This window comes from Butyricimonas synergistica DSM 23225 (assembly GCF_000379665.1).
In the GTDB taxonomy this organism is placed as follows: Bacteria; Bacteroidota; Bacteroidia; order Bacteroidales; family Marinifilaceae; genus Butyricimonas; species Butyricimonas synergistica.
This window is the reverse complement of the sequence record NZ_KB903360.1, coordinates 230685-288355: the sequence shown is the minus strand read 5'-3', so window position 1 is coordinate 288355 and position 57671 is coordinate 230685. Positions and strand designations below refer to the sequence as shown.

Below are 57671 nucleotides of genomic sequence, written 5' to 3'. Positions count from 1 at the left end.
ATGTAACCAAGAGTTTTTTTCTGCAAGTGTTAAATAAGCATTTTGTTTGTGAAAACGTGGGTTAAGAGTGGGCTAACAGTAGGCGATAAGTGGGTGAAGCCGCCTAATAGCCGCCTAATAGCCGCCCAATAGTCACCTCTTGCGTCTTTTTTAGTTTAGTATTTCGATCTTTTTTTCCCCAATGGCATACCTCCTTTTTCTTTTTGAAGTGTCATAGGGGTATAAGTGAATCGTATGATGAAGAATAACAAGATATACAGAACTATACCCGAACTTTTGGCAAAAGCGATAGCCGGGACGTTGGACGAGGAAGAAAGCGCTAGGTTGCGGGTGTGGCGGGAAGAGAACGAGGTAAACGAACGTCTTTACGAGGAGGTCGTGAGAGCCGAATACATAGAACGTAAATGCCGGGAAGCGACACGAGTAAATATCGTGGAAGGATACATGGGCGTGCTTCGGAAACGGAAACGTCATGCCCGGGTGCAACGCGTAAGACGGGTGTCTGCCGTGGCGGCAGGGATATTGATTCCTTTGTTGGCAATCATGATCTGGTTCGGGCAAAAAGAGGAAATTCCATCGGTTCAAGTGGCGGAAGTGATTCGGCATGGCGAGGTGAAAGCGGAACTGATATTTTCTGATGGTACAACAAAGTTTCTGGAGGCGAAGGTTAAAGATTCCTTGCTTTTGCAACAAGGGGCGAATATCGTGATCCGCAACGAGGGATTAAGTTACGTGGGCGATACTTCCACCGCCGAAGTTCAATACCATACATTGCGGGTACCCCGGGGTGGTGAATATTCTATCACGTTGAGTGATGGTACGGTGGTGTACTTGAATTCCGAATCCGAATTGCGCTATCCCGTGAAATTTGCCGGAGAAGATCGCCGGGTGTATTTGTCAGGCGAGGCTTATTTCGACGTGACGGTGGATAAGGAACACCCGTTTATCGTGGATTTGAAAACTTCTGCCGTGAAGGTGTTGGGAACCGGTTTTGACGTGCGGGCGTACAAGGATGAAAATGAAATACTGACAACCCTGGTGAGCGGGTCAGTGGTATTTTCCGCGGGGAAGGAATCTGTCGTGTTGAAGCCGGGGGAACAAGCCGTGCTGGATCAGTCGGGCGAGTTGGAAACACGGGAAGTGGATACTTATTTGTATACGGCGTGGAAAGAGGGTGTTTTTGCCTTCAAACAGCAACGATTGGAAGAGATCATGAAAATTGTTTCCCGTTGGTATAACGTGAATATTTTTTGGGAAAATGCTTCTCAAAAAGAAGTAGTTTTCACTGGAAAAATGCGACGTTATGATGATTTCTCGAAGATCGTGGAGATGTTGGAAATGACGGGAAACACGGAGTTTGAGATTAAAGGGAATAATATTTTTATCCGGGAGAAATAAAAAATAATACCGGGATATACCTCCTTTCTCTTTTTGAAGTGTCATAGGGGTATAGAACACTAAAATGATATATTGGAGAAAAATAGAAAAGACGGGATATTGACCGTATCCCGCCTTTTGAAACCGGACGAACCGGAATTTGTTTCATTAAACGTTTACAAATGTATGAAAAAAAATCAAACGCATGACCTTTCTTTGCGCGAAAGGTTGCGAAAAACATGCTTAATCATGAAATTTTTAGTTTTATTGTTGTTCGTGTCGACGCTGCATTTGTCGGCAAAGGTGTATAGCCAAGAGGTTAAAGTGACGGTTAGTTTGAAGAATGCTTCTTTTAGTGATGTCGTGAATGTACTGGAAAATTCCACGAATTTTACGTTTTTGTATCGTGACCATCAGGTGGCTCAGATCAAAAATTTGAATTTGAAGTACACGGAAACCGATATCAAGGTGATTCTGGATGCTTGCCTGAAGGGTTCGGGGTTGACTTATCGTTTGGTGGATAACACGATCGTGATTCAGCCGGTACTTGCGGCAAGCACGGATTCGATAGCCAAGATTACGGTGAAAGGTATCGTGAAAGATAAAAACGGGGAAATATTGCCGGGTGTGACTATTCGTGTGAAAGGGACAACGTTGGGGTTCGTGACGAATGTCAGGGGTGAATTTGATTTTGATTTGCCGAAACGAGATAGCCTGGAATTGATATTCTCCTTCGTGGGATTTAAGCGGCTGAATATACGCGTGAAAGACGGGATGAAACCGTTGACCGTGGTGCTGGAGGAGGATATGCAGACGGTGGATGAAGTGGTTGTGACGGGTATTTTCAATAAGCCGAAGGAGAGTTTCACGGGTGCGGTGACAGCGGTGTCAAAAGAAGAGTTGCGAGCGAAATTTTCCAGAAATTTGTTACAAACTTTATCAAATCTGGATCCTGCCCTGCGAATTATACAAAACAATGCGGAGGGGTCGAACCCGAATGCCTTGCCGGAGATTCAATTACGCGGAGCTTCGACGTTGTCTGATATTAGCGATTTGCAATCTACATCTAGGGCCGAGTTGAATACTCCTCTATTCATTTTGGATGGTTTCGAGATTTCTTTGGAACGGATGATGGACTTGAACGTGGAGGAGGTTGAGAATATAACCGTGTTGAAAGACGCCAGTGCAACATCTCTTTATGGTTCTCGCGGGGCGAATGGGGTGGTTGTCATCACGACGATACGCCCGAAAGCAGGGAAATTGACGGTTACTTATCGGGGCGAAGTGAAAGTTGAAATACCAGATTTAACCACTTATAATTTGACGAACGCGAGAGAAAAGTTGGAGTTGGAACGTGCAAGTGGTGTTTGGGATGAAGATTATCTTCAAGATGCTTACCAGGCGTTGAAGGTAGCGGTAGATGGCGGTGAAAATTTTGATTGGAAGAAAGTGCCGACCCGCACGGGAGTGGGACAACAGCATACGTTGAATTTTATGGGAGGAAATGACGAGTGGCGTATCATGGCGAATTTGGCTTATAATGTAGTGACGGGTGTCATGAAAGGTTCCGATAGAAAGAATTTTAACGGTTCGTTAAAAGTGGATTATACGCACGATAAATGGTATGTTAGTGAAATGTTATCTGTCGGGACAAACAATTCTGAAAATAGTCCTTACGGGGCATTTTCAAATTATGTGCAGATGAATCCTTATTGGAATCCTTATGATGATGAAGGGAAGTCTGTATACATGTATTATCACCCGTTAAGGCAGGACGGGATTCGGAATCCGATGTATGACCAAAGTTTGGGGTGTTGGAATAAAACGAAATACACGAATGTCAGTAACAATTTTATGATACGGTATCAATTTACCGAATCTTTTAGGGCGAGGATTTCTTTAGGATTGAGTCGTAATATAAAGAATGCCGATACATTTAAGGTGCCTTCCCATGAGTCGTATGCCGGTGAAGACATGAAGCATAAAGGACGCTATGACCGTAGGGAAGGAGTCGAGAATAAATGGCAGGTTCAAGGAGGGGTGGATTACACGAAGACATTTCTGGATAAGCATATGTTGACGGTGAATTTGAATGGAGAGATGAGTGAGAATGTGAGAGAAGAGGTGAATTGGGCTGCAACCGGTTTTATAAATGATGATATCGATCATTTATCAACGTCGTTAGGTTATCCTGCTAACTGGGGGACCTCGGGGAATAAAGAGGTCGCCCGGCGATTGAGTTTTATCGGTTCCGTGAATTATTACTATAATATGCGTTATTTTGTTGATTTGTCTTGCCGCATGGATGGTTCTTCTTCTTTCGGGGAAGAGAGTCGTTGGGCTCCGTTCTATTCAATTGGCGCAGGTTGGACGGTTACGAATGAGGATTTCATGAGGGGGCTTTCCGGGTGGTTGAATAATTTGAAATTCCGTTATTCATACGGAGTGTCTGGAAATATGGGATTTTCCCCGGAAAAGTCGATGACCGTGTATTCGGTAGATGTAAATCAAACGTATTTGTCCGGTCTGGGCGTGAAAATGTCGGCTTTTGGCAATCCGGATTTGAAATGGCAAAATACATATCAACATAACGTGGGAATTGATCTCGGTTTATTTTCCGAACGTTTGAGCTTCACGTTTAATTACTATAATAAGTTGACGGATAATACCGTTTCGGATGTTTTATTACCTATATCACATGGTTTTGAAACTATTTCCGGGAATATCGGGAAAATACGTAATGAAGGATATGAATTGAATGTATCGCTTTATTTGCTTCGTGATAATGCGCGAAAGATAAATTGGAGCGTTACGGGGAGATTTGCGAGACAGATTAATACAATCGTGGAACTTTCGGAAGGGTTAAAAGAAACGATAAAATATCAAGTGAAAACGATGAGTGGGGCAAGTCAATATTATCGTTATATTGAAGGACATTCTATGGATGCTATTTATGGGCTGCGTTCATTAGGAGTGAATCCCGCGACAGGACAGCGTGTGTATGTAAACAAGGACGGAGAGGCAACATTTAATCAGTCCTCGGATGATATGGTGTATTTGGGTGACCGTCAACCGAAAATAAACGGGAATGTCAATATGTCTTTTAGTTGGAACGGGATCTATCTGAATGTCGGTTTTGGCGTGAAATGGGGTGGTAAGCAGGAGAATTTCACGTTGTTGTCCAAGGGCGAGAATCTTGAGTTGTTATATAATGTAGACCGTCGGGTATTAACCCAAGCTTGGCAAAAACCGGGTGATAGGGCAATGTACAAGGGATATATTGTTGATCAGTCGGAGAGAAGTAATGCTTATACTTTTCCATGTGACGTGTTTGTACATAAAGATAACGTGTTTAGTTGTACGAACCTTAACATCGGATATAATTTCCCTCGGGAGCTTGTGAAGCGTTATTTAGGTATGCAGTCTTTATCTGTATCGGCTCAATTGGCAGATGTATTTTATTTGTCGACGATAGAGCGGGAGAGAGGTACGTCATATCCGTTCTCGAGAAATCCGAATTTCTCTATTTCTTGTACGTTCTAAATTTAAAATCGAGAAAAATGAAAAGGAAAATATATACATTAGGGATAGCTTTACTGTTAGGCTGTAGTGCCTGTAATGATTGGTTGACGGTTCAGCCTGAATCTACAATTGTTGCCGAGAATTTGTTCACGACGAATGAAGGGGTGCAACAGGCTTTGAACGGGGTCTACTTGATATTGAGAGATGAATTATACACTCCCGGGGGATATATGGGAGGGGCGGACTTGGTCGAATCCTTGGCGTGTACGTGGACTGTGACATCAGGATCGGATGCTTATGATTTGGCAGATCATGTTTATGACCAAAGCGAGACCGTGAAGTCTAAACTTAATTCTTGCTTTATGTCCCTTTATAAGGTGGTTTCGAATTTGAATCCATTGCTGGAAGGAATGGATAAGAACCGGTTTCAATTGGATTCAACCGTCTACAACATGGTGAAAGGTGAGGCTTTGGCTATTAGGGCGTGTGCTCATTTGGATTTAATACGCCTTTGGGGACCAATGCCCTCTAAAATAGACGCTTCGAAAGAATATTTGCCTTATGTAACGGTAAATGGTACGGCATATTATACATATATCACTTTTGAAAGATATATGGAGTTGCTTTTGGCAGATTTGAACGAGGCAGAGAGGTTGTTGAGGAATTCTGATCCGATTATTACGATAACTCCGGATGGAACGGAGGACACGTATTCTACTTGGCCCCGTCGCAAAAGCCACTTGAATTACTATGGTGTTCTTGGCTTGCAGGCTCGGGTCCGTTTATGGATGGGGGATACCGAGAATGCGTTGAAATACGCCCGTATGGTTAAGGAAGCCGAGAACGAAGACGGATCTCCTAAATTCAGGTTGGCGAATGAAGAAGATGATTTCCCTATGCAAGAAAACGGTCTTAATTCTTGGACGGACGGAAGTTTTTATAGTGAACATTTGTGTGGTGTGAACGTGGAAAACTATGATTATAATCTGGGTGGGTGGATTAGCGGTCGGGCGAGTGTTTTTTTCTACACGATGAATTATTCCATGTTTATCCAACAAGTATTTGGCGGTAATTCACGGGATCTACGATATCGATTCCTGTGGACGTGGGAAAGGACATTGATGGGGATGAACGCGAATGTTTTAAGGAAGTGGCGTGGTTTTTATCCGTCAACAACTTCTTCCATGATGAATTTTCCGATTATGCGTTTGTCTGAGATATATTTGAATATTATGGAGCACGGTTCTTTGTCTGAAGCTAATGTGGTTTATGAAGAGTATTGTGAGGCACGGGGTATGACATACGTGCCTTTGACAGAGAGCGACCGCTTGGCTAAAGTTGAATTGGAATATATCAGGGAGTTCATGGGAGAAGGTCAGAATTTTTATACATATAAGCGTTTGGGAGTAACGAATATGTACTGGAACGGACTTAGCGAGTGCGGTGAGGCTCAATATGTATTACCATTACCTGAAAAAGAATTGAAAAATTAACGTCGTTTTAAGTTAGTAAGATATGAAAACATTGTTGATCGTATTATTTGCAGGTCTGTTCGTGATAGCCTGTACCGAGGAAAAGCCCGGGTTTTATAGGGGTGATAACTATATATCTTTTACAAAAGCGGGGACACGTTTGTATGCACAGGATACTATTATAACCCTTAATAAATCTGTTGGCAACGAAACTTATACCTGGTCCGCGAAACGGATAGATACAACGTATATCAGGGTGAAAGTGATAGGGAATGTTTCCAGGGAAGACCGTCCTATAAAATTTGAACAGTACACGATAGAGGGAAATGCTGCCGTGGATGCCGAGCCGGGTGTGAATTATGTGGCTTTTGATGATCCTAGGGTGAAAGATTTAATGGTTTTACCCGCGGATTCCGTTGAGGTGAATATCCCGATTATTGTTCTTTTTGACCCAAATTCAGCGGGACAATATTTTAGTAGGGTATTGAATTTCCGGCTTGTTGAGTCGGAAGATTTTCGCCTTGCAACGAAAGCGCATTACACGACACCGTATCGTGGTCGTGTGACTATTAGCCAACAAAATAATTAATTAAAGGATTATTGGAATCTTGTCAGGGTGTGTTGAATTTCAAATTATTATTTAAGTTCAACATATCTTGACGGGATGTCGTTTACAAATAATAAGGGATTAGAATATGAAAAAGTTAGTATTGGTGTTCACCTGTATGTTCGTGGTGGTGTCCGTGTTCGCGCAGACGAATTTTCAGGATTTGACGTTGGAAAAGGCTTTGGAGAAGGCGAAGGCAGAAAATAAATATGTTTTCGTGGATTGTTATACTTCATGGTGCGGACCGTGCAAGATGATGGCGGAGAAGATTTTGCCGTTGAAGGATGTGGGTGAGTTTATGAACGAACGGTTCGTGAGCGTGAAGTTTGACATGGAGAAGGGCGAGGGACGGGATATCGCGAAGAAGTTTCGGGTGACGTCTTACCCGACATTTCTGGTGTTGAAGACGGACGGGAGTCTGTTGCACCGGGTGATCGGGGGGACCCGTACCGGGGAGGAGTTCGTGAAAAAGGTGGAAGAGGGACTTAATGAAAATTCTGCTAGTAATCTGGATGCAAAGTATATAGCCGGAAACCGGAATATGGATTTCCTGATGATGTATATCGAGGCTTTGCTTCAGGCTCGTGACGTGGAAAAGGCTAAAACGATAGCCCAGGAGGTGTTGGTTTCGCTGGATGACGAGGAGAAATGCTCGGAACCTTATTGGTTTATTTACGAGAATAGAGAGTTGTCGCCCGTGGGATCCGGTAATATGGTGTATTTGTTGAAGCACGTGGAGAAATTTCGGCAAGGCGTGGGAGTTGAGAAAGTGGATGCCGCTGTGGCGGGATTGTTTGAAATGCAATTGGAAGATATTCTCCGCGGGCGGAATCGTAATGCGACTCTTGCTGACGTGGAGGATGCCGAGAAGTTGTTGGCATCTTACCACTTGACGGGACAGGAGCATTTGAACGGGTATATAGCCTTGATAAAAGCGATGATGACAGAGAATACGGATGAAACTTTGCGCTTATGCCAAGAGATATATCCTAAATTGTCAGATGAGAAGATTTCTTATTTATATTTTAACCCGATCACGACGCTTGGGGATAAGTGGGATAAGAATCAAAAAAAGGAGTTGGTGGTTTTGACAAAGCAATTGGCGGATCAGGTGCAGATGTCGCAATTGAAACATTCATTGACTAGTTTTGCCAACGTGGGAATTTCTATGTTGGATCAAATGAAAAAGAAATAAAAATTGGTGCGTGCTTTATACCTTTTTCTCACGGATAATAAGACGTGAGAAAGAAAATAATTTTGGGTTATGATATATGAAAAAGGGATGGTCTATTTACTTTTAGATCGTCCTTTTTGTTTTTTTATTACCTTTGCCATATTCGAGTTATGAATTAAATGGTGTGTGAATGAAGTCAGAAGCTTCAATAGAAATACAAGGGTTAGTGTCTGGTGACCGGAAGGTGTACCAGAAGATCTTTGATGTTTTCTATGATAGCTTGTGTTTATTTACTCATCGTTTCGTGGAAGATATAGCCGTGTGTGAAGATTGCGTGCAGGAGGCTTTTATTTCATTGTGGAATAACCGGGAAAGTATTGCGTCGACGGTTCATTTAAAGTCTTTCCTTTACCAGGTTTGCCGGAATAATGCTTTAAATTATTTGAAACACGAGCGGATTAAAAATGAATATGCCGCCGGAATGGTGAATGAATTGGATTCGCAAGTTTGTTTTATTAATTACGTGATCGAGGAAGAAACGGAACGTATCTTGGCTCAGACGGAACAAGAGTTGCCTCCCAAATGTAGGGAGATTTTCGTGTTGGCTATGCAGGGAAAGGATAATGAAGAGATCGCACGATTGCTGGGTGTGTCGGAAAATACGGTAAAGACACAAAAAAAGATTGCTTATAAACGCTTGAAACAGAATATCGCGGGTATAAGTATGCTGGTCGTTTTCTTGAATCAATAAAAAAAAATCATACTTTTTTATTTTTCTTTTCACCCCGGAGAGGGTGTGAGTTGTAATAGGTATGTAAAAATAAAAATAGATGAAAGAATTGGACGATTATATAGAAGATATTCCCCGGTTAATAACGAGTGACCTGCAAGGGAAGATTACCCCGGAGGAGAAAGTGCGCTTGGAGAATTGGATCAGGGAGAGCGAGGAGAATCGGAAGGCGTACGAGCGGTTGCGTGCGGGGGAGGATCGTTCTAGCCGGAGAGGGTTGGTTAGGAAATTAAATAAACGTGCTGCTTGGGAACGGGTGAATAAGGCGACAGGTGGAAGGCGATTGTTCCCGATGGTGAAAGTCGTGAGATATGCGGCAGGGATTATGTTGCCGCTGTTATGCGTGGGATTGGCGTTCCATTTTTTGGGGAAAAAGGAGAAAACGGTTGTCGCGAAAGTGGAGAATGTGGTGGAAATAAAACCGGGAGAGATAAAAGCAGAATTGGAATTAGCCGGGGGAGAGAGATTGTTTTTGGGAGGAAATTTACAAGATTCGTTGACAAACGAGAATGGCGTGGATATTTTGAAAGACGGAGAGGGTATTTCTTATCAGGGAAAGAGTATGGAGAATGAGGTGTTGGCGTATAATACGTTGAAAGTCCCGAGAGGAGGAGAGTTTAAAGTGAAATTGCAGGATGGTACGGTTGTTTACGTGAATTCCGCTTCCCAATTGCGTTATCCCGTGAAATTCATGGGAGAGGAACGACGGGTTTATCTCTCGGGAGAGGCTTATTTCGAGGTAGAGAAAAACGAGGGAATGCCTTTCGTGGTAGAGATGGAAGAAGGAGAGATCAAGGTGTTGGGCACACAGTTTAATGCTCGCTCGTACAAGGAGGAGAAACAGCAATTGACGACACTGGTGTCGGGTAAAGTGTTATTGACCACCAAACAGGGAAAGAGCGTGGAGCTTACTCCGGGAGATCAAGGTGTGATTTGTGGGGAAGGAATTAGTAAGGGAAAAGTGGACGTGTATCCTTACACGGCCTGGAAAGACGGAAATTTCGTGTTTCGGAAACAACGTTTGGAAGATATTATGAACATCGTGGAGAGGTGGTATGACGTGAAAGTGGTGTTTGTGGATGATTGGTGTCGTGAGATCAGTTTTTCCGGGAACGTGCGGCGTTATGACGGGTTCAATAAGCTGGTGGAGATGTTGGAAGTGACAGGAAGTGTGAAATTTAATATTGAGGACAATGTGATATATATAACCAAAAAATGAATTGAAAAAATGAAAGACGGAATATTGGCACTATCCCGTCTCTCGTTACCGGATGAACCGGTATTTGTTTTACTCTAATGTACAAATGTATGAAAAAAATTAGGATTTTGGATCTTCTTTCGAAAAGAAGGTGGTTAAAAACATGGTTAGTTATGAAGTTTGTGATGCTGTTATTATTGGTATCGGCGATGCAAGTGACTGCCGGAGTGTATAGTCAGGAGGCGAAGGTGACTCTGCAAGTGGAGAACGCTTCGTTCGAGTCTGTTATCCGGTTATTGGAAAAGAGTACGGATTACACGTTCCTGTACGAGGATCGACACGTGGAGGGCGTGCAACATCTGAATCTGCATTACGAGGATGTGGATATTAAAGAGGTGTTGAATGCTTGTTTGAAAGGGACAAATCTGACCTATAAGTTAGTGAATCACACGATTATTATTCAACGGACTTCTGTTGTGGCTGCCGATACCTTAAAAAAGATTACCGTGAAAGGTATCGTGAAAGACGAGAAAGGGGAAATCCTGCCGGGAGTGACGATTCGAGTGAAAGGTACAACGCTGGGATTTGTTTCAAATGCCAAAGGTGAATTTGATTTCGATTTGCCGAAGCGGGATAGTCTAGAGTTGATATTTTCTTTCGTGGGTTTCCAACAGCAGAAGGTACAAGTGAAAAGTGATATGAAGCCGTTGGTTATCGTGATGAAGGAGGATGTGCAAAAAGTGGATGAGGTTGTTATCACGGGTATTTTTAATAAACCGAAAGAGAGTTTCACGGGAGCGGTGACGAGTATTTCGAAAGAAGATATTAAACAAAATTTTTCCAGAAATCTATTACAGACAATATCTAATTTGGATCCCAGTTTCCATATCGTGCAGGATAATAAAGCAGGTTCTAATCCGAATGCCTTGCCGGAAATCCAATTACGGGGAGCTTCAACTTTTGCAAACGTACAGGATTTACAATTAGCAACACGTGCAGAATTGAATTTGCCTTTATTTATTTTGGATGGCTTTGAGGTTTCTTTGGAACGAGTTCAAGACTTAAATAATGAAGATATTGAAAATATTACGATTTTGAAGGATGCCAGTGCGACTTCGTTGTATGGAGCTCGAGGTGCGAATGGAGTTGTGGTTATCACTACGCTTGTACCAAAAGCAGGAGCTTTGCAATTGACTTATCGCGGGCAAGTTAAATTGGAAATTCCTGATTTGACAACTTATGATTTGCTGAATGCCCGGGAAAAATTGGATTTGGAATACCGTTTAGGAACTTGGGATGACGAACTTTGGCAAGAGGAATACCAAAGACTGAAAGAAAAAGTTGATAACGGTTTGGATTACGATTGGCTCTCTCTTCCTGTAAGAACAGGTGTGGGACAGACCCATAATTTGAATATCATGGGTGGAAGCGAAGCATGGCGTTTCAGTGCTAACTTATCGTATGACAAAACCGTCGGAGTTATGAAAGGTTCTGATCGTTCTAATTTTAACGGTTCGTTAGGGATAACTTATCAAGCAAAAAAACTCATGGTTTCCGAGAATTTGAGTATCGGTACGAATAACAATGCAAACAGCCCTTATGGAACATTTTCTGACTATGCTGGCATGAATCCATATTGGACTCCGTATGATGAAGAGGGAAAACTCAACGAGACTTACACGCATCCTCTCTCCACTTCCGGTTATCCGAAAGAAAATCCCGCCTACAATAAGTATATCGGAAATTGGAATAAAACGAGATACACGAATATTCGCACGTCCACTCAAGTACGTTATAATATCACAGAGAGTTTTTATTTGTCCGGATTGTTGGGATTATCTCGGAAGTTTAATATAAGTGATAACTTTACTCCTCCTTCGCACAAACAATTTGCGGGAAAAGACCTTGACCAAAAAGGACGTTTTAATCGAACGGAAACAGAGAGCAATCAATGGAATGCACGATTGGGTGTGAATTACGCCAAAACGTTCAACGAGAAGCACATGTTGACGGTGAACGCATCCGGAGAAATGGAAGAACAAAAAGAAGAGAGAATTTCGTGGGCAGCAACAGGTTTTTCCGGTGACAATATTGACTTCCCGTCTATGGCTATGGGCTACGGAGCGGAAACTCGTCCCACGGGAAGTGAAGCAACAAGTCGTCGTATAGCATTGATTTCCGGATTGAACTATTACTATGATATGCGTTATTTTTTTGATGTAAATTTTAGCATGAATGGTTCATCTTCTTTTGGTAGCGAGAGCCGTTGGGCTTCATTCTGGTCCGTGGGTGCAGGATGGACGGTTAGTAACGAAAAATTCTTTATTGAACATATTCCTTTCATCCAATGGTTGAAAGTAAAAGCATCTTACGGAGTTTCCGGAAATATGGGATTTAGCCCGGAGGATGCTATGGCCGTTTATAAATTGGATCAGTCTGCTACTTATTTATCTCATTTTGGGGCTTATCTGGATAAATTTGGGAACACAACCCTGAAATGGCAAAACACTTACCAGATGAATCTGGGTGTGGAATTGCATACATGGAATGACCGGTTAGAATTCGAGTTCTCTTATTATGATAAGCAGACGAAAAATACGGTTGCTGAAATGTTTATTCCTATTTCACATGGATTTAACACTGCCAAGGCAAATTCAGGAACTATCCAAAATAAGGGATGGGATCTTCGGATGACCATGAATTTGTTCCGTAATAGCAATAGAGGATTTACATGGAATGTAATCGCATCTTTCAGTCACACGAAAAATATAATCAAAAAAATATCAGATGGTTACAAAGAATATTTAAAACAATCAAATACGAGTATGTACTCGGCAGAAGCATACTACCGTTATCGTGAGGGATATTCAATGGACGCCATTTACGGATTGCGCACCGTAGGTGTAGACCCTGCAACGGGTAAACGATTGTTCTTGACGAAAGATGGAGAAGTAACTTTCAGACAACGTGGCGAAGATATGGTTTACTTGGGAAATCGTTTGCCTAAGGTAAACAGTAATATTTCAACGAATCTTTCTTGGAAAGGTTTCATGTTGACCGTCGGTTTCGCCGTGCGTTGGGGTGCAAAACAATTTAATGGTACATTAGCTAATAAAACAGAAAATGCTTTCTTAATTCTGAATCAGGATAGACGCGTATTGTCGGATACATGGCAAAAACCTGGCGATATCGTACCTTACAAGAAATTAATTGCCACTGGAGAAGATGCCACCACGAACGTGTGTGATGCTTTCGTACAGAAAGATAATATCTTCCAGTGTACTAATATTAATGCTTCCTACACTTTTTCAAATGAAGTTTGTAAGAAGTTGCGAGTAAAAGGATTATCGTTGACAGCTAACTTGTCGGATATATTCTATATTTCAACCATTAAACGGGAAAGAGGAACGAGTTATCCATTCTCTCGTAACCCGAATTTTTCACTTTCAGTTTCATTCTAATCCGGGAATATCATGATAAGAAAAGGAATTTATATGTTATGTACAACATTAGCACTTGGATGCAGTGCATGTAACGATTGGCTTACGGTTGTGCCTGAAACAGCGCTTGTTGCAGATAATTTGTTCGAATCAGAGAAAGGATGTCTTCAAGTTTTGGACGGGGCTTATATATTAGCAGCCGCCAATGTTTATAAACCCGATGGTATTTTGGGTGGAGGTGGATTTGTTGAAAGTTTGGCATGTACTTGGACAAGCACGGGTATAAATGCCTCTTTGGCTGACCACGTGTATAATATCGACAATGAAACATTCGGAAAATTACTGGATGGAACTTTTATGGGTATTTATAAAATTATCAATACCTTGAATCCTTTAATTGAAGGTTGTGATAAAAATAAAGACAAGTTGAGTAAAGAGTATTATAACATGTTGAAAGGAGAGGCATTAGCTATGCGAGCTTCTTTACATTTAGATTTAATACGCGTGTGGGGACCTATGCCTTCAAAAATTGATGCAGGCAAAGAGTATTTGCCTTATGTAATTGAAAACTCGATAAAAAGATACCAGTATTATACTTTCGAGCAGTACATGAAACTTTTATTTGCTGATTTGGACGAGGCTGAACAGCTTCTATTAGAATCAGATCCCGTTATAAAGTATTCGATGGATGGCAGTTCTGAATATACCGGAGATTGGACTGACCGGAGGAGCCATTTTAACTATTACGGGGTATTGGGTTTACAAGCCCGTGCCCGTTTGTGGATGAATGATAAAGAAGGGGCATTACGTTATGCGAGGATGGTAAAGGATGCGAAAAATGAAGATGGGACATCTAAGTTTACTTTAGCGAGCGAAGGTAATGTTGGGAATAAACTTTTTTACACGGAGCATTTGTGCGGGGTGAACCAAAATAATTTCGATTATCAACGGTCAGGTTTTAATCCGGGAACCTCTACTATCACATGTTATAATATGAACTATTATACCTTCGTAAATGATTTATTTGGGGGAAATACAAGTGACTTGCGTTTCAAAAATCAGTGGAGTTGGACTTACAATCAGATGAGGCAAAGTGTTCGTATCACAACCAAGTATAGTGAAATGTATCCAAGTTCTTCTGCTGTAAAGAATATGCCCATTGTACGGTTGCCTGAAATGTATTTTATCATGATGGAATTGGCAACATTGGACGAGGCTAATCAGGCTTACGAGGAATTCTGTACGGCTCGAAATCTCACGTATACACCCATGACGGAAGAAACCCGGTCCGAAATAGTGAAATGGGAATATCTTCGGGAATTTATTGCTGAAGGACAAAATTTCTTTACTTATAAACGTTTTGCAGTGAAACGGATGCTTTGGCAAAGTGCGGAATCTTTGGATTGTGAGGAAGAACAGTATGTATTGCCATTGCCCCCGAGTGAATATTAGAAATTAATCATTAAACTAGGTAATTATGAGAAAATTGTTTATTATATTGACGATAGGATTGATTTTGGGTGCTTGTACAAAGGAAGAAGTCGGCGTGTATTCGTTGGGCGATGATTATATTTATATGCCTTATAACCAAAGTATTTATGGCACGATGACAACTCCTGATACTGTATATATGTTTTATAATAGCAGTCCTCTTACTATCAGTTCTACACAAAAAAGAGATACTTTTTATTTCAAGGTGCTCGTTGCCGGTTTAGCCAAAAACGTAGACCGCAAGATAAAGATTGAACCATATTCTTGTGATATCAGTTATAAGGAGGATGCTGTTGCGGGGGTAAATTACGTGGCTTTTGATGACCCCGAAATGGAGAAACACCTGGTAATACCCGCTAACTCATTGGAGTCCGAAATCCCCATTATTGTCACTTATGACCAAGCTATAGCGGGACAATACAAGTCGTTTGCCGTGAAATTTAAACTTGTGGAATCAGAAGATTTTAAGCTTTTAGGTGTAAATTCAGACCTCACGGCAGGCAACTCTGCACGAACTCATGCTTACGTGCAATTCACTCAAGTCAGTTGGTAATTTTAATTGATGTTTATATTCTTCATGACCGGCAATTTTGTCGGTCATGAAAATTATATGTTCGTAATTTCAAAAAATTAATTGTATGAAAAAGTTCGTGTTGTTGTTTGTTTGTATGTTTGCGATGGCGTCTATGTTCGCACAAACGAATTTTCAAGAGTTGACATTAGAAAAGGCGTTAGAAAAGGCGAAGGCTGAGGATAAATATGTTTTCGTGGATTGTTATACGGTGTGGTGTGGACCTTGCCGGATGATGTCAGAGAAAGTATTGCCGTTGAAGGAGGTCGGAGAGTACATGAACAAAAAGTTTGTTTGTATTAAGGTTGATATGGAAAAAGGCGAGGGCTTGAATATGGCTCGCAAATATCAGGTGTCGGCTTATCCCACTTTTTTGGTATTGACGGCGGATGGGAATTTATTGCATCGGGTAGTCGGGGCTTCTGTAACCGGAGAGGAGTTTATCAAAAAGATTGAAGCCGGATTTGACGAAAATTCTGCTTCTAACTTGGAAAAGGAATATGCGGCAGGGAACCGGGATATGAATTTCCTTGTAAGATATATTAAAGCTTTACTTGTTTCCTGCGATTGGGATAAGGCGAAAAATGTGGCTCAAGAAGTAATTGCTTCATTGTCTGATGAAGAGAAATGTATGGAACCTTATTGGTTTATTTATGAAAATATTGATTTATCCCCGATAGGTTCCGGTAACGTGAATTATTTATTGAAACATATCGATCAGTTTCGTCAGAAAATGGGTGTAGAAAAAGTAGACCGGAAATTAGCCTCTTTGTTTGAGATTCAATTGGAGGATATTCTTCGCGGACGCAATAGGAAAGCGACCCTGGAAGATGTTGAGAAAATCAAACAGATGTTGGATTCTTACCAATTGGTCGGGCAAGATTATTTGTATAACTATATAGAATTGATCAAGGCAGTTAAGACTGCAAATACAAATCAGACTTTAGATCTGTATAAAAAGATATTCCCGAAATTGTCGGATGAAAAAATAGCTTACTTGTATTTCATGCCAATTTTGGATTTGAAAGAAAAGTGGAATGAGGCTCAGAAAAAAGAATTGTTGGTGTTGACTCAACAGATGGAAGAGCAGGTGGAATACTCGAAACTTAAGGCTTCCTTGCGGAATTTCAGAACCGGAATGCTCGAGAGAATGTAACTTGAATTGTAGAGTTATGATAGGTGGAATGAAAAATATTCTGGTTGTATTTGCTTTGACGCTTTTGCTTGGGGCTTGTAACAGGAATGCTGAAACTACTTTCGAGTTATTGTTCCCGTCGGATGATGCGAGAAAAGTGGAACTAGAAACGGTAGACGGGCGAATGTCTTTGGATTTTGTACAAAAGGATTCGTTACGCGTGGGGGCTTTTCGGCTTCCCTTGAAAGGAGGGGAGTACGCTCGCCTGTGGGTGGGGGATTTGCCATACACGGTTTGGTTGGAAGAGGGGAAACCTTGGACTGCGAGATTCAAATGGAACGAATGGCATTTCGAGGGAAAAGGTGCGGATATTAATCGTTATTTGAATAAACGATTTCTTCATCAAATCTTTTTTATCGATTATTACCGTATCCCGAATGAGCAATTCAGAGCGAAGTTGCAGGAGGCGATTGCCGAGCGGGAGGATTCTCTGCGGGAAGTCGCTTTGCCTCGGGCATTTAAGGAGAGAGAAAAGAAACGTATCAGGTATTTTAGGAACAATCATTTGGCTTCTGCCGTTGTTTACGGGGAGGTGAAGGACGGAAAAATGAACTTGCCGGAAGATACTTACGCCGAGTTGTTAGAGGCGGCTGCGGAAGATTCTACCTCGTGGAAAATCCCGGAGTACCGGGAGTCGATCAACCGGGTATTGACAGCGTTGGCTAAGATTGATGAACTGGCAGGAGATTTTTATGATGTGGTAATGAACGTGTTGGGACGTGCGACGAAGAATTACGAGGATGGACGGTTGGTGGAGTACCTTGTCAATAGAAATGTCATGGATTACGTGAAAGCGATGGGAGCGGTGAGTTCCGCGGAGATGGATTCTATATTCCGGCAGTGGGTGCATCAATCTGATCACGTGGCTGTTTATGATGATTTATACAACAGGAATAGAAAATTAATGAAAGGGCAGCTCGCCGTACCGTTTACATTTAAAGATATAGATGGCAAAGAGGTGAGCCTGTCGGATTTGAAAGGAAAATACGTGTATATTGACTTGTGGGCTACGTGGTGTGGACCCTGTAATGCTGAACTTCCTGCATTGAAGAAGTTGGAAAAGCGTTTGGAGGGACGGAATATTTATTTCGTGAGTATTTCCTGTGATAAAGACCGGGCTACGTGGGAAAGATTCGTGAGGGAGCGAAAGTTGGGCGGAATCCAGTTACATATGGGAGAGGATAAGCATTATATGCAGGAAATTAGTTGTAATGGTGTCCCTCGCTTCTTGTTGATTGATCGGGAAGGTCAATTTGTTGATGCTAATATGTCACGTCCCTCGGCTCCGGAAACCTTGAAGGTGCTGGAAGGGTTGGATGGTTTGTGATATATTTTGGTGAATTAGTGCGTGCTTCATACCTTTTCTGCTCCTTTGTAAGGGGTGGAGAAGGTATTTGATTCATATCGTATTTATGGTAAAATGTTTTTTGATTATGAAGAAATGGTTGTTATTTTTCTTGATGGTGTGCCCGTTCGCGGGTTGGACGCAAATGAGGGCGACACCCGTGGCGGTATATGATACGGTGGAGTTGAAGGTGGGCGATCGTGTCCCCGAGTTTGTTTTTCGGGATACAGCGAACCGGGAAGTGACCTTGAAGCAGTTCAAGGGAAAATACGTGGTGATCGATGTGTGGGCGTCATGGTGTTATCCCTGCAAACAGGAGTATCCTACTTTGAAGGGATTTGCCGAGAAGTATAAGGATAAGAAAATCGAGTTCGTGAGCCTTTCCTGTGATACCGGGGAGCAACGCTGGCGGAATGAGTTGGCGTGGGGAAAGATGAGCGGGCATCAATGGTGGATCGGGGGTGATGAGTCATCCATGATTGCATTCCGGGTTGTGGCGATTCCGCGGTTGATATTGTTGGACAAGAAAGGTCGTGTGTTAAATTTGAAATTACCGAAACCTTCTCATCCTGAATTTGAAAAGATTTTAGAGGGATTGAAGGGAATATAAGAGCGGGAATGTTTGAGATAGGGAAATCTCTCTTTACTACATCAAGTCAAGAGGGATTTCCTTTTTATTTTTAAGTGGAGGGAAAAGAATAAAAAAACTCAAAAAGTTTATTTGATTTGGGTACAAGTAAATGATTATTTCGTAGCTTTGAAGCTTCGTGTAGGATTATTTGTTTATGAAGAGGAAAGTATCGGTATGGTTTGTCTTTATGTTATGGTGTATTGTCGGATTCGCGGAAAATACACGAGAGAAAGATTATATCCTGATTTTGAATTCGGTAAATTTCGATGAGGCGTGGACGAATAATCTTTACCAGGAAATCTTGTCTAATTTTTCTTCGAAGGAAGTCGATGTACTGGCGGAAGAGTTGTTGGTGCCGATGGTAAAGACGTTGGAGGAAGCTGCTGTAAAAAGAGAGGGCTTGTTACAGAAATACCCGACACCCCCGAAGGTCGTTGTATTTATCGGGGATCCCGGATGGTTGTTATGTCGTGCGTTATTTGATGAGGAGTGGAAGGATATACCTACGATTGTTTGTTATTCCCGGGACTCGATGCCCGTCCGGTTAGAGGATTTACTTGCCGGTAATTTGGGGAAAGGAGTGGAGTTTGTGCCCACGGAAGAAATGATTCGCCCGTATAATCTGACGATATTGAAACAGCCTTCTTATGTGAAAGAGAATATTGAGTTGATGCAGAAGTTATTGCCAGGCTTGAATAAGGTGGTGTTCATTTCGGACGGGAGATATATTAGCACGATGATTCGCCAAGAAGTAATACAAGTAATGAAAGAAAACTTTCCTTCTTTGCAATTGGATCAGCTTTGTTCGCTTGACCTCACGACGGAAAGCTTGTTGAATTCCTTGATGCTTTATGACAATCGTGTGGGTGTTATTTACTACTCTTGGTTTTTGGGACGTAAGCAAGGTGAGAATAGTTATTTGGGGGATAATATCCAGAGAATAATATATGGTTTTTCGAAATCGCCTGTTTTCACGTTGTCCGAGATGGATATGGACGCGGGTAATTTCGCGGGAGGATATTTTATTTCTTCTTCGGATTTTGGAAAATCTTTGATCGCTACTATTCAGAAAATTCTCGATGGCAAGGCAGCCCGTGATATTCCGGAACAGAATGGCGGGCATCCCCGGGTTTATTTGAATTATCATCATTTGGAGCATCATGGCGTGGATGCGGCGCTGTTTCCTAAAGATGCCGTGTATTACCAGATGCCCCCGGATTTTTTCCAGCGTTATAAGATTTATTTCGTGATTATTATCGCGGTGATTATTATATTGGGAGCTTTGATCTTGATGCGTTTTCATCTTTTGCTGCAACGGCAACAACAAAAGACTCGAGAGTACCAGTTGCTCTCGCAATATCGTCGGCTTGTAGATAATATGCCTGTTATTTACGTGAGGAAACAATTGTTGCAGGACGAGAAGGGGCGTGTGGCTGATTTTATATTCCGGGACGTGAATGCTACTTTCGAGGAAGTGTTTAAGACGAGACGGGAACAAGTGGTGGGTAAACGTTTCTCGGAAGCTGATATGGATAATCAGTTATTGGATTATATGCTGGACAAAGAATCCGGGCGTTTGACTTCTTTTGTCTTGCCGGGAGAGGATAAGAAAATACGATATTTCGACAAGCTGACATTTCCCTGCACGGAGGAAGACGTGTGGGATGTATTTTTCATCGACCGGACGGAAGAATATTTGGCTTCGCTGGATTCTCGAGAGCATCAACTATTACTGGAAAGATTGAACCGGAAGTATGATTTGGTGTTGAATGCAACTGGCTTGATCCCCTGGACATGGGATCTCCGGAAACATGCGGTAGAATATAGTATTACTTATGTTCAAGATAAGGCGTCGGGCGAAAATTTTGACCAGAAGGTCATATCGGAGGAAAATGGTTATTTGCGGGTTCACCCGGATGACCGGGAACGAATCCGAAAATCGTATGATGATTTGTTGGAGGGACGTGTTGCCGTGGTGAAAGAAGAATACAGGGCTTGTTTTTCCATCGAAGATCCGGTTTATTTTTGGTTCGAAAGTTTTGTCATCGTGGGAGAGCGGGATGAAGCCGGTCGACCGGCGATGTTCGTGGGTGGTTCTTTGATTATCAATGACCGGAAAAAATTGGAAGAAGATCTTGTGAAAGCGAAAGAGCAGGCTGAAATATCCAATCATTTGAAGTCTGCTTTCCTGGCAAACATGAGCCACGAGATCCGAACCCCGTTGAATGCCATCGTGGGATTCTCCAGCGTGTTGGCGGATACGGTAGACGAGGATGAAAAAAGAGAGTATGTCCAGATCATAGAGAATAACAATACCTTGTTATTGCAGCTTATTGGGGATATACTCGATTTGTCAAAGATTGAGGCGGGTGTGTTTGAGTTCATCTATTCTAGGGTGAACCTTAATTTGTTGTTGACTGAGGTGGGGCAAACCGCCCGATTGCGGCTGAAAAATGATGATATATCTATTGGGTTCATCGAGCGAATGCCCGAGTGCGTGATCTACTCGGATGCCAACAGGCTGATGCAGGTGATGAATAATTTGATTACCAATGCTATAAAATTCACTCGCGAGGGATATATCCATTTCGGTTACAGGGAACGGGAAGATGGGAAAATCTATTTCTTTGTCACAGACACGGGATGCGGCATTCCTGCCGATAAGACGAGAGAGGTATTCGGACGTTTCGTGAAATTGAATCCTTTTCAACAGGGTACGGGACTTGGGCTTTCTATCTGTGAAAGTATCGTGACAAGATTGGGAGGAGAGATTGGTGTGGTTTCGGTGGAAGGCGAAGGTTCCACCTTTTGGTTCACGTTGCCGAAAGAGGCTCCCGGTGATATAAGCCTATAAATTCAAAATAGATTCGATATAAATTCGATTCAGATTCAATGGGAAGCGAGTTTATAATGAGTTTTCTTTATCTATATACTAAATGATTATCCGTATTTCAACGGAAAATTTATAGATTTAAAGATGAAGGGGTGTACTTGCTTATTTGTTAAAAGTAATCCAAGAATAGATGAAAAATCAATATTTTATTTACATTTGACCCATCTTTAGTAAGCATATTGTGCGTGAAATAGGTGACATGAATGAATACTTGGTTAATGGGTTGAGAAATCAATCGCACGAGGTTTTCGAGGTAATCTTTAAAACATATTATCCTAGCCTCTACCGGTTGGCTTATGCTTATTTGATGAGCAAAAATTTAGCCGAGGATATGGTGCAGGATACCTTCGTGTCCCTGTGGTCTGCCGCATCTTCATTGCCCACGGATACCCGTTTGAAAAGTTATCTCTATTCATCTGTGAAGCATGGTTGTCTTGATTATATAAAACATCTGCGAGTGATTGATTCCAACAAAGAAAAATTGACTGAAGCTTTAATTTTTTCTGGTACAGTGGAGTACGAGGACAATCAGGAGTTATTGGAACAGGTAAGACAATGTATGCAAGGATTGCCGGAACAACAGAGGAACGTGTTGGAATTGAAGGTGTTCAAAAAGATGAATTACAGGGAAATCGCACAAGAGTTGAATATCTCGGAGGAATCTGTCCATACTTATATTAAACGGGCGTACAAATATTTGCGTGAATCCGTGCCTTATAAACTGTTGGTTCTTCTCTTTTGCTGACGAATCTTTCCTCCTTGATGAGAATGATCTGTGTTTTGTAATGATGTTATAATGAAAAAAGTGGATAAATTTTGTCCCCCGGTTTCAACGAGAGTCGTCTTATACATGTAAAGCAAATGATAAATAATGGAAATCGAGTGGAAGAAAATAAAACGAATGGCTCTTGACGAAGCCTCCGAGCAAGAAAAGCTGGAGGTGACGGCATGGAAAGAAGAGAATGAGCGGCGGGAGCGATTTTATGAGGATGCCGTTACTTTCTATCAGAAAGGTGCGAGTGTGGATGATCCGTCCCGGGAGGAAATGGAGCAGGCTTGGCATAAAGTACGGCAACGGACACGGAAGTATCGTCATCTGCCTCGCCGTGTGGCGGGATGGATTGCTGGAGCGGCTGTTTTTGTCGGAGTTGTCTTTGGCGTTCGTTTGTTGATGAATGATGTGACTTCTGATGTGCCGCCGGTGATTAAGGTCGCTAAAACGGAAGGAGTCCGGTTGGTATTGTCCGATGGGACAACTCATGTCGTGGAAGCGGGGAAGAATGTTGTTCTTGATGTGCCGGGTTTCGAGGTGAAGGACAAAGGATTAAAGCAATTGGGACAAAAGCAGGCAACGGAGTCCGACCAGAAAGAGTTGACTTATAGTGAGGTTATCGTTCCCCGGGGTGCGGAATATCAATTGACACTGGCTGATGGTACGCGGGTAATATTAAATTCTGAGTCTAGTATCCGTTTTCCCGATGAATTTCAAACAAATGAACGTAGGGTGTACTTGCACGGTGAGGCATATTTTCAAGTTGCCCGTGACGAGAGTTGTCCTTTTCTAGTAGAGGCGGAAGCGGTAACGGTAAAAGTACTTGGGACGGAATTCAACGTGAAGGCTTACCGGGGAAATGATGTTTCGACGACATTGGTTACGGGACGTGTGAGCGTGGCGGTGGGCACGGATTCACTGGTATTGAATCCCGGTCAGCTATGTGAGATGAAGGATAATACCTTGACCGTGCGGGAAGCGGATCTGGTGTCGGTGCTTGCATGGAAAAACGGGGAATTTGTGTTTAAGGATGTAACCCTGGAGGAAATGATGAACGAACTTTCCCGTTGGTATGATATGGAGATCGAGTATGAAGCGGAAAATTTAAAGACCGATCGTTATTATATTTACGTGGAGCGGAGTAAAACTCTTGAAGAGGTGTTGGATAAGGTGGCATTAACCGGAAAAATAAAATACAAGATATATGGAAAGAAAGTGATTCTAGGACAGCAGCAATAAAAAAAGCAAAAGATGCGCGCACATCTCTCGCTTTTAAGGCTGAATTATTCATTAAATAAATTCAAGTACAAAGTTATGCAAAAAAATCGACGAAAATGGTTTGGGACAAGCCCAAACAGAAAATTTATTTTGCTTTTGCAAACGATTTTTCTAGTCAGCGGGTTTTTATTCAGTGCTAATACCCGTGTATGGGGGCAATCTGCACCCAAAGTCAGCATTGACCTGAAGCACGTGACATTCGCGAAAGTGATCGAGAGTTTGCGACAGCAGACGGGATACGAGTTCGTGTTTAACGCACAAGATGTGGAACACGTGAAAGATGTTTCCCTTTCGTTAAAGAATGTCTTATTACAAGTGGCTTTAGATTCATTGGTGAAGGGTAAAGGGTTGACGTATGGTATTACAGGTCAGACGGTGGTTATAAAAAAACAGAAGGCGGAGCCGGAAGTGAAATTGCTGAAAGTTAGTGGTCGTGTCGTGGACGAGAAGGGAAATCCTATTGCGGGAGCAACTGTCGTTATCGTGGGAACGACGCAGGGTGTCGCTTCCGATGCGGATGGACACTACACGATTGCGGTTAAACCGGATGATATCTTGCGGGTTTCTTTTATTGGTTACAAGACGGAGGTCGTGGAAATTAAAGGAAAAACAAAGATCAATATCAAATTGAATCCCACCGAGGAGAATTTGGAAGAGGTGACTATTGTTGCATTCGGAGAGCAGAAAAAGGAGAGCGTGGTATCGTCAATTACTTCCGTGAATGCGAGAGATTTGAAAACTTCCAATAGTGACTTAACATCAAGTTTTGCCGGACGTATTCCCGGTATCGTGGGATGGCAAACCGGAGGTCTTCCGGGAGCGTTAACTGAGGAGGAAATGAATACCAAGTTTTATATCCGCGGTATTACTTCTTTCCAAACGGGGGCAAATATTGATCCGTTGATTTTGTTGGATGGTGTGGAATCTTCCAAATTAGATTTGGCGCGAATCCCGGTGGAGGATATCGAAAGTTTTTCTGTTATGAAAGACGCTTCGGCAACGGCGATGTATGGGGCTCGCGGGGCAAATGGGGTTATTTTAGTGACAACGAAGAAAGGAACAGAAGGAAGTGTTTATACATCTGTACGTTATGAGGCTATCGCATCCATGCCTACGCGGAGAATTGATGTTGTGGATCCGATCACGTATATGCGGATGTATAATCAGGCACTTGTTGGTCGCGAGCCATTGGCAACTCCAAAATATAGTGTGGAACAAATTGACCGAACGGAGTCGGGACTTTATCCTAGTTGGTTGTATCCTAAAAATGATTGGTATAAGATTATGTTTAAAGATTATAACATGAATCACCATCTCGGATTGAGTTTGCGCGGAGGATCTAAGGTTGTTCAGTATTATGCTTCTATTAATCATAATCGTGATCAGGGAGCATTAAAGACAGATCGTTTGAACCAGTTTGATGTTAATGTTAAGAACAATACGACTAGTTTTCGTGTTAATTTGAATGTGGATTTGAAAGTTGGAATCCGTTTCCTTTTTAATTCTTCGACTAATTTGGATAAATATCATGGTCCTTATCAGCAGCCTGCGCAGGCTTATTCGCTTGCTTTTCACGCTTCTCCTGTTGATTTTTCACCGCTTTACCCGGGTGATGAAACTTATAGTTGGCCGCATTTGCGTTTTGGTACTACAACTTCCAATCAAACCAATCCTTATATGTTAGTGCATCAAGGTTATATGGAACGTCAACGTTATTCAACCATTAACCGGGCTGAGTATATACACAATTTGTCTTCATTAGTAAAGGGATTGGAGATACGAGCCAGCATATCGTTAAATAAAACTGGATACGTGGCTGAAGCATATAATACAGTGCCGTTTAAATATACGTTACAGGATTATGATTTTGAAACAGGTAAACATACCTTGAGAGCGATGAATGCTAAATTGGCCAGACGTACATTGAGTTATGATAGTAGATCGTCGGGACAGACTTCATCGACCACGATTACATACGAGGGACGCGTATACCATACTGCAGCGTGGGGAGGAGAGGAAAACATGAAGCATCAAACTAGTTTGACTGCGGTATTGCAAGCGCAAGATCAGGTTAATGATCCGGTAGAAAGTGTATTGGATGGTTTTCCCAAGCGAAATTTGGGATTCTCCATGCGCGGAACGTATGGGTTTAAAGATCGTTATTTTGCTGAAGCCAGCTTCGGGTATAACGGTTCTGAAAGATTTGCCAAAAAGAATCGTATGGGATTTTTCCCTGCCGGAGGTGTTGCTTGGGTGGTTTCCAATGAAAAATTTATGGAGTCTGTTTATAAGACAATACCTTACTTGAAATTGCGTTTCTCGTACGGGAAAGTAGGAAATGATGGAATTGTCAATAAGCCGCGTTTTGTTTACTTGCCCACGATTGTTACAAAAGATTTTATTAAAGATCCTGATGCAAATGGATTGAATAGTATGTCTAGATACAGGATAGAAGCTTATGCGAATAAAAATATCCAGTGGGAAATAGCTGAACAGATGAACTTTGGGTTGGATTTCAAACTCTTTAATGGTATGTTTGATATCACCATTGATGCTTACGAGGAAAAGCGTCATAATATTTTGGATTATCGTCGGGTAATTCCTTTTAACATGGGATTTGAAAATCCTCCTTTGGCTAATATTGGTAAAGTACGTTCTCGTGGTATTGATTATTCGGGTAAATTCCAGTATGCAGTCAATAAAGATTTTTGGGTGATTTTGAACACGACATTTACCTATAATAAAGCGACTTATTTGGAAATAGAGGAGGCAATTAATAAGCCCGAATGGCAATTAAGAAAAGGACATGATATTTCACAGCAGATAGGGTATATTGCCGAAGGATTGTTTAAAGACCAAGCGGAAATAGACAATTCGCCTCGTCAGAACGGAAAGCCGATGCCTGGGGATATTCGCTATCGGGATTTGAATGGCGATGGTGTAATTAACGTGGAGGATGCCACTCACATCGGTCATCCTGAAACACCGAGAATTATCTATGGATTCAATGGTTTCATTAATTATAAGAACTTTGAATTTAGTTTTGCGTTCCAAGGTTCAGGAAATCGGACATTCTTCATGGATCCCGCGCAGATTTCTCCGTTTGCTGGTGATAATGCCATGTTGACCGCTATTTATAAAGACCATTGGTCTTCGGATAACATGAGTAACAAACCTTTCTGGCCGCGGCTTTCCACTCAAAATCTAGTAGTGCATAATGCGGAAGAAAACCGAAATGCCGGGACAGAGAGACGCATGAGTACTTATTTTATGCGCGAGTGTAATTTTTTGCGTTGTACTTCAATAGAATTGGCTTACAATATGCCTGAAAAATTGATGAACCGATTGAAATTGAAAGGAGTAAAGATATATGCCCGAACTAATAATCCGTTTATGTTCTCGAATTTTAAAGTATGGGATGTGGAATTGGGTGAGAGCGGGTTTAATTATCCGATACAGAGAACCATATCATTGGGGTTAAATATAAATTTTTAAACTTACGTAATAAGATTGGTTATGAAACGATTATTACATTCTTTTATTCTCGTGTTTTTTATCATGGCGGAGGTCCGTTGCGATTATTTGGATATGGTTCCCGAAAAGGATATCCAAACTATCGAAACTATTTTCGAGAAGCGGGAAGATGCTGAAACATGGCTGAAAACTTGTTACTCTGCGTATCGATATAATTTTGGCACAGTGACTTTTGATCCGTCTTTTTTGGGAACGGATGAATTGGTTACAGGACAATATGCTCGGCGTGTAGCACAAGGACAAAATTTTTATTCAGGGGTGTTTATAGCTGATGGTCGACAAATGAGTCAGACGCCTTATGGCACGTTGTTGTTGGATGACTATCAGTGGAGAATCAGTATGTACACTTACATAAATTATTGTAATATTTTCTTGGAAAATATTGGTAATGTGTATAATATGCCTAATGAGGAAAAAGCGCTTTGGGCAGCAGAAATCAAAACATTGAAAGCTCATATTTACTATGAATTGATGCGTCGTTATGGTCCGATCGTGTTGGTCGATAAAAATATACCGAATAATGTTTCGGTAGGAGAGATGCAACAGCCGAGAAGTAGTATCGACGATTGTGTTAAGGCTACGATTGATTTGATTGATGAGGCTCTTGTCGATCTCGTCCCTCGAAATCAAAAGAATGCGGGGCGTTTGACGTATCATTCCACGGAATCTGCTTATGCGCTCAAGGCAAAGGTATTGTTGTTGGCTGCTTCTCCACAATTTAATGGGAATCCGGCTTATGCCGGTTTTACTAACCGGAACGGGGAAAATTTATTTCCTACATCGTATGATCCTGAAAAATGGCGACTTGCCGCAGAGGCTGCCGATAAAGCGATTGAAGTTTGTGAAGCTAACGGGATGGAATTGATAAAAGGCTCTACCAAATGGTCTACTAGTTTGTTGAATACGATGGAAGATGTGTCCAATACGGTATTGGCACCGAATTATGATAATAAAGAAGCAGTGTTTATGGTTCGTTCTAATGGACATTATGATTTTTGGCATGCACTTGCTCTTCCTGCGATTGTTGAGGCGAAAAAGCCTGATCAATTCCATTATATGTTTATGGGAGCCGTATCCCCGAGTATCAAGATGGTAGAAATGTATTATACGGAGAATGGATTGCCGATAGAGATGGATAAGAGTTGGCCTTATGGCGAACGTTATCGGATGGGGAAAGAGGCAGATCAAGCCTACCAGAATGTAGTCCCGATCAATACAGAAGTGTTGAATTTGCATTTGCGTAGGGAACCTCGTTTTTACGCTCATATAGCTGCAGATCAGCTGTATTGGCAGAGAGGTCCCAAAGCATCCGATCGTTTGCAAGTATTACCCTATCGAAATGCGTTGTTTGGAACTACATATAGTTCGATACAGACTCATTATCCTCAAAATCCTGCGGGTTATTATTTAAAAAAAGGGACTTATTCTGATGTTACGGGAGAGGGATATGATGTTGTTTTTAAGCGTGAGGAAGGGGTCGTGTTAATCCGGCTTGCCGAGTTATATTTGATTTCTGCTGAGGCTTGGAACGAATACAGTGGACCAACAGATAAGGCAATAGTACCGTTGAATGTAATACGAGAAAGAGCGGGTATTCCGGATGTGGTTACTTCTTGGAAAAATTCCAATGCACCACAGCAGGTGGATACAAAAGAGGGAATGCGTAAAATTATTCGAGATGAATGGAATGTGGAATTTGCTTTCGAGGGACAACGATTTTGGAATTTACGTCGTTGGTGGATAGCTCATGAGGAGTTGAATGAGAAGCAATTAGGATGGAATATCTTGGGTACGGATGCTCGTCAATTCTATAACAATTATGAGGGACCGATTGTGGTGTGGACTGAACGTAAATTTGTGTCTCCTCGTGATTATTTGTTTCCTATGGAGGCAGAGCAAGTGATGATTTCCGGTTGTAAACAAAATCCCGGTTGGTAATTTAAATTCGTGATATATTATGAAGAGAATAATTTCTATATTGTTTGCCGTAGCCTTGTTATGGGGGTGCGAGCAAGATGAAAGTACTTTTGCCCCTGGCATATCGTTGCAAGATTTGTCTTTCACTCCGACGCCGGGGGGGGCGGTGATGCACTATAAGTTGCCTTCAAACGATGATATCGTGTCAATTAAATTGCGCTATCAAGATTTTAAAGGGGACAAAGTTACTGTGGAAGGTAGTTATGCCTGTGATTCTTTGGTGATCGTCGGATTCAATGAGGCTCGGCAAGGTGTACCCGGTGTAGTTACGCTTTGTAACCGTCAAGAAGAGGAATCAGACCCTATTGATGTCACGTTTGATACCCATGATTCCGGAGCAACAGCTTTTTTCCATACTGCAGAAGTGGAATCTTACTGGAATGGTTTTCAGTTGACTTACACGGGGGTAGAAAACGCCAGTGGTTTTGCCAATGTGTTTTATGAAGGGATAGACCCATTGAGTAAACAACCGGCATTGCTTTTTATCGATCGGATTATTATCCGGGGAGGTGAGCATACATTGAAATACTCTTTGCAACAAGCACAAGATGAATACACAATAGTTGTTCGTACCGAGGATTTTCGTGGTTACACCGTAAAAGAAAAGGCTTACGGGGGAATAAAAGCTAACTATATGGATTTATTGAAGCCCGAGAATTATTCGTTTATTTGTAAATGCTCGCAGGAAGACCCCGAACAGAAATTGGGTATGGTTTATCTTTTTGATGGGGATGCCAAAGGGTATAATGCCTTGGGGCGCGATGCGGATGATACGGAGTATTATACATTTTTGGCAGGTCCGGATGCCGTGGGCGCACCTTTCATCGTTCATTTTAATGAACCGCAAGTTCCGGCATCGGTTCGGCTTTATACTATGTTGAATGTTCGTTCTTTCAATACCAAAGGAGGAGGAATTTTCAATCAATGTTATTATAATCGTTTGCCATGTTCCGTTTCTGTTTATGGAACGAATACTCCGGACGATAAAGATTCTTGGGTTTTGTTGGGTGAAAAAGAGGAACCGCGTGAGGCCGCTTTGGCTAGTCGTTGGTGTTCTAGGGCACCGGGGTGTGCTTCCAGGAATATGTACGAGAAAGCAGAAGTAGACGAGGCAGGATCTCAATATTTTAATATCCAATTGCCGATATCGGATGAGAAATATACGGATATAATAATTGTGGTGAATGATGTGTTTTCTGTTTCTCCTTACAATTGGCCGGAGAATGATCGCAATTATGTGACATTTAATGAATTGGAAGTGTATGTAAAACGTTGACAGTTATGAGAAAATTATTGATTATAGTATGGTTGTGGCTTGCTTTGGCAAGTTGTGAAGGCTTGGAAGAAACTTATGACGATTATGCCGGTGACGGAAAAATCCGTTATATCGGGATGTGTAAGAGTATTTCAGTAGAGCCGGGTTGGGAGCGATTGATTGTTTCGTGGGAAAATAGTATAGATCCGGTGATCGAGAATATAGAGGTGGCGTGGATTGTGAACGGGGTTCGTAAAGACTCTTTATTGTCGAAAGATGCGACTACTTGTGATATCCGGGGATTGGAAGACGGAAATTATGAAGTTCTAGTAAGTAGTGTGGATAAGAATGGGAATAAATCCATTGCAATCAATGATTATGGTCGCCCCTATACCTTGAGTCATGAAATTGCACAGACTGTTTCCAGAGTGGTGATCAAAAATTTCTTTATTAAAAACCGGTTGGTGTTGTTTTTTGATAAATGGAGTGCAAATATTGAGTCTGCAGAGATGAAGTATACATTGAGTGATGGCTCTCAAGGGACTTTATTGTTGACACGAGAGTTGGTTGATCAAAAATATTATTTGCTCCCTGTAGAGATCGACCCGACAAAGCCGGTGACAGTTCATCGTAAAGGTTATATTGCCAATAGTGAAGATTTAATACTTTTTGATCCCTATGAATTGGGGCATGGTTATAACTTGACTTCTGATTTTAAATTTTTATTGAAGTCTAAGTATGGGCAATATGAGATTACAAGTGATTTTGTTGAAAATCAGAATGAATTAGAGATAGATTATTCGATAAACAGTATTGAAGATTTGCTTTATTTCCCGAATTTGACAAAACTTTATTTGGGAAGGAATCGATATATGTTATCCAAATATGTTATCTATCCGACCGGAACGGATGGTTATTATTGTGGTAGTGATAGTAAAATTTTGGGAGTAGAAGATATATCTGCTCGATATGCAAAATCTCTTTTTATATTGAATACTATGCATGAACTTAACGGATTGACGGTAGAGCGTTATAACCAACATTTCTTAATGTTTTTGTATACAAATAATTTGTCATTTGTCGAAAATAAAGGGAATCCGGAAGTCCCGGAAAGAGAGTTTCTTTCTAATACTGAGTTTACTTACCAATGTAGCGTGGAGGATGCCGCAAATTATGATTCGCATTTGGAGAATCTTTTTGATCAAGATGTTGAAACGGCTTGGATGCCAGAACAACTTCCCTCTCCCCGTAGATACGTGATAACAGTAGATTTTGAAACCGCAAGAAAAATCAATGGAGTGCAGTTTGTTCAGCGTATAGTGGACCCGCGGACGGATCGAAATTCATTAAAATTCTTTCCCGGTACGGTTTTGATCCAGGGATCAAATAATGGCGTTACGTGGTTTGATGTGGCTTATGCCGAAAATCAAACTTTAGGGAAAACAATAGGAGAGACGACAGAAGTCTCTTTCCGAGAAAATTTAGAAAATATCCGATACCTTAAATTTACGTTGGACGATTCTCCTTTGGGATCTAATTATTCTATTTCGTTGGCGGAATTGGGAATATTTTGATTGGACAGTTTTTTTGTAAACAGAACAGAGTGGGTCGGTGCTTGCTTTCGCTAAGCATCGACTACTTTTATAGAAAAATGGAGATATAATGAAAAGTATAAGTTGTTTTGTATTGTTGCTTTGTTTTGCTGTGACTGGGATAGCGCAAAATCGTAGTATCAAGTTCGAACAAATCAAGGATTGGTCTCAAATTATCGAAAAGGCTAAAGAAACGGGCAAACTCGTTTTCGTGGATTGTTTCACGGAATGGTGTGGCCCATGCAAAATGTTGTCTTTGAAAGTATTTACAAATGATTCGGTGGCAGATTATTTTAACGAGCATTTCGTTTGTGTGAAGTTCGATATGGAAAAAGATAGGGATGGAATGATGCATAAAGATACTTGGGGAGTGACGGCTTTCCCAACTCTTCTTTTTATTGATGCCAAAAGTGAACGATCTATGCAGAAATTAATGGGTTTCCGACCGGCAACGGCTTTATTGGAATCGGCACGAAAAATTGTGGAATTGGCGGCTACAGAGGATCAGTACGAACGGGGGAGAAGCGATGCAAAATCTGTTTGTCAGTTGGTTGTTGCGTTGAGGAATTCCGGTAAAGAACAAGAAGCAATGTTGGTAATGAACGAATATTTCAAAGGCATGACGCCGGAACAGATGGCTACACCTGAAAATTGGGCGATTATTTTTCAATGTACTGATGATATTTTATCGTTTCCATTGAGTGTCGTAAATGAGCATCGGGAACTTTTTTCTGCAATTCCGGGAAAGGATCAGCAACAGGTCGTTGAATACAAGTTGAATAATGCCGTACTTCAGATGGCCGTTCAATTTGCCACCAATCCAAATCTTGCTGTTTGGGATCAAGGGCGTTATAATGCTTTTGTAACTTTTTTAGAAACTTTTCAAGGAGAAGTGCGTCCGATGGCGGCGGTATGGTTGAATACATCGTCATTTGTTCAGCGTAAACAATGGCAACAATTGTTAGCGGCAATAGATGCTGTCCACCAGGATCATATTCTTCCTCTGGAACAATTTGGTCAGTATTTGATTTATTATATGACTGCCCTCGGAAAATCAGGAGAGAAAAAGTATATAGATCAAGGTATTATATGGTTGGATGCGGCTCTTGCCCAAGTGCAAAAAGAGGATAAGTTATCTTATTATACAATGGCTATTTTAGCTGATGCTAAATTACATCTTTGCAATGAATCGGGGAGGTTCGGTACTGCAAAAAAAGCACAGAAAGAATTTCAGGGTTACATCGAAAAATACAAGACATTGAAAAATTAGTGATAGAAAGCAATTTTTTTATCTTCGGGAAGGTCTTTGAAAAGACTTTGATGAGAAGGGGAAAGGAAAATGTAAGTTTATTTGTTTGTAAGTACGCCTAACCATCTCACTGTCTTGTGCTTTTTTTGAAAAAAAAGATAGAAATGTTTGGTGGTGATATATAAAGTTAGTACATTCGCGAGCCAAATTGAATAAAAGTAACTAATTTAAAAGTACTTGTATGCCAACTATTCAACAGTTAGTAAGAAAAGGAAGAACAAAAATCCAGGACAAGAGTAAAGCTCCGGCTTTGGATGCTTGCCCACAAAGACGCGGGGTTTGCGTTCGTGTGTACACGACTACCCCGAAGAAACCGAACTCAGCAATGAGAAAGGTTGCCAGAGTTAGATTAACCAACGGAAAAGAGGTGAATGCCTACATTCCGGGAGAAGGACACAACTTGCAAGAGCACTCTATCGTTTTGATCAGAGGTGGTCGTGTGAAAGACCTTCCGGGAGTTCGTTACCACTTGGTTCGTGGTACATTGGATGCAGCTGGTGTAAACGGTCGTTTACAGAGTCGTTCCAAGTATGGTGCCAAGAGACCGAAAAAAGGCGCAGCACCTGCTCCGGCAAAAGGTAAAAAGTAAAAGTTAGTGATTAACAGGAGTTGTTTATGGGTTGTTCCCGAAAAGTTGAGTAAATGGTCGTGAGACCGTTGAAGACCGGAAAGGGCAGCGAACGAACAAATTCGTAAACTAGAAGAGATGAGAAAGAGTAAACCAAAGAAAAGAATCCTGTTACCGGACCCGAAGTTTAGCGATGTATTAGTGACTCGGTTCGTTAATGATTTGATGGTAGACGGAAAGAAGTCTATCGCGTTTAGAATCTTCTACGATGCAATTGATATTGTAGATGAAAAATTAGCTAAGAAAGAAGAAAAACCAGCGTTGGAAATCTGGAAACAAGCTTTGGAGAATATCACTCCGCAAGTTGAGGTAAAGAGTCGTCGTGTAGGTGGGGCTACATTCCAAGTGCCGACGGAAATCAACCCGACGAGAAAAAGAGCCCTCTCCGTGAAAAATATGATTCTGTTCTCTCGCAAAAGAAGCGGTAGAAACATGGCAGAGAAACTAGCTGCTGAGATCATGGCTGCATACAAGGAAGAAGGAGCGGCTTTCAAAAAGAAAGAGGATATTCACCGTATGGCTGAAGCCAACAGAGCTTTTGCACATTTCAGATTTTAATTGAAGGGATAGAAAGAAGATGGCAAAAAGAGATTTACATTTTACAAGAAATATCGGTATCATGGCTCACATCGATGCCGGAAAAACCACAACGACAGAGCGTATCCTGTATTTCACTGGAGTGAACCACAAGATTGGTGAAACTCACGATGGTACGGCTACCATGGACTGGATGGTGCAGGAGCAGGAGAGAGGTATCACCATTACTTCTGCCGCTACCACGTGTTTCTGGAATTATCAGGATCAGCAATATAAAATTAATATTATCGACACCCCGGGGCACGTTGACTTCACGGTTGAGGTAGAGCGTTCCTTGCGTGTATTGGACGGTGCTGTGGCATTGTTCTGTGCCGTGGGTGGCGTGGAAGCACAATCGGAAACCGTTTGGCGTCAGGCAAACAAGTACGGGGTTCCGAGAATCGCTTTCGTGAACAAAATGGACCGTTCAGGTGCTGACTTTTTCAAGGCAGTGCGTGAAATTCGCGAGAAATTGAAAGCTAACCCGATTCCGTTGCAGTTGCCTATCGGCGCTGAAGAGAGTTTCGAGGGAGTGATCGATCTGATCGAGATGAAGGCTTACGTGTGGGAGAATGGTGAGAAAACCGCTACGATTAAAGAAATCCCGGCTAATTTGTTGGCTGAGGCTCAAGAATGGAGAGAGAAGTTGGTTGAGGCTGCTGCTGTCCAGGACGAGGCTTTAATGGAACGTTTCTTCGAGGATCCGGATTCAATTACTGTTGAGGAGTTGAAAGCCGTGGTTCGTAAAGCAGTTATTGCTATGGACTTCTGTCCGGTGATGTGCGGTTCTTCATTCAAGAACAAGGGTGTTCAGAATTTGTTGGACGCTGTTGTCGCTTATTTACCTCACCCGCTGGATATTCCGGCTGCTGCTGGTAAAAGACCGCGTACCGAGGAGGCTGTGACTTTCGAGATTGACCCGGAAGCTCCGCTTTCCGCGTTGGCATTCAAGATCGCGACCGACCCGTTCGTGGGACGTTTGTGCTACACTCGTGTTTACTCCGGTAAAATTGAGTCGGGTTCATACGTTTACAACCCGCGAACTGAAAAGAAAGAACGTATTTCTCGTTTGTTCCAAATGCACTCGAACAAGCAACAGGCTAAAGATGTAATCGAAGCCGGAGATATTTGCGCTTGCGTTGGATTCAAAGATATTCGTACCGGAGATACCTTGTGTTCAGAGGAAAACCAGATCGTATTGGAAAGTATGACCTTCCCGGAACCCGTGATTGGTATCGCTGTTGAACCGCTTACCCAGAAGGATACGGATAAGTTAGGTATGGCTTTGGCTAAATTGGCCGAAGAAGACCCGACCTTCCGCGTGAAAACTGACGAGGATTCAGGTCAGACCGTAATCAGCGGTATGGGTGAGCTTCACTTGGATATTATCCTTGACCGTCTGAGACGCGAGTTCAAGGTTGAATGTAACCAAGGTGCACCTCAAGTGGCTTACAAAGAGGCTATCACCGGTTCTGTTGAACACCGTCACGTGTTCAAGAAACAAACCGGAGGTCGTGGTAAGTTCGCTGATATTATTTTCAGAATGGAACCCGCCGAGGACGGAAAAGATGGCTTGACTTTCGTGAACGAGGTGAAAGGTGGTAATATCCCGAAGGAATTTATCCCGTCAGTAGAGAAAGGATTCAAGGATGCCATGGTGAATGGTGTGTTGGCTGGTTATGAACTCGTAAGTTTGAAGATCACTTTGCTTGACGGTTCGTTCCACCCGGTTGACTCTGATGCGTTGTCTTTCGAAATGGCTGCCAAGATCGGTTACAAGGAAGCTGCTCAAAAGGCAAAACCGGTGTTGTTGGAGCCGATCATGAAACTCGAGGTGGTAACCCCCGAAGAGTACATGGGTGATATTATCGGTGACTTGAACCGTCGCCGGGGACAAGTTGAAGGAATGGAGTCTAGAGCCGGAGCTCGCGTGATAGAGGCTAAAGTGCCGCTTGCAGAGCAGTTCGGTTACGTGACCGTTTTGAGAACGTTGTCATCCGGTCGTGCAAGTTCTTCAATGGAGTTCTCTCATTATGCAGAGGTTCCGAAGGGAATTGCCAAGGAAGTTATCGAAAAAAATAACGGTAGAGTAGAATTATTGTAAGAATTTTAGATTGTCGATTTACGATTCTCGTTTATCTTGAATCGTAAATCTTAAATCATAAATCATAATTAAAAACATGAGCCAAAAAATCAGAATTAAGTTGAAATCTTACGATCACAACTTGGTTGACAAGTCTGCAGAGAAGATTGTAAAGACAGTGAAGGCTACCGGTGCAGTGGTAAGCGGACCGATTCCGCTTCCGACTCACAAGGGAATTTTTACTGTGAACCGCTCTACGTTCGTGAACAAAAAGAGCCGCGAGCAATTCTTGGTATGCACGTTCAAAAGATTGATTGATATCTACAGTTCAACTGCAGGTACAATTGATGCTTTGATGAAACTAGAGTTGCCGAGTGGTGTTGAAGTAGAGATTAAAGTTTGATAACGGCGAAAACCTATGTCGTTATTAGAGAGATTGAAAACCTATTTTTAAAAAGAAAAAAAGAGATGCCAGGTTTAATTGGAAAAAAAGTCGGAATGACTTCCGTATTCAGTGCCGAGGGAAAAAGTATTCCATGCACTGTGATTGAGGCCGGTCCATGTGTTGTAACCCAGGTAAAAACTGTAGAGAAGGACGGTTACACAGCACTTCAGTTGGGGTTTGATGACAAAAAAGAGAAAAACACAACGAAGCCGCTAAGTGGACACTTTAAAAAGGCAGGCACAACTCCAAAAAGAAAACTTGTCGAGTTTTCTGGGTATGATGTCGAGTACAAGTTAGGAGATGTAATTGACGTGAAACTGTTCGAGGGAACAGAATACGTTGATGTTGTCGGAACCAGCAAAGGGAAAGGATTCCAGGGCGTTGTGAAACGTCACGGGTTTGCTGGAGTTGGAGAGGCTACTCACGGTCAGCACAACCGCCAGAGAAAGCCGGGATCTATCGGTGCTTGTTCTACACCGTCACGTGTATTCAAAGGAATGCGCATGGGTGGACAAACAGGTGGTGATAGAATAACGGTTCAGAACTTGGAGGTGTTGAAGGTGATTCCTGAGAATAATTTGTTATTGGTGAAGGGTTCTATCCCCGGAGCTAAAGGTTCATACGTAATTATCGAGAAGTAATGGAGTTAAGTGTATTAAACATTGCCGGACAAGAAACAGGCAGGAAGATAGAGTTAAATGACGCTATCTTCGGGATTCAGCCTAACGAACACGCTATCTATCTTGATGTAAAGCAGTTTTTAGCGAACAACCGCCAAGGAACCCACAAGTCAAAACAAAGAAATGAGATTTCCGGTAGTACCCGCAAGCTGAAAAAGCAAAAAGGAACCGGTGGAGCCCGTGCTGGTGGTATCAAGAATCCTCTGTTCAGAGGAGGTGGTAGAGTGTTTGGACCCGTACCAAGAGATTATAGCTTCAAGTTGAACAAGAAGCTGAAAAGATTGGCCCGTAAATCAGCATTATCTGTAAAAGTTGCCGAAAATGCGGTAACGATTGTTGAGGATCTCAACTTTGAGGCACCGAAGACAAAACAGATGATTCAGCTGTTGAATAACCTGAAATTAGGAGATCGGAACATCCTGTTGGTTACGAATAGCGAGATAAACGAGAACGTTTTGTTATCCGCTCGTAACTTGCAATACGTGGATGTGATGAGAGTTTGCGATCTTGCAACTTACAATATCATGAGAGCTAAGAATCTCGTGTTCGTTGAAAGTTCAGTGCAGGGCCTGAATGAAATGTTCAATCTTAATGAAGAGTAAGACATGCAAGTAATTTTTAAGCCCATTTTGTCAGAGAAAATGACAGCATTGACTGACAAGCAGAACAGAGTAGCATTCGTTGTGAGCAAAGCGGCGAATAAATTAGAGATTAAGAGAGCAGTTGAAGCAATGTACAGCGTGACCGTGAAGAACGTGAACACTATGGTGTACCAAGGAGATGCTAAATCTCGTTACACGAAAGCTGGTGTTATTTCCGGGAGAACCGCTTCATTCAAGAAAGCAATTGTGACCTTAGCAGAAGGTGATAGTATTGATTTTTTTAGCAATATTTAATTAAGATGGCTGTAAGAAAATTAAATCCTGTAACTCCTGGTCAGAGACATAAGGTAGCGATTACCTTTGATCAGGTGACTACAGATAGACCTGAGAAATCATTGTTAGGACCAAAGAGTAAAACTGGTGGACGTAATAACACCGGTAAAATGACAATGAGATATATAGGTGGTGGTCATAAACAAAGATACAGAATAATAGATTTTAAACGTGACAAGGACAATGTTCCGGCTCGTGTTGCAACAATCGAGTACGATCCCAATCGTACGGCGAGAATTGCTCTATTAGTGTATGCAGATGGAGAGAAACGTTACATCGTGGCACCGGACGGCTTGCAAGTTGATCAAACCGTGATAAGTGGTGCAGGTGTTGCTCCTGAAGTAGGTAATTCTTTGTTCTTATCTGAAATCCCACTAGGTACAATCATTCATAACATCGAGTTAAGACCGCAACAAGGAGCCGTGATGGCTCGTAGTGCCGGTTCTTCCGCTCAGTTAGTAGCAAGAGACGGTAAATACGTTTCTATCAAATTACCTTCCGGTGAAGTTCGTATGGTGTTGGCTGCTTGTCGCGCCACTGTTGGTACGGTGTCTAACTCCGACCATGCATTGGAACGTTCAGGTAAAGCCGGTCGTACGCGCTGGTTAGGTCGCAGACCTCGCGTGAGAGGTGTCGTGATGAACCCGGTTGATCACCCGATGGGTGGTGGTGAAGGCCGCGCTTCAGGAGGACATCCTCGTTCAAGAAAAGGCTTGTTGGCTAAAGGATACAAGACTAGAGCTCCGAAGAAGCACTCTAGCAAGTATATCATAGAAAGAAGGAAAAAATAACTGATTAATTATTGATGTTATGAGTCGTTCGTTAAAAAAAGGCCCTTTTATAGATTTCAAGCTAGAGAAAAAAGTATTGGTAATGAATGAGTCCAATAAGAAATCGGTTGTTAAGACCTGGGCTCGTCACTCCATGATTTCTCCGGACTTCGTAGGGCACACTATCGCTGTACACAACGGTAATAAATTTATCCCCGTATTCGTGACTGAAAATATGGTAGGTCATAAACTGGGAGAATTTGCGCCGACGCGTACATTCAGAGGCCATGCTGATAAGAAGAAAAAATAATGCATGGTAAGGTTGAACTAAAGAAGATGTATTAAAATGGGTGCAAGAAAAAGATTAAGAGCAAATCAGAATAAAGAAGCCAAAAAAGAGAAGGCTTTTGCAATTCTTCGCGATTGTCCTACATCTCCTCAAAAAATGAGATTAGTAGCAGACTTGGTTCGCGGAGTAGATGTACAGAAAGCTTTGGATATGCTTAAGTTTTGTCCTAAAGAAGCTGCTCGTAAAGTTGAAAAGCTGTTGCTTTCAGCGATTGCAAACTGGGAACAGAAGAACGAAGGGAAGCGTGTTGACGAAGCCGCTTTGTTCGTGCAAGAGATTTTCGTTGATGGTGCAGGAATGTTGAAAAGACTTAGACCGGCCCCGCAAGGAAGAGCACACCGGATTCGTAAACGTTCAAATCACGTGACGATCGTGCTGGGAAGCAAGACAGCTGTTGAAAACATTACAAAAGAATAGTTACATGGGACAGAAAGTTAATCCAATAAGCAATAGATTAGGAATCATCAGAGGATGGGATTCTAACTGGTTTGGCGGTAAGAACTATGGCGATAAGTTGGTGGAAGATTACAAGATCAGAAAGTATCTGAACGCCCGTCTCGCTAAAGCCGGAATCGCTAAAATTGTTATCGAGAGAACTTTGAAGCTCATCACCATCACCATCAACACCGCTCGTCCGGGTATTATCATTGGTAAAGGCGGACAGGAAGTTGACAAGTTGAAGGAGGAGTTGAAGAAGATCACTGATAAGGAAGTTCAAATTAATATCTTCGAGATCAAGCGTCCTGAATTGGATGCCGTGATCGTAGGCAATAATATAGCTCGTCAGTTGGAAGGTCGTGTAGCTTACCGTCGGGCTATCAAGATGGCTATCGCTTCAACCATGAGAATGGGAGCGGAAGGTGTCAAGATTTTGATCTCCGGTCGTTTGAACGGTGCGGAAATGGCGAGAGCCGAAATCTACAAGGAAGGTAGAATTCCGTTGCACACGTTCCGTGCTGATATAGACTACGCTCAGGCCGAGGCTTTGACTACCTACGGTCAGCTGGGTATTAAGGTTTGGATTTGCAAAGGAGAGGTTTACGGTAAACGTGAATTGGTTCCGAATGCACTGGTAAGCGCTCCGAAGGAGAACAACCGTCCGAACAATGCCGGCAAAAAAGGCGGGTTTAAAAAGAGAAAAAAATAGTCTTTTAACTTTTAAATAGATCAAGAGCTATGTTACAGCCAAAAAGGACTAAATACAGAAGATCGCAGAAAGGGAGAATGAGAGGGAATGCCCAGAGAGGACATGAACTTGCATTCGGGTCTTTCGGGATCAAGGCGTTGGAGAACATGTGGATCGAACAACGCCAGATTGAAGCAGCCCGTGTCGCGGTAACCCGTTACATGCAAAGACAGGGCCAGATATGGATTCGTATATTTCCAGATAAACCTATTACTAAAAAACCCGCTGAGGTTCGTATGGGTAAGGGTAAGGGATCTCCAGAAGGATTCGTTGCTCCGGTTACTCCGGGACGTATTCTTTTCGAAGCAGATGGAGTACCGTACGCAATCGCTAAAGAGGCATTGCGTTTAGCAGCTCAAAAGTTGCCCATCGCTACGAAGTTTGTGGTTAGACGTGATTATGCTGAGTAGTCGTAGACTATTTTGAATTTCGAAACGAAAAAATGTAAGAGAAATGAAAACATCAGAAATTAAGGATTTAACCACTGAAGAGATAAAAGAGAAGATCGGGACAGAAAAATCTGCCTTGACGAAGTTGAAGATGAACCATGCTGTTTCTCCTCTTGAGAACCCGATGTTAATTCGGACTACAAGAAGAAATATCGCTAGATTGATGACGGAGTTACGCAAGCGTGAATTAAACAAGTAGTAGAAAATGGAAAGAAATCTTAGAAAAGAGCGTACCGGTCTTGTGGTAAGCAACAAGATGGACAAGTCTATCACGGTTGCAGTTCACTTTAAGGAGAAGCACCCGATTTACGGGAAGTTCGTCAGCAAGACCAAAAAGTTCACTGCCCACGATGAGAAGAACGAATGTAACATCGGGGATACAGTAAGAATTATGGAAACTCGTCCCTTGAGCAAGACCAAGAGATGGAGATTAGTTGAAATCATTGAAAGAGCTAAGTAATCATGATACAACAAGAGAGTAGATTGACCGTAGCCGATAACAGCGGCGCTAGAGAAGTGCTTTGTATCCGTGTTCTTGGTGGAACCAAGAAAAGATACGCACGCGTAGGCGATAAAATCGTTGTTACCGTGAAGAACGCCATCCCGAACGGGGATATCAAAAAAGGAACCGTTAGCAAGGCAGTGGTAGTTCGTGTAAGCAAAGAGTACAGACGTCCGGACGGATCTTATATCCGCTTTGATGACAATGCTTGTGTGTTGTTGAACAACGCGGGAGAAATGAGAGGAACTCGTATCTTCGGACCTGTAGCCAGAGAAGTTCGTGAGGGTTATACCAAGATTGTATCTTTAGCCCCCGAAGTACTTTAAGATTTTAGATTTATGATTTTAGATTTTAGATTGAATAATGATCGGAAGTCTTGAAGTCATAAATCGTAAATCATGAATCATAAATAATTTATACGATGAGCAAAAAGTTTCATATAAAGAAAGGTGACTTAGTTCAGGTAAATGCAGGAGAAGACAGAGGGAAGCAGGGAAAGGTACTTGAAATGATTCCGGACAAGCAAAGAGCCATTGTTGAAGGGATCAACCTGGTAAGCAAACATACCAAACCCAATGCAGCTAACCCGCAAGGAGGAATCGTTAAGAAAGAGGCTCCTATCCACATTTCTAACTTGAACGTGGTTGACCCGCAAACCGGTAAGCCGACCAAGATCGGACGCCGCCGGAATGCAGAAGGAAAATTAGTGAGATACGCTAAGAAATCCGGTCAGGAATTGAAGTAAGAATAAATAAAATTGCAGGTTGTTTTAGAGCAACTTGCAATTTATAATTTTAATTTGTAGTTTTGCAGCCGCAAAATGAAAATGATATGCCGTGAGGCATAGTAACAAATATTATAAATGAAATACGTACCAAATTACAAAAAGAAGTATAGCGAAGAAATTGTACCGACTTTGATGAAAGAGTTCGGATACAAGTCAGTTATGCAAGCACCCAGATTGGAGAAGATAGTAATCAATCAGGGCGTGGGATCATCCATCCAGGATAAGAAAATCCTTGAGTTTTCGGTAAACGAGATCGCTACCATCACCGGTCAGAAACCCGTTACCTGTAAATCAACCAAGGACGTTTCTAATTTTAAATTGCGTAAAGGAATGCCGATCGGCGTGCGAGTAACTTTACGTAAAGAACGTATGTATGAATTTTTAGAAAGACTTATTGTTTCCGCCCTTCCGCGTATCCGCGACTTCAAGGGAATTAACAATAAGCTTGACGGAAGAGGAAATTACACATTAGGAGTAGAAGAGCAAATCATATTCCCGGAAATCGTGTTGGATTCTGTCCACAAGATCATGGGTATGAATATCACTTTTGTAACTTCGGCTAATACCGACGAAGAGGCTTTTGCTCTTCTAAGAGAATTTGGATTACCATTTAAAAAGAACTAAAAAAAAAGCGAAATGGCAAAAGAATCAATGAAAGCCCGTGAGGTGAAGCGTGCAAAATTGGTAGAAAAGTACGCTGCGAAACGAGCTAAATTAAAAGAGGAAGGTGACTACGTGGGTCTGAGCCTTCTACCTAAGAACTCCAGTCGCGTTCGTTTGCACAACAGATGCAAGCTGACCGGAAGACCGAGAGGGTACATGAGACAATTTGGTATAAGCAGAATTCAATTCCGCGAGATGGCTTCAGCGGGACTTATACCTGGAGTTAAAAAGGCTAGTTGGTAATATTTAAAAAAATTAGAGAAATGACAGATCCAATAGCAGATTTCCTTACTCGCATTAGAAATGCAGTGAAAGCAGGTCATAAAGTTGTGGATATCCCCGGGTCAAAAATGAAACGGGAAATGACCAAGATCTTAAAGGAAAAAGGATATATCCTGAATTACAAATTTGAGCAAGATGGTGTCAGAAGCAATATCAAAATCGCTTTGAAATATCATCCCGAGACTAAGGCTCCCGCCATTAGGACATTGACACGTGTTTCAAAACCGGGTCTGAGACGTTACACAAACGTAGAGGATATGCCTCGCGTGTTGAACGGATTGGGTATCGCGATTTTGTCAACGTCATTGGGCGTAATGTCTGATAAAGAAGCTCGCCAGAAGAATGTTGGCGGTGAAGTATTGTGCTATGTTTATTAATAAAAAGGGCGGAAAATGTCACGAATAGGAAAATTACCAATAGATATACCACAAGGGGTTACAGTAACTGTAAATCCTAATAACACGGTCGTCGTAAAGGGTCCGAAGGGAGAACTTTCTCAGGACGTACACGGAGAAATGATCGTGAAAGTGGAAGGAGCTCACGTAATCGTTGAGCGTCCGTCAGAAGATAAAGCTCATAAAGCCATGCACGGATTATATCGTGCTTTGATTCATAACATGGTTGTAGGTGTTTCTGAAGGTTACACGATCAAACAAGAGTTGGTCGGAGTCGGTTACCGCGCTAACGCTGAAGGTCAGGTTCTTGAATTGGGATTAGGTTATTCACACGGAATCTTCCTGGTATTACCGAATGAAGTGAAGGTGAGTGTACTCAATGAAAAACGTGCTAACCCGATTATCACGCTGGAAAGTTGCGATAAACAACTTATCGGTCAGGTAGCGGCTAAGATCCGTTCATTCCGTAAGCCGGAGCCTTACAAGGGTAAAGGTATTAAGTTTGTGGGTGAAGTTCTTCGTCGTAAGGCTGGTAAATCAGCTAAAGTTTAATCACCTGTAAAAAAGTAATGTTATGGCTTTAACTAAGGTAGAAAGAAGAATAAGAATAAAAAGAAGAATACGTAAAGTAGTCTTCGGAACAGCTGAGAGACCCCGTTTGTCTGTATTCCGTTCAAACAAACAAATCTCTGCTCAGTTGATTGATGATAATGCCGGAAAGACATTAGTAGCAGCAACCTCTCTTTGCAAAGAGATCGCTGAGAAAAAAGGCAACAAAACAGAACAGGCTCAATTGTTGGGTGCGATGATTGCTGAAAAAGCAAAGGCAGCCGGGATCGACTCTGTTGTGTTTGACAGAAACGGGTATTTGTATCACGGAAGAGTGAAAGCATTAGCAGATGCAGCTCGTAACGGTGGTCTTAATTTTTAAAAGTAGGCAAGCATGGAACAGAAGATTAATAGTGCAGACTTGGAATTGAAAGACAGATTGGTGGCTATCAACCGCGTAACTAAGGTTACCAAGGGAGGTAGAACCTTCAGTTTCTCTGCAATCGTGGTGGTAGGCGACGAAAATGGTACGGTAGGTTACGGGTTAGGTAAAGCTAACGAGGTAACAACTGCTATTTCAAAAGGTGTTGAAGCCGCGAAGAAGAATTTGATTAAAGTGCCTGTTTTGAAAGGAACCCTTCCTCACGAGCAAGAGGCTAAATATAGCGGTGCAACCGTGTTTATGCGTCCCGCTTCTTCAGGTACCGGGCTGGTAGCCGGAGGTGCTATGCGTGCCGTATTGGAGAGTGCCGGAATAAAAGACGTGTTGGCCAAATCTAAAGGATCATCTAACCCTCATAACTTGGTAAAAGCTACTTTTGCAGCTTTGAAGTTATTGAGAGATCCTCGCATGGTAGCTCAACAGAGAGGCATTAGTCTTGACAAAGTGTTTAACGGTTAAAACTGAAAGAACGATGGCAAAGATTAAAATTACACTGGTAAAGAGTAGATGTGGCAGCGACAAACGTCAGATTGCTACTTTGAACGCATTAGGCCTCGGGAAAGTGAGCAGTAGTGTTGAACACGAAACTTCACCCCAGATCATGGGTATGGTAGCCAAGATTAAACACTTGGTACGCGTGGAGGATGTAAAGTAATTGTCGAACCTATTTTAAAGATAGTATACAATGGATTTAAGTAGCTTAAAACCGGCTGCCGGATCAACTCACAGTGAGAAAAGAATTGGTCGCGGTCAAGGTTCCGGAAAAGGAGGTACTTCTACAAGAGGACATAAAGGTGCGAAATCAAGATCAGGTTTTAAATCTAAGATCGGTTTTGAGGGAGGACAGATGCCTTTGCAGAGACGTGTACCGAAATTTGGCTTTAAAAATGTAAATAGAGTAGATTATAAAGCTATTAATGTAGGGATGCTTCAGGATTTGGCTGAAAGAGAAAATCTTACAGTAATTGACAGAGACGTTTTGATTCAAGCCGGATTAATGTCTAAGAACGATCTTCTTAAGGTATTAGGTGATGGAGCGTTAACTACTAAGCTAGAGGTGAAGGCTAATGCTTTCTCTGCTAAGGCTGTAGCTGCTATCGAGGCTGCGGGCGGAACGGTAGTTAAATTGTAAGATTAAAAATTTGGGAGTTTAAAGTTGTTTTTAAAATAGAATTACTATTTTTGAAGCAACTTTAACAAAAACCCAAATCAATGCCTTAAAAGAAAGAACTTATGAAGTTATTTGATACATTAAAGAACATTTGGAAAATAGAGGAGCTCAAGACTAGGATTCTTACTACGCTTGGGCTTATTCTCGTTTACAGGTTAGGAACAGAGATCGTACTGCCTGGTATCGACCCTCACGGCTTGCAGGCCTTGAAAGACCAGACTTCCACCGGCGTTTTAGGCTTGTTGGATATGTTCTCGGGGGGAGCGTTCTCGAACGCGTCGGTATTTGCTTTGGGTATTATGCCTTACATCTCCGCCTCCATCGTGGTGCAGTTATTGGGAATTGCAGTTCCTTATTTCCAGCGCTTACAAAAAGAAGGCGAGAGCGGTAGACGTAAGATCAACCAAATCACGCGGTACCTTACTTTGGTGATCCTGGTATTACAAGGTTCAGCGTATCTTACAAACTTAAAAGCTCAGGTGCCTGTAGAGGCTTTCGTGTCTACTGGTTTTTGGCAATTCCAACTTCCTTCCATTGTCATTATGGCAGCGGGATCTATGTTTGTCCTGTGGTTGGGAGAGAGAATTACAGACAAGGGAATCGGTAATGGTGTTTCCATCATCATCATGATTGGTATCATCGCTCGTTTACCGTTCGCTTTTGTTGCCGAAGTAACTTCTAGAGTAACTCAACAAGGAGGAGGATTAGTGGCTTTCTTGATCGAGTTGATTATATTGTTCCTGGTATTTTGCGGTTCCATTCTGCTTGTTCAAGGTACGCGTAAAGTGCCTGTACAGTACGCCAAGAGAATCGTGGGTAACAAACAATACGGTGGTGTTCGTCAATACATTCCGTTGAAGATAAACGCTGCCGGGGTTATGCCTATCATCTTCGCTCAGGCTATTATGTTGTTGCCGGTATCCTTGATTAACTTCTCTAATGCAGAGGGGTTGTCTTGGTTCGCTGCGGCATTCTCCGATTTTACCGGGTTCTGGTATAACTTTACCTTCTTTGTGTTGATTGTCGCGTTTACTTATTTCTACACGGCTATCACGGTCAATCCGATGCAGATGTCAGAGGATATGAAGAAGAACGGTGGATTCATTCCGGGGGTAAAACCGGGAAGAAAAACGATGGAGTTCCTTGATACGATTATGTCGAGAATCACACTTCCGGGATCTATTTTCTTGGGATTTGTGGCAATCCTTCCGGCTTTCGCCCAATTATCCGGCGTGAACCATCAGTTTGCCCAATTCTATGGAGGTACATCTTTGTTGATTTTGGTGGGTGTAGTATTAGATACATTACAGCAAATCGAGTCCCACTTGTTGATGCGTCACTATGACGGGTTGATGAAGTCCGGACGGATCAAAGGTAAAAATCCTGGAGGACCTGCTGCGTATTAAAGAAAATATTGTACTTTTGCGGCATGATTTTTTTTAAGACACAGGAGGAAGTTGAGTTATTACGGGAAAGCAACCGATTAGTAGGAAAGACTCTGGGTGAGGTGTCCAAACACATTCGCCCGGGTATTTCGACTTTAGAGTTGGACAAGATAGCGGAAGATTTTATCCGTTCCAACGGTGGCATTCCCGGATTTCTCGGGTATGGAGGTTTCCCGAACACACTTTGCATTTCAGTGAATGACGAAGTGGTTCATGGAATTCCGTCCTCTCGTCGTTTAGAGGAAGGTGATGTCGTATCCGTTGATTGTGGGGTCGTGAAGAACGGGTTTTACGGGGATAGCGCCTATACGTTTGCTGTCGGGGAGATCAGTGAGGAAGTGAAAAAACTTTTGCAAGTGACGAAAGATAGCTTGTATAAAGGGATAGAACAGGCAGTAGCGGGAATGAGGACAGGAGATATCGGTTATGCCGTACAATCCTATGCTGAAGCGAATGGTTTTTCCGTCGTGAGGGAATTGGTAGGACACGGGGTAGGAAAGAATTTGCATGAAGAGCCTCAGGTCCCGAATTACGGTCGCCGGGGACAAGGTTGTAAGTTGAAAGTAGGGATGGTGATAGCCATCGAACCTATGATAAACATGGGAGTGCGTAACGTGTTCCAGATGGCTGACGGCTGGACGATTAAGACAAGAGATCATTTGCCGGCAGCACATTTCGAGCACACGATAGCTATCAGGAAGGGAGAAGCTGATATTTTGTCAACATTTGAATATATAGAAGACAGTAATTGTAAATTGTAAATTTTAGATTGTAAATTGTAGAGTGTTGAATACCTGGTTTAAAATCTAAAATCGTAAAATCTAAAATTGAATTATGGCGAAACAGCCTTCAATAGAGCAAGATGGAGTGATAACGGAAGCATTGTCGAATGCTATGTTTCGTGTCGAATTGGAAAACGGGCATATTATAACGGCTCATATTTCAGGAAAGATGCGGATGCACTATATAAAGATACTTCCGGGAGACAAAGTGAGAGTGGATATGTCCCCTTACGATCTCACGAAAGGTAGGATAACATTCAGATATAAAAATTAAATTGTAGAGCAATGAAAGTAAGAGCATCTGTCAAGAAGCGTAGTGCTGATTGCAAGATTGTAAGAAGAAAGGGCGTTTTATTCGTCATTTGCAAGAAGAACCCGAAATTTAAACAACGTCAGGGTTGATTATTAATTAAGTAAAAACGTAAAAGAGTTTTATGGCAAGAATCGTTGGTGTAGATTTGCCCTCCAACAAAAGAGGGGAAATAGCTCTGACCTATATCTTCGGTATAGGTAGAAGTAGTGCCAGGACCATTTTAGAAAAGGCTGGCATCGATTTTGACACTAAGGTAAAGGACTGGAATGACGATCAATTAGCTGCTGTACGTAAGGTCATCAATGATGGGTACAAAGTAGAAGGAGAATTGAGAACATCCGTTCAAATGAACATCAAACGACTGATGGATATCGGTTGTTACAGAGGAATCAGACATCGTCTTGGTCTTCCCGTAAGAGGACAAAGTACGAAGAACAATGCCCGTACGAGAAAGGGTAAGAAGAAAACTGTTGCTAACAAGAAGAAAGCAACTAAATAATTGATAAGAGATTGAATTATGGCAAAGAAGTCTACATCTAACAAGAAACGGCTAGTTAAAGTAGAAGCCGTGGGACAAGCACACGTTCATTCATCTTTTAATAACATCATTGTCTCTATGACTAACGCTAACGGACAAGTTATCTCTTGGTCATCAGCAGGTAAGATGGGATTTAGAGGATCAAAGAAAAACACCCCTTATGCAGCCCAGACCGCAGCTACCGATTGTGGTAAAGTTGCTTTCGATTTGGGAATGAGAAAAGTTAAGGTATATGTTAAAGGACCGGGTAACGGTAGAGAGTCTGCAATCCGTGCAATCCACGCTTGCGGTATCGAAGTTGCCGAGATCGTTGACGTTACGCCACTTCCGCACAATGGATGTCGTCCTCCGAAACGGAGAAGAGTATAATTAAATATTGGGTGTAATTTTTAAAATCAAATAGAAATGGCTAGATATACAGGACCTAAGTCTAGGATAGCAAGAAAGTTTGGTGAGCCCATTTTTGGACCGGATAAAGCGTTAGAACGTCGTAACTATCCTCCTGGACAACACGGAATAGCTCACCGTAGAAAGAAGATTTCCGAGTACGGAACTCAGTTGAAAGAAAAACAAAAAGCCAAATATACTTACGGTTTGTTGGAAAGACAATTCCGTATCTTGTTTGAGAAAGCTGAAAGCAGCAAAGGCGTTACCGGTGAAGTATTACTTCAATTGTTGGAATGTCGTTTGGACAACGTAGTTTATCGTTTAGGTATTGCTCCTACGCGTGCAGCTGCTCGTCAGTATGTATCTCACAGACATATCACTATTAACGGTCACGTATGTAACATCCCGTCATGTCATGTTCGTCCGGGAGATGTTGTTGCCGTGAGAGAGAAATCTAAAGCTTTGGAAGTGATTAACGAATCACTGAGAGGCAGTAGAAGTAGCAGATACTCTTGGTTAGAGTGGGATGCTTCTGCTATGAGTGGAAAACTACTTAATGTACCGGAAAGATCAGATATCCCGGAGAGCATTAAAGAGCAGTTAATCGTAGAGTTATATTCTAAGTAGTAAAATAAAAATATATATGGCAATATTAGCTTTCCAGAAACCGGACAAAGTAATCATGCTTGAATCAACGGACAGATTCGGTAAATTCGAATTCCGCCCGTTGGAGCCAGGTTACGGCATCACTATTGGTAATCCACTACGCAGAATCTTGTTGTCTTCTTTGGAAGGCTTTGCGATTACCGGTATTAAAATTCAAGGTGTAGATCATGAGTTCGCTACGATCTCGGGGGTCATCGAAGATGTGACTGAGATTATTCTGAACTTGAAACAGGTTCGGTTGAAAAGAAAAGTGGAGGACGTGGAGTTTGAGAAGCTGACTGTTGTCGTTTCTGGACAAGAAACGTTTACTGCCGGTGATATGAACCAGTTCTTGAAGAGCTTTGAAGTTTTGAATCCGGAGTTGGTAATCTGTAACATGGATACAGCCACTACCCTCGAGATAGAATTGACTATCCAAAAAGGGCGAGGTTATGTTCCTGCTTCAGAGAATATGCCTGCAGATGCGGAAGTTGGGGTAATTCCTATTGATGCTATTTACACGCCTATCAAGAACGTGAAATACGAAATTGAGAACTACCGTGTGGAGGGTAAGACCGACTATGAGCGTTTGGTGTTCGAGATCGAAACCGACGGTTCTATCAACCCGACAGATGCGTTGAAAGAGGCGGCTAAAATTTTGATCCATCACTTCATGTTGTTCTCTGACGAGAAGATTACTCTTGAGACAGAGGATAAATATGGAAACGAAGAGTTCGATGAAGAGGTATTGCATATGCGTCAGTTGCTGAAGACTAAATTAGTGGACATGGATCTTTCCGTACGTGCGCTTAATTGTTTGAAGTCAGCTGAAGTGGAAACTTTAGGAGAGCTTGTTCAATTTAACAAGAACGACTTGTTGAAGTTTAGAAACTTCGGTAAGAAGTCCTTGACTGAGTTGGAAGCCCTTTTGGAAAACAATAGCCTCGAATTCGGTATGGATGTTGCCAAGTATAAATTAGACAAAGAATAAGTAAGATGAGACATAATAAGAAAATTAACCATTTAGGTAGAACTAGCTCGCACAGACATGCGTTGCTTTCTAACATGGCTTGTTCTTTGATTCTTCACAAGAGAATCCAAACGACACTAGCTAAGGCTAAGGCCCTAAAGGTCTATGTTGAGCCGCTTTTGACTAAAGCCAAAAACGACACGACTCACTCTAGAAGAACCGTGTTCTCTTATCTTCGTCGTAAGGAGGTTGTTGCTGAGATGTTCGGTGATATTGCGGAGAAGATCGCTAACCGTCCAGGAGGTTATACCCGTATTTTGAAATTAGGTAACCGTTTGGGTGATAATGCGGAAATGTGTATGATTGAGTTAGTTGATTACAATACGACTTACACGGAAGTGAAGAAAGAAGAAGTGAAGAAAACTTCTCGTCGTAGAAGATCTACTTCTGCCAAGAAGGAAGAAGCTCCTAAGGCTGAGGTTGCAGAAACTCCGGTAGCTGAGATTCCGGTTGAAGAAGCGCCGAAGACCGAGGAGGAAGCTCCGAAAGCTGAATAATTTAGGTTCAGATATAAAAATAACCCCGGATTCTCTCCGGGGTTATTTTTATATCTGAATGGTAAACTAAAACTCTTCCTCCATTCCATTCATTTCGTTTTGTTGGCGTTGTTGTTTTTTGGGGGTGGCTTTCATATTCCCGAAGTTGTAGCTTAGGGCGAAGCGGAATACCTGTCCTTTTCTCATGCTGTCGCTGTCTTGCCGGAATCCGCTGCCCGAGGTGACGCTGTGCCAATTACGGGAATTGAGTATATCTTGCACGTTCACGCTGAAAGTGACTTTCCGGTTGAAGAACGATTTCCGGGCTCCCAGATCTATGCTGTAATTGGATTTACGATGTCCTTGGGCGATGATTCGCCGGGAATTGTAGTTACCGGTCGCTTGTAAGGAAATTGCGTAAGGAAGCATGGCATTCGCGATCATTTTGGCATTCCAGGAGAAGTTGTCATCCTTTTCGCCAGTTACCGGGGTGTTGCTCCCCTCCGGCGTGTACGAGAATCCGTCCAGTTTATTGTAATACAGGTTCATCGTGGTGGTAATATCCAAGAAGTTGAAAAACTTGTTCTTTGCTACAATTTCGGCTCCGGTGGACGACGACCGGGTGATATTGGCAGAAGTGCTTTTCATGACATCGCTCTCGCGGTACCGGATGCGCTGGATAACATCGTCCGTGTTCCGGTAGTATGCCGATAGCGACAGCGTGTGTTTCTCCCAGTTCTTGATATAATTCACCTCGAAGGAATTGGAGAATTCCGGATCGAGGTACGGGTTTCCGTACGAGATGTTGAGGGAGTCCGTCATGTTCACGAACGGGTTCAGCTGCCATCCCCGGGGACGGGAAATACGGCGAGTATAGTTTACTTGCACTTCGTTGTTTCCCGGAAGACTGTACGAGAGGAACAAGCAGGGGAACAGGCTGAAGTAATCGTCTTTATAAGGTTTTACGTCGCTTTGGCGTTGCCCGTAGCCCAGTGATTTGGTTTCTGTTGCCGTGTATTCACCTCGCAGTCCGGCTTGTATCCCGAACTGGTTTAGTTTGGTCGAGTAGGTGGCATAAAGGGCGTGGATATTCTGGTTATAGATATATTTATTGAATAATAGTTCATCCAGGACGGCTGTTTCTTCTGTCGTGCCCGAATAGGTTTCCACGGGACTCTTCCGGTTGCTGAGCGAACCTTTGTAACCTGCTTCTATTTTACTGTCTTCGGTGAATTCGTTCACGTAATCGGCTTGAAGTTCCCAGGATTGGGTACGGTTGTCACTTTTTTGCTTTTGCCAGGAAGAAGTTTCTCGGTTTCCCGTGTAGAACGAATGTTGCTTGTACGTGTCCGTGCCGTCGGATTCCCACAAATCCCATGAAAAACGGGCGGTGAAGTTACTCGTTTTGCTGAACTCGTGCTTGTAGTCCAAATTGATGTTACTGCCGTTCGAGGTGTTTTTTGAATGTGTCAGCCGTTCGCTCGTGGTGAAAGATTTCGGAACGTCACTTTCGTAGCGAATCGTGTTGTCTGATTTCCGGTTTCCGAGATGTACGAATGCTTCCAGGCTCAAGCGGTCGGCTTGGGTAAAATGATACGTGACTCCCGCTCGGGCAAAGACCGATCCGCCGTTACGGTCGCTTTTTCCTTTTTGATTCAGGTAGGAAACGGCATTCCCCGCTTCGTCCGTGTTTATCCGATTGGTGTTATCCTCGCCTTCCGATTTTCTTTTCCGGTATCCGGCGTTTAGATAGCTTTCTACTTTTCCGGTATTGTAATTTATACTGGCGCTGGCGTTGTAGCCTCCCTGCGTGTCTGCCCCCGTTTGGATACCCCCGTAATATCCTGCTTTCCGGTCTTTTTTTAGAATAATGTTGATGATGCCGGATGTCCCTTCCGGGCTGAATTTGGCGGAGGGGTTCGTGATTAATTCTATTCGTTCGATGCTTTCCGCGGGGATTTGTTCTAGTATTTGCGCTTGGTTGTCTGCCGTTAGCCCTGATGCTTTCCCGTTTATCCAAATCGTCACGCTGGAATTGCCCCGTAGGGATATTTCCCCCTCGTTATCCACCTCCACGGAAGGGATGTTGCCGAGAATGTCACTTGCCGAACCGCCTGCTTGTGAGATATTGGAAGCCACGTCGAATACCTTTTTGTCGATCTCGAACCTCATTTGTGCCCGTTGCCCGATGACCTGCACTTCATTGATCGCTTGGGAGTCTTCCTCCATGGGAATATTCCTCAGGTTGATGTTTCTTTCTTTCGGCGAGATCGTGATTTCTTTCTCCAGGGTACGATACCCGATATACGACGCCACGAGAATATAAGTCCCGTTTTTAATCCTGCTCAGGTGGAACACTCCGGTGGAGTCGGTCACTGTTCCCGTGACCAATGTCTTTTTATCCTTTGTCCGGATACTAACGTTTACAAACTCTAGGGCTTCTTTTGTTTTAGCGTCGATGATCTTCCCCTTGATGTTTCCCGTTTGCCCGGATTGGGAGAATCCTGCGGTACTCAACAAGATCAGGAAGATGACTAAAATAGCATCTTTCATTTTACTCATACACTTCATACACAATTTTGAACATTCCATCGAAGAGCCGATAGCCGTCTATAAAGCCATAGACCTTACAGGTGCTTTGTTTACGGTAATTTAATATCTGCCTTCACAATTTAATTGACCTTGTCAAACTTTATGGGCTAAAGTCGAATCTTCGTACAATAAGACAAATATAATGAGAAAAGGTTTATCGATTCTGTGATTTAATGATTGCCGATTAGGTGATTCTTTAATCACAGAATCGGTAAAATCTAAAATGAATCGCCTCCGCTCGTTTTGTTTATAAACTTTAAAAAACTTTATAAACGAATTCATGTGACTTTTCCGTTTGTTTTACGTACCTTAGTCACAACAATTTATTTACCAACTTTTTAAAGTAAAAAGAGAATGTATATTACTGAAGTTATCGGAAGAGAAGTGTTGGATTCCAGGGGAAATCCGACAGTAGAAGTAGATGTTCTTTTGGAATGTGGAGCGATGGGACGTGCAGCTGTGCCGTCGGGTGCATCCACCGGAGAGCATGAGGCATTGGAATTGCGTGACGGAGACAAAAAAAGATATGGAGGCAAGGGAGTGACTAAAGCCGTGAACAATGTAAACACGGTGATTGCCGACGCCTTGCTGGGTATGGAAGTTACCGACCAAGTCGGCATCGACCGGGTATTGCTTGAACTCGACGGCACCCCGACCAAGAGTAACTTGGGGGCGAACGCTTTGTTAGGTGTTTCTTTGGCTTGTGCCAAGGCTGCCGCTAATGCGTTGGAAATGCCATTGTATCGTTACATCGGCGGAGTGAATGCTAAAGTTTTGCCGGTGCCGATGATGAATATCATTAACGGGGGATCGCATTCTGATGCTCCAATCGCTTTTCAGGAATTCATGATTCGTCCCGTGGGGGCAGAGTCTTTCCGTGAGGCATTGCGTATGGGAGCTGAAGTATTCCACAGTCTGAAGAAAGTGCTTCATGACCGGGGATTGAGTACCGCTGTTGGCGACGAGGGTGGTTTCGCTCCTGCTTTGAATGGAACTGAAGATGTGTTGGAGTCTATCATAAAAGCTATTGAGGCTGCTGGTTACAAGGCAGGAGAGGACGTGATGATCGGTTTGGATTGCGCTTCTTCCGAGTTCTACAAGGATGGTATTTACGACTATTCTAAGTTCGAGGGTGCGACAGGTGCCAAACGTTCTTCGGCTGAACAGGTGGCTTATCTTGAGGAACTGATTTCCCGCTACCCGATCGATTCTATTGAGGACGGAATGAGCGAGAACGATTGGGAAGGCTGGCAATTGCTGACCCAGCGTATCGGTGACCGTTGCCAGTTGGTGGGTGACGATTTGTTCGTGACCAACGTGCAGTATTTGAAGAAAGGTATTGAGATGGGCTGTGCCAACTCGATTTTGATTAAAGTGAACCAGATCGGTACTTTAACTGAGACGTTGGATGCCATCGATATGGCTCATCGTGCAGGCTACACGTCAGTGACTTCACATCGTTCCGGTGAAACGGAAGATGCGACGATTGCCGACATCGCTGTTGCCACGAATTCCGGTCAGATTAAAACGGGTTCTTTGAGCCGTTCCGATCGTATGGCAAAATACAATCAATTGCTTCGTATCGAAGAGGAATTAGGGGATAACGCTCAATTCCACGGTCGAAAATTCTCGAAGTAAATAGTGAGTTATAAAGAAAAGTGAAGGTGCCCTAGTGAAGGGCACCTTTTCTTGTTTTGTCGCTTGACTTGTCATTCGGTATAGTGAAAAATAATGGCGGATGTGAATAAGGGAAAGATATTTTGCTTAAACTTGTCATCTAAATGTACAATTTATCTAAATAGTAAGAATTATGAAAAAGTATTTAGCAGAAATGATCGGAACGATGGTTCTGGTACTTATGGGATGTGGAAGTGCGGTAATTGCTGGAAGTGAAATAGGTTTCCTCGGGATTGCATTCGCGTTCGGTTTGTCCGTGTTGGCAATGGTTTACACGATTGGTGGTATCTCCGGCTGCCATATCAATCCGGCGATCACGCTAGGTGTGCTTTGGGCTGGACGAATGAGCGGGAAGGATGCGGGAATGTATATGTTGTTTCAAGTGATCGGTGCTCTTATCGGCTCGGCTATTCTTTACGTGATTGCTTCCGGAATGGGGCTGGAAGGAACGGGTGCGAATATGTACGGGGAGGGTAACGTGATACCTGCTTTCGTGGCAGAATTTGTCTTTACCTTTATTTTTATTTTGGTTGTGCTGGGCTCCACGAGTGCCACTGCTCCCGCCGGGTTTGCCGGGCTGGCTATCGGTCTTGCACTAGTGCTGATCCATATTGTTTGTATCCCCGTGACGGGAACTTCCGTCAACCCCGCGAGAAGTATCGCTCCGGCATTATTCGAGGGTGGCAAGGCTTTAAGCCAATTGTGGTTGTTCATAGTGGCTCCTTTCCTGGGTGCTGTCTGCGCTGCCGGGGTATGGAAGTATTTCGAATGCCAAAAATGTAAATAAGATCAAGAAGATATAACGAGAAAAATTTTTAGGGCTATAACCCTAGAAACTTCTCAAATCAAGATGCCTTTTAGAGGTATAACCCTAAATCATCTTCCCTTATCCCATGAATCATTACGTGGTAACGAGGTTGCTGCAGTCAGAAGCGCTCTTGCCATTCTTCGTGGTTGCGGAGCAATAGGTGTGGATTTTTGCTGTATCCCAGTCTTCCGGGAGAGCATAGCTTATGCTGCCGCTTTCTCCCCGCTCACGAAGTGTCTCTAGCTTGGTTCAGTTTTTAGTTTCTTCTCTCAGAATTGCATACACATTGTCGGTTGCAAGAAACGGTTAATTTCCGCTTGTCCGAATATTAACCGTTCGTTCGTGCAGGGTAATATCTACCGGGAGGCTTTCACGAGAGTATGGAACGAGCGGTACCGACTCTTCCACAACCATGAATGGACACGTGTCGGGAAATATGCCCGTTGTAAATCTTATAATACCTGCGGCGGAAACGGTATGTACCTGTGGGACGAATCCTATAATGGAGTCCTGAGGTGTTATCGGGAGATCCCGGTGTAATCAGGAAACTACACATTTTCATGGCGGTTTCTTCTTTATAACTGCTTGTGCGGTTGCGTGCGATTTATTTTATTCTTCTTCCTCCATTTCTTTCTTGGGTTTGCCTTCCACGACGATGACGAT

The 57671-nt window shown here is 42.5% G+C and carries 59 protein-coding genes (1 of these 59 only partly in view); 57 read left to right on the top strand and 2 right to left on the bottom strand.

Annotated features, from left to right (window positions below):
- Positions 1–234: 234 nt before the first annotated feature.
- The 54 genes from A3CY_RS20710 to rplQ all read left to right on the top strand — a co-directional run bounded on the left by A3CY_RS20710 (position 235) and on the right by rplQ (position 51952).
- Positions 235–1398 carry a FecR family protein gene (locus A3CY_RS20710; RefSeq protein ID WP_018337710.1) on the top strand — a complete coding sequence of 388 codons (1164 nt, stop codon included), beginning with the start codon at positions 235–237 and terminating at the stop codon, positions 1396–1398.
- A 228-nt stretch (positions 1399–1626) separates the two neighbouring features.
- Positions 1627–4920, top strand: coding sequence for a SusC/RagA family TonB-linked outer membrane protein (locus A3CY_RS0109665; protein WP_148375359.1), 3294 nt, complete (start codon positions 1627–1629; stop codon positions 4918–4920).
- A 17-nt stretch (positions 4921–4937) separates the two neighbouring features.
- Positions 4938–6392: a RagB/SusD family nutrient uptake outer membrane protein gene (locus tag A3CY_RS0109660; protein ID WP_018337708.1), complete on the top strand. Its 1455-nt coding sequence runs from the start codon at positions 4938–4940 to the stop codon at positions 6390–6392.
- A gap of 22 nt (positions 6393–6414) precedes the next feature.
- Entirely contained in the window at positions 6415–6960 is a 546-nt protein-coding gene (locus tag A3CY_RS0109655; RefSeq protein ID WP_018337707.1) for a hypothetical protein, read from the top strand.
- A 106-nt stretch (positions 6961–7066) separates the two neighbouring features.
- A complete protein-coding gene (locus tag A3CY_RS22025; protein ID WP_148375361.1) occupies positions 7067–8173 on the top strand; it encodes a thioredoxin family protein in 1107 nt (368 codons plus the stop codon).
- 169 nt (positions 8174–8342) lie between these two features.
- Positions 8343–8903, top strand: a complete 561-nt coding sequence (locus A3CY_RS0109645; RefSeq protein WP_018337705.1) for an RNA polymerase sigma-70 factor — start codon at positions 8343–8345, stop codon at positions 8901–8903.
- 79 nt (positions 8904–8982) lie between these two features.
- Positions 8983–10161: a FecR domain-containing protein gene (locus tag A3CY_RS0109640; protein ID WP_018337704.1), complete on the top strand. Its 1179-nt coding sequence runs from the start codon at positions 8983–8985 to the stop codon at positions 10159–10161.
- Between the two features lie 152 nt (positions 10162–10313).
- Positions 10314–13601 (top strand): SusC/RagA family TonB-linked outer membrane protein, encoded by a 3288-nt coding sequence (locus tag A3CY_RS0109635; protein WP_018337703.1) that lies wholly within the window; start codon positions 10314–10316, stop codon positions 13599–13601.
- Between the two features lie 12 nt (positions 13602–13613).
- Complete coding sequence (locus tag A3CY_RS0109630) at positions 13614–15032, top strand: RagB/SusD family nutrient uptake outer membrane protein (RefSeq protein WP_040371550.1); 1419 nt, start codon at positions 13614–13616, stop codon at positions 15030–15032.
- 25 nt (positions 15033–15057) lie between these two features.
- Entirely contained in the window at positions 15058–15624 is a 567-nt protein-coding gene (locus A3CY_RS0109625; RefSeq protein ID WP_018337701.1) for a hypothetical protein, read from the top strand.
- An 85-nt stretch (positions 15625–15709) separates the two neighbouring features.
- The gene (locus A3CY_RS22020; protein ID WP_018337700.1) at positions 15710–16798 is read left to right on the top strand and encodes a thioredoxin family protein; all 1089 of its coding nucleotides are present in this window, start codon (positions 15710–15712) and stop codon (positions 16796–16798) included.
- A 28-nt stretch (positions 16799–16826) separates the two neighbouring features.
- The gene (locus A3CY_RS23295) at positions 16827–18164 is read left to right on the top strand and encodes a TlpA family protein disulfide reductase (protein WP_240388143.1); all 1338 of its coding nucleotides are present in this window, start codon (positions 16827–16829) and stop codon (positions 18162–18164) included.
- Between the two features lie 106 nt (positions 18165–18270).
- Positions 18271–18792: a TlpA family protein disulfide reductase gene (locus A3CY_RS0109610; protein WP_018337698.1), complete on the top strand. Its 522-nt coding sequence runs from the start codon at positions 18271–18273 to the stop codon at positions 18790–18792.
- 175 nt (positions 18793–18967) lie between these two features.
- The gene (locus A3CY_RS0109605) at positions 18968–21667 is read left to right on the top strand and encodes a sensor histidine kinase (RefSeq protein ID WP_040371548.1); all 2700 of its coding nucleotides are present in this window, start codon (positions 18968–18970) and stop codon (positions 21665–21667) included.
- A gap of 238 nt (positions 21668–21905) precedes the next feature.
- The gene (locus A3CY_RS0109600) at positions 21906–22451 is read left to right on the top strand and encodes an RNA polymerase sigma factor (RefSeq protein ID WP_018337696.1); all 546 of its coding nucleotides are present in this window, start codon (positions 21906–21908) and stop codon (positions 22449–22451) included.
- Positions 22452–22577: 126 nt separating this feature from the next.
- Positions 22578–23717, top strand: coding sequence for a FecR family protein (locus tag A3CY_RS0109595; RefSeq protein WP_018337695.1), 1140 nt, complete (start codon positions 22578–22580; stop codon positions 23715–23717).
- A gap of 12 nt (positions 23718–23729) precedes the next feature.
- Positions 23730–27251 carry a TonB-dependent receptor gene (locus A3CY_RS0109590; RefSeq protein WP_018337694.1) on the top strand — a complete coding sequence of 1174 codons (3522 nt, stop codon included), beginning with the start codon at positions 23730–23732 and terminating at the stop codon, positions 27249–27251.
- 21 nt (positions 27252–27272) lie between these two features.
- Entirely contained in the window at positions 27273–29228 is a 1956-nt protein-coding gene (locus A3CY_RS0109585; RefSeq protein ID WP_026207496.1) for a RagB/SusD family nutrient uptake outer membrane protein, read from the top strand.
- 19 nt (positions 29229–29247) lie between these two features.
- Entirely contained in the window at positions 29248–30543 is a 1296-nt protein-coding gene (locus A3CY_RS0109580) for a DUF4959 domain-containing protein (protein WP_018337692.1), read from the top strand.
- 5 nt (positions 30544–30548) lie between these two features.
- Positions 30549–32096: a DUF4998 domain-containing protein gene (locus A3CY_RS0109575; protein WP_018337691.1), complete on the top strand. Its 1548-nt coding sequence runs from the start codon at positions 30549–30551 to the stop codon at positions 32094–32096.
- A gap of 88 nt (positions 32097–32184) precedes the next feature.
- Positions 32185–33384 (top strand): thioredoxin family protein, encoded by a 1200-nt coding sequence (locus tag A3CY_RS0109570; protein WP_018337690.1) that lies wholly within the window; start codon positions 32185–32187, stop codon positions 33382–33384.
- A gap of 220 nt (positions 33385–33604) precedes the next feature.
- Positions 33605–34012 (top strand): 30S ribosomal protein S12, encoded by a 408-nt coding sequence (gene rpsL, locus A3CY_RS0109565; RefSeq protein ID WP_018337689.1) that lies wholly within the window; start codon positions 33605–33607, stop codon positions 34010–34012.
- Positions 34013–34129: 117 nt separating this feature from the next.
- Complete coding sequence (gene rpsG / locus A3CY_RS0109560) at positions 34130–34609, top strand: 30S ribosomal protein S7 (protein ID WP_018337688.1); 480 nt, start codon at positions 34130–34132, stop codon at positions 34607–34609.
- Between the two features lie 19 nt (positions 34610–34628).
- Positions 34629–36731: an elongation factor G gene (gene fusA / locus A3CY_RS0109555; RefSeq protein ID WP_026207495.1), complete on the top strand. Its 2103-nt coding sequence runs from the start codon at positions 34629–34631 to the stop codon at positions 36729–36731.
- A gap of 76 nt (positions 36732–36807) precedes the next feature.
- Positions 36808–37113: a 30S ribosomal protein S10 gene (gene rpsJ / locus A3CY_RS0109550; RefSeq protein ID WP_009137840.1), complete on the top strand. Its 306-nt coding sequence runs from the start codon at positions 36808–36810 to the stop codon at positions 37111–37113.
- Positions 37114–37178: 65 nt separating this feature from the next.
- Entirely contained in the window at positions 37179–37796 is a 618-nt protein-coding gene (rplC, locus tag A3CY_RS0109545) for a 50S ribosomal protein L3 (protein WP_026207494.1), read from the top strand.
- Positions 37796–38437 (top strand): 50S ribosomal protein L4, encoded by a 642-nt coding sequence (gene rplD, locus A3CY_RS0109540; protein WP_018337685.1) that lies wholly within the window; start codon positions 37796–37798, stop codon positions 38435–38437. The genes rplC and rplD overlap by 1 nt, the downstream gene beginning before the upstream one ends.
- 3 nt (positions 38438–38440) lie before the next feature.
- On the top strand, positions 38441–38731 hold the full coding sequence (gene rplW, locus A3CY_RS0109535) for a 50S ribosomal protein L23 (protein WP_018337684.1): 291 nt from the start codon (positions 38441–38443) through the stop codon (positions 38729–38731).
- Between the two features lie 5 nt (positions 38732–38736).
- Positions 38737–39561 (top strand): 50S ribosomal protein L2, encoded by an 825-nt coding sequence (gene rplB, locus A3CY_RS0109530; RefSeq protein WP_018337683.1) that lies wholly within the window; start codon positions 38737–38739, stop codon positions 39559–39561.
- A 19-nt stretch (positions 39562–39580) separates the two neighbouring features.
- A complete protein-coding gene (rpsS, locus tag A3CY_RS0109525) occupies positions 39581–39850 on the top strand; it encodes a 30S ribosomal protein S19 (RefSeq protein WP_018337682.1) in 270 nt (89 codons plus the stop codon).
- Positions 39851–39886: 36 nt separating this feature from the next.
- Entirely contained in the window at positions 39887–40306 is a 420-nt protein-coding gene (gene rplV / locus A3CY_RS0109520) for a 50S ribosomal protein L22 (protein ID WP_018337681.1), read from the top strand.
- Positions 40307–40310: 4 nt separating this feature from the next.
- Positions 40311–41036: a 30S ribosomal protein S3 gene (gene rpsC / locus A3CY_RS0109515; protein ID WP_018337680.1), complete on the top strand. Its 726-nt coding sequence runs from the start codon at positions 40311–40313 to the stop codon at positions 41034–41036.
- 29 nt (positions 41037–41065) lie between these two features.
- Positions 41066–41485, top strand: a complete 420-nt coding sequence (rplP, locus tag A3CY_RS0109510; RefSeq protein WP_018337679.1) for a 50S ribosomal protein L16 — start codon at positions 41066–41068, stop codon at positions 41483–41485.
- A 43-nt stretch (positions 41486–41528) separates the two neighbouring features.
- Entirely contained in the window at positions 41529–41723 is a 195-nt protein-coding gene (gene rpmC, locus A3CY_RS0109505; RefSeq protein ID WP_018337678.1) for a 50S ribosomal protein L29, read from the top strand.
- Positions 41724–41729: 6 nt separating this feature from the next.
- A complete protein-coding gene (rpsQ, locus tag A3CY_RS0109500) occupies positions 41730–41984 on the top strand; it encodes a 30S ribosomal protein S17 (RefSeq protein WP_018337677.1) in 255 nt (84 codons plus the stop codon).
- 2 nt (positions 41985–41986) lie between these two features.
- The gene (gene rplN, locus A3CY_RS0109495) at positions 41987–42352 is read left to right on the top strand and encodes a 50S ribosomal protein L14 (RefSeq protein ID WP_018337676.1); all 366 of its coding nucleotides are present in this window, start codon (positions 41987–41989) and stop codon (positions 42350–42352) included.
- A 95-nt stretch (positions 42353–42447) separates the two neighbouring features.
- On the top strand, positions 42448–42771 hold the full coding sequence (gene rplX, locus A3CY_RS0109490) for a 50S ribosomal protein L24 (RefSeq protein ID WP_018337675.1): 324 nt from the start codon (positions 42448–42450) through the stop codon (positions 42769–42771).
- Positions 42772–42888: 117 nt separating this feature from the next.
- Positions 42889–43437 carry a 50S ribosomal protein L5 gene (gene rplE / locus A3CY_RS0109485; RefSeq protein ID WP_018337674.1) on the top strand — a complete coding sequence of 183 codons (549 nt, stop codon included), beginning with the start codon at positions 42889–42891 and terminating at the stop codon, positions 43435–43437.
- Positions 43438–43449: 12 nt separating this feature from the next.
- A complete protein-coding gene (gene rpsN, locus A3CY_RS0109480) occupies positions 43450–43719 on the top strand; it encodes a 30S ribosomal protein S14 (RefSeq protein ID WP_018337673.1) in 270 nt (89 codons plus the stop codon).
- Between the two features lie 20 nt (positions 43720–43739).
- A complete protein-coding gene (gene rpsH, locus A3CY_RS0109475; protein WP_018337672.1) occupies positions 43740–44135 on the top strand; it encodes a 30S ribosomal protein S8 in 396 nt (131 codons plus the stop codon).
- A 15-nt stretch (positions 44136–44150) separates the two neighbouring features.
- Complete coding sequence (rplF, locus tag A3CY_RS0109470) at positions 44151–44705, top strand: 50S ribosomal protein L6 (RefSeq protein ID WP_018337671.1); 555 nt, start codon at positions 44151–44153, stop codon at positions 44703–44705.
- Between the two features lie 22 nt (positions 44706–44727).
- Entirely contained in the window at positions 44728–45084 is a 357-nt protein-coding gene (gene rplR / locus A3CY_RS0109465) for a 50S ribosomal protein L18 (protein ID WP_018337670.1), read from the top strand.
- 12 nt (positions 45085–45096) lie between these two features.
- Positions 45097–45603, top strand: coding sequence for a 30S ribosomal protein S5 (gene rpsE, locus A3CY_RS0109460; protein ID WP_018337669.1), 507 nt, complete (start codon positions 45097–45099; stop codon positions 45601–45603).
- A gap of 13 nt (positions 45604–45616) precedes the next feature.
- Positions 45617–45799, top strand: coding sequence for a 50S ribosomal protein L30 (gene rpmD / locus A3CY_RS0109455; protein ID WP_018337668.1), 183 nt, complete (start codon positions 45617–45619; stop codon positions 45797–45799).
- Positions 45800–45829: 30 nt separating this feature from the next.
- Positions 45830–46276, top strand: coding sequence for a 50S ribosomal protein L15 (rplO, locus tag A3CY_RS0109450; protein ID WP_018337667.1), 447 nt, complete (start codon positions 45830–45832; stop codon positions 46274–46276).
- A gap of 101 nt (positions 46277–46377) precedes the next feature.
- The gene (secY, locus tag A3CY_RS0109445; protein ID WP_018337666.1) at positions 46378–47721 is read left to right on the top strand and encodes a preprotein translocase subunit SecY; all 1344 of its coding nucleotides are present in this window, start codon (positions 46378–46380) and stop codon (positions 47719–47721) included.
- Positions 47722–47744: 23 nt separating this feature from the next.
- Entirely contained in the window at positions 47745–48521 is a 777-nt protein-coding gene (gene map, locus A3CY_RS0109440) for a type I methionyl aminopeptidase (protein WP_018337665.1), read from the top strand.
- 73 nt (positions 48522–48594) lie between these two features.
- Positions 48595–48816 (top strand): translation initiation factor IF-1, encoded by a 222-nt coding sequence (gene infA / locus A3CY_RS0109435; RefSeq protein WP_018337664.1) that lies wholly within the window; start codon positions 48595–48597, stop codon positions 48814–48816.
- 11 nt (positions 48817–48827) lie between these two features.
- Positions 48828–48944 carry a 50S ribosomal protein L36 gene (gene rpmJ, locus A3CY_RS20690; RefSeq protein WP_018337663.1) on the top strand — a complete coding sequence of 39 codons (117 nt, stop codon included), beginning with the start codon at positions 48828–48830 and terminating at the stop codon, positions 48942–48944.
- 32 nt (positions 48945–48976) lie between these two features.
- Positions 48977–49354 (top strand): 30S ribosomal protein S13, encoded by a 378-nt coding sequence (rpsM, locus tag A3CY_RS0109430; RefSeq protein ID WP_018337662.1) that lies wholly within the window; start codon positions 48977–48979, stop codon positions 49352–49354.
- Positions 49355–49372: 18 nt separating this feature from the next.
- Positions 49373–49762, top strand: a complete 390-nt coding sequence (gene rpsK, locus A3CY_RS0109425; protein ID WP_018337661.1) for a 30S ribosomal protein S11 — start codon at positions 49373–49375, stop codon at positions 49760–49762.
- Positions 49763–49798: 36 nt separating this feature from the next.
- Positions 49799–50407 (top strand): 30S ribosomal protein S4, encoded by a 609-nt coding sequence (gene rpsD / locus A3CY_RS0109420; protein WP_018337660.1) that lies wholly within the window; start codon positions 49799–49801, stop codon positions 50405–50407.
- Positions 50408–50423: 16 nt separating this feature from the next.
- The gene (locus A3CY_RS0109415; RefSeq protein WP_018337659.1) at positions 50424–51416 is read left to right on the top strand and encodes a DNA-directed RNA polymerase subunit alpha; all 993 of its coding nucleotides are present in this window, start codon (positions 50424–50426) and stop codon (positions 51414–51416) included.
- Positions 51417–51421: 5 nt separating this feature from the next.
- On the top strand, positions 51422–51952 hold the full coding sequence (gene rplQ / locus A3CY_RS0109410) for a 50S ribosomal protein L17 (RefSeq protein WP_026207493.1): 531 nt from the start codon (positions 51422–51424) through the stop codon (positions 51950–51952).
- A gap of 66 nt (positions 51953–52018) precedes the next feature.
- Here rplQ and A3CY_RS0109405 read toward each other — a convergent pair whose 3' ends face one another.
- Positions 52019–54493, bottom strand: coding sequence for a TonB-dependent receptor domain-containing protein (locus tag A3CY_RS0109405; RefSeq protein ID WP_026207492.1), 2475 nt, complete (start codon positions 54491–54493; stop codon positions 52019–52021).
- 384 nt (positions 54494–54877) lie between these two features.
- Between A3CY_RS0109405 and eno the strand changes: the two genes are divergently transcribed.
- From eno to A3CY_RS22940, 3 genes are all read left to right on the top strand, one after another.
- On the top strand, positions 54878–56161 hold the full coding sequence (gene eno, locus A3CY_RS0109400) for a phosphopyruvate hydratase (RefSeq protein ID WP_018337656.1): 1284 nt from the start codon (positions 54878–54880) through the stop codon (positions 56159–56161).
- Between the two features lie 172 nt (positions 56162–56333).
- A complete protein-coding gene (locus A3CY_RS0109395; RefSeq protein ID WP_026207491.1) occupies positions 56334–56987 on the top strand; it encodes an aquaporin in 654 nt (217 codons plus the stop codon).
- A gap of 363 nt (positions 56988–57350) precedes the next feature.
- Positions 57351–57548: a hypothetical protein gene (locus A3CY_RS22940; protein WP_155828252.1), complete on the top strand. Its 198-nt coding sequence runs from the start codon at positions 57351–57353 to the stop codon at positions 57546–57548.
- 69 nt (positions 57549–57617) lie between these two features.
- Here A3CY_RS22940 and rsmI read toward each other — a convergent pair whose 3' ends face one another.
- Positions 57618–57671, bottom strand: partial view of a 16S rRNA (cytidine(1402)-2'-O)-methyltransferase gene (gene rsmI, locus A3CY_RS0109390; RefSeq protein ID WP_026207490.1) — the 3' end only. 642 nt of this gene lie beyond the right edge of the window; the window shows 54 of its 696 coding nt (coding positions 643–696); its start codon lies beyond the right edge, outside the window; it ends in the stop codon at positions 57618–57620.

Coding starts and splice junctions, on each gene's coding strand:
- rplX (WP_018337675.1), top strand. CDS start 42,448: ATGAGCAAAAAGTTTCATATAAAGAAAGGTGACTTAGTTCAGGTAAAT.
- rplC (WP_026207494.1), top strand. CDS start 37,179: ATGCCAGGTTTAATTGGAAAAAAAGTCGGAATGACTTCCGTATTCAGT.
- rplE (WP_018337674.1), top strand. CDS start 42,889: ATGAAATACGTACCAAATTACAAAAAGAAGTATAGCGAAGAAATTGTA.
- rpsN (WP_018337673.1), top strand. CDS start 43,450: ATGGCAAAAGAATCAATGAAAGCCCGTGAGGTGAAGCGTGCAAAATTG.
- A3CY_RS0109595 (WP_018337695.1), top strand. CDS start 22,578: ATGGAAATCGAGTGGAAGAAAATAAAACGAATGGCTCTTGACGAAGCC.
- A3CY_RS0109590 (WP_018337694.1), top strand. CDS start 23,730: ATGCGCGCACATCTCTCGCTTTTAAGGCTGAATTATTCATTAAATAAA.
- rpmJ (WP_018337663.1), top strand. CDS start 48,828: ATGAAAGTAAGAGCATCTGTCAAGAAGCGTAGTGCTGATTGCAAGATT.
- fusA (WP_026207495.1), top strand. CDS start 34,629: ATGGCAAAAAGAGATTTACATTTTACAAGAAATATCGGTATCATGGCT.
- eno (WP_018337656.1), top strand. CDS start 54,878: ATGTATATTACTGAAGTTATCGGAAGAGAAGTGTTGGATTCCAGGGGA.
- A3CY_RS0109640 (WP_018337704.1), top strand. CDS start 8,983: ATGAAAGAATTGGACGATTATATAGAAGATATTCCCCGGTTAATAACG.
- rpmD (WP_018337668.1), top strand. CDS start 45,617: ATGGCAAAGATTAAAATTACACTGGTAAAGAGTAGATGTGGCAGCGAC.
- A3CY_RS0109585 (WP_026207496.1), top strand. CDS start 27,273: ATGAAACGATTATTACATTCTTTTATTCTCGTGTTTTTTATCATGGCG.
- rpmC (WP_018337678.1), top strand. CDS start 41,529: ATGAAAACATCAGAAATTAAGGATTTAACCACTGAAGAGATAAAAGAG.
- A3CY_RS0109415 (WP_018337659.1), top strand. CDS start 50,424: ATGGCAATATTAGCTTTCCAGAAACCGGACAAAGTAATCATGCTTGAA.
- A3CY_RS0109630 (WP_040371550.1), top strand. CDS start 13,614: ATGATAAGAAAAGGAATTTATATGTTATGTACAACATTAGCACTTGGA.
- rpsJ (WP_009137840.1), top strand. CDS start 36,808: ATGAGCCAAAAAATCAGAATTAAGTTGAAATCTTACGATCACAACTTG.
- A3CY_RS0109665 (WP_148375359.1), top strand. CDS start 1,627: ATGAAATTTTTAGTTTTATTGTTGTTCGTGTCGACGCTGCATTTGTCG.
- A3CY_RS0109600 (WP_018337696.1), top strand. CDS start 21,906: ATGAATGAATACTTGGTTAATGGGTTGAGAAATCAATCGCACGAGGTT.
- infA (WP_018337664.1), top strand. CDS start 48,595: ATGGCGAAACAGCCTTCAATAGAGCAAGATGGAGTGATAACGGAAGCA.
- rpsK (WP_018337661.1), top strand. CDS start 49,373: ATGGCAAAGAAGTCTACATCTAACAAGAAACGGCTAGTTAAAGTAGAA.
- A3CY_RS20710 (WP_018337710.1), top strand. CDS start 235: ATGATGAAGAATAACAAGATATACAGAACTATACCCGAACTTTTGGCA.
- secY (WP_018337666.1), top strand. CDS start 46,378: ATGAAGTTATTTGATACATTAAAGAACATTTGGAAAATAGAGGAGCTC.
- rplF (WP_018337671.1), top strand. CDS start 44,151: ATGTCACGAATAGGAAAATTACCAATAGATATACCACAAGGGGTTACA.
- A3CY_RS22020 (WP_018337700.1), top strand. CDS start 15,710: ATGAAAAAGTTCGTGTTGTTGTTTGTTTGTATGTTTGCGATGGCGTCT.
- rplD (WP_018337685.1), top strand. CDS start 37,796: ATGGAGTTAAGTGTATTAAACATTGCCGGACAAGAAACAGGCAGGAAG.
- rplR (WP_018337670.1), top strand. CDS start 44,728: ATGGCTTTAACTAAGGTAGAAAGAAGAATAAGAATAAAAAGAAGAATA.
- rpsM (WP_018337662.1), top strand. CDS start 48,977: ATGGCAAGAATCGTTGGTGTAGATTTGCCCTCCAACAAAAGAGGGGAA.
- A3CY_RS0109625 (WP_018337701.1), top strand. CDS start 15,058: ATGAGAAAATTGTTTATTATATTGACGATAGGATTGATTTTGGGTGCT.
- rplV (WP_018337681.1), top strand. CDS start 39,887: ATGGGTGCAAGAAAAAGATTAAGAGCAAATCAGAATAAAGAAGCCAAA.
- A3CY_RS0109660 (WP_018337708.1), top strand. CDS start 4,938: ATGAAAAGGAAAATATATACATTAGGGATAGCTTTACTGTTAGGCTGT.
- A3CY_RS0109635 (WP_018337703.1), top strand. CDS start 10,314: ATGAAGTTTGTGATGCTGTTATTATTGGTATCGGCGATGCAAGTGACT.
- A3CY_RS0109395 (WP_026207491.1), top strand. CDS start 56,334: ATGAAAAAGTATTTAGCAGAAATGATCGGAACGATGGTTCTGGTACTT.
- A3CY_RS0109655 (WP_018337707.1), top strand. CDS start 6,415: ATGAAAACATTGTTGATCGTATTATTTGCAGGTCTGTTCGTGATAGCC.
- rplP (WP_018337679.1), top strand. CDS start 41,066: ATGTTACAGCCAAAAAGGACTAAATACAGAAGATCGCAGAAAGGGAGA.
- rplB (WP_018337683.1), top strand. CDS start 38,737: ATGGCTGTAAGAAAATTAAATCCTGTAACTCCTGGTCAGAGACATAAG.
- rpsD (WP_018337660.1), top strand. CDS start 49,799: ATGGCTAGATATACAGGACCTAAGTCTAGGATAGCAAGAAAGTTTGGT.
- A3CY_RS22025 (WP_148375361.1), top strand. CDS start 7,067: ATGAAAAAGTTAGTATTGGTGTTCACCTGTATGTTCGTGGTGGTGTCC.
- A3CY_RS0109575 (WP_018337691.1), top strand. CDS start 30,549: ATGAGAAAATTATTGATTATAGTATGGTTGTGGCTTGCTTTGGCAAGT.
- rplW (WP_018337684.1), top strand. CDS start 38,441: ATGCAAGTAATTTTTAAGCCCATTTTGTCAGAGAAAATGACAGCATTG.
- rpsE (WP_018337669.1), top strand. CDS start 45,097: ATGGAACAGAAGATTAATAGTGCAGACTTGGAATTGAAAGACAGATTG.
- rpsG (WP_018337688.1), top strand. CDS start 34,130: ATGAGAAAGAGTAAACCAAAGAAAAGAATCCTGTTACCGGACCCGAAG.
- A3CY_RS23295 (WP_240388143.1), top strand. CDS start 16,827: ATGAAAAATATTCTGGTTGTATTTGCTTTGACGCTTTTGCTTGGGGCT.
- A3CY_RS0109605 (WP_040371548.1), top strand. CDS start 18,968: ATGAAGAGGAAAGTATCGGTATGGTTTGTCTTTATGTTATGGTGTATT.
- rpsH (WP_018337672.1), top strand. CDS start 43,740: ATGACAGATCCAATAGCAGATTTCCTTACTCGCATTAGAAATGCAGTG.
- rplO (WP_018337667.1), top strand. CDS start 45,830: ATGGATTTAAGTAGCTTAAAACCGGCTGCCGGATCAACTCACAGTGAG.
- A3CY_RS0109645 (WP_018337705.1), top strand. CDS start 8,343: ATGAAGTCAGAAGCTTCAATAGAAATACAAGGGTTAGTGTCTGGTGAC.
- A3CY_RS0109405 (WP_026207492.1), bottom strand. CDS start 54,493: ATGAGTAAAATGAAAGATGCTATTTTAGTCATCTTCCTGATCTTGTTG.
- rpsL (WP_018337689.1), top strand. CDS start 33,605: ATGCCAACTATTCAACAGTTAGTAAGAAAAGGAAGAACAAAAATCCAG.
- A3CY_RS0109610 (WP_018337698.1), top strand. CDS start 18,271: ATGAAGAAATGGTTGTTATTTTTCTTGATGGTGTGCCCGTTCGCGGGT.
- rpsC (WP_018337680.1), top strand. CDS start 40,311: ATGGGACAGAAAGTTAATCCAATAAGCAATAGATTAGGAATCATCAGA.
- map (WP_018337665.1), top strand. CDS start 47,745: ATGATTTTTTTTAAGACACAGGAGGAAGTTGAGTTATTACGGGAAAGC.
- rplN (WP_018337676.1), top strand. CDS start 41,987: ATGATACAACAAGAGAGTAGATTGACCGTAGCCGATAACAGCGGCGCT.
- A3CY_RS0109580 (WP_018337692.1), top strand. CDS start 29,248: ATGAAGAGAATAATTTCTATATTGTTTGCCGTAGCCTTGTTATGGGGG.
- rpsS (WP_018337682.1), top strand. CDS start 39,581: ATGAGTCGTTCGTTAAAAAAAGGCCCTTTTATAGATTTCAAGCTAGAG.
- rpsQ (WP_018337677.1), top strand. CDS start 41,730: ATGGAAAGAAATCTTAGAAAAGAGCGTACCGGTCTTGTGGTAAGCAAC.
- A3CY_RS0109570 (WP_018337690.1), top strand. CDS start 32,185: ATGAAAAGTATAAGTTGTTTTGTATTGTTGCTTTGTTTTGCTGTGACT.
- rplQ (WP_026207493.1), top strand. CDS start 51,422: ATGAGACATAATAAGAAAATTAACCATTTAGGTAGAACTAGCTCGCAC.